Here is a 55,373-nt window from a genome sequence, read left to right as displayed (position 1 = left end):
GGCCGGGCGCGCCGACGGAGGAGGCGGGCGCGGCGGCCCCGGGACGCTCCGCGGACCCGACGGGCGCAGCGGCCTCGACACGCTCCGCGGACCCGACGGGCGCGGCGGCCTCGACATGATCCGCGGACCCGACGGGCGCGGCGCGTTCGAAGACCGTCGCCCCGTGCGCTCCCTCCTTCACCACCAGCACCCGCGGCTCCGGCAGAGCGCCACGGATCGCCTCCGGGCCGCCGTCGACACCGAAGGCCGCCTCCGCCTCGTCGGCACCCACGAAGACCAGGTCGCAGCCGCGGGCAAGGTCCAGCAGCACACGGGGCGCGGCGGCGTCCCGCCACAGGGCAGGGCGGAAGTTCACGTCGAAGGAGACGAGGGGGCCGCCGCCGGGCCGGGGCGCGGTGAGCCGCCGGAGCAGATCGAGGCAGCCGTCGGACAGCGCGGCCGTGATCCCGGACAGGTGCAGCACCCGGGCGGCCCGCAGGGCGGCCAGGTCCACGGTGTCGACGGTCATCGCGGAGGCCGCCGACCCGGCCCGGTAGTAGGCCACCTCGTGGTCGCCGCCCGCCCGGTCGCTCGCCGTGCGGAAGTAGATCCCGGTGGGTCGCGCCGCGTCCCGCCGTACCGCGGCGACGTCGACGCCGTAGCCCCGTATCGCCTCGACGAGATGGTCGCCGAAGCCGTCGGCACCGACCCGGCTGACCCAGCGCGCGGTGTGTCCGGCGGCGGCGAGCACACAGGCCACGTTGGACTCGGCGCCGCCGATGGCACGCTCGAAGGAGGGCACGTCGGCGAGCCGGCCGGCCCTCGTGGGCAGGAACGTGACCATGGACTCGCCGAGCGCGACGACATCCACGACATCCATGGCGTCCATGGTGTTCACGACGTCCACGACGTCCACGGTGTTCACGGTGTTCACGACGTCCATGGTGTTCACGACATCCTCGGCGTCGGGAGCGGTGCGAGGTCCGGTGACTGTCACGGTCGTCGTGGCTCCTCGGGACGGGCGCGGGTCCCGGCGGCTCCGTTGACCCACGATGGGCGAGATGTTAGACAGCAGTGAGCGATATACGCAACGATAGTTGCAGTGTGTGCAACGCACCTGATCGGGGAGGTTCCATGAGCACGGAGGCGCTCGCCCGCCTGGCCGAGGACCGCGTCGACCACCGTTTCAAAGGGCTTCCGCCGGACGCCGACGGGCTGACCGTCGGCGAGCTGGCCGCCCAACGCCGCAACCTGTTCACCGACGGGTTCGCCACGCCCGTCCTCGCGCTGTCCGCCGAGCGCCTGGAGCACAACCTGAAGCTCATGGAGACATACGCGGCCCGGCACGGTCTCGCCTTCGCCCCGCACGGCAAGACGTCCATGGCCCCGCAACTCTTCCACCGGCAGCTCGCGCACGGCGCGTGGGGCATCACGCTCGCGGTGCCGCACCAGGTGCGGGTGGCGCGGGCCTTCGGGATCGGGCGGATCTTCCTCGCCAACGAGTTGGTGGACGCGGCGGCGCTGCGCTGGATCGCCGCGGAACTCGCCGCGGACCCGTCGTTCCGCTTCGTCTGCTACGTCGACTCCGTGCGCGGCGTGGAGCTGATGGACGCGGCGCTGCGCGGGGCCGTGCGTCCCGTGGACGTCGTCGTCGAACTGGCCGCGGGCGAGGGCGCCCGTACCGGCGTCCGTACGGAGGCGGAGTGCGCGGCGGTGGCGGACGCGGTGGCGGCCGTGCCGACGCTGCGGCTGGCCGGGGTCGCCGGGTACGAGGGCGAGGTGCCGGACGCCGATGCCGAGCGGGTGCGCGCGTGGCTGCGCCGGCTGGTGGCACTGGCCGTGGACTTCGACCGGGCGGGCCGGTTCGCGGACGCAGAGGAGGCCGGGGAGAGCGGAGGGGCCGGGGATGCCGGGGATGCCGGGGATGCCGGGGATGCCGGGGAGATCGTCGTCAGCGCGGGCGGCAGCGCCTGGTTCGACGCGGTGGCCGAGGTGTTCGCCGAGATCCCGGGCTTGACCCGCCCGGTCCTGAAGCTGCTCCGCTCCGGCGCCTACGTCTCGCACGACGACGGCCATTACCGCAGGCTGACCCCCTTCAACCGCGTTCCGCAGGAGGGCGCCCTGGAGCCCGCCTTCCGGCTGTGGGCGCAGGTCGTCTCCCGGCCGTCCGCCGCGCAGGCGTTCGCCAACGCGGGCAAGCGCGACGCGGCGCACGACCTCGACCTGCCCTTCGCCCAGGTGGTACGCCGGGACGGCGCCGAGCGGCCGGCCACCGGCGTCTCGGTGACCGCGCTGTCCGACCAGCACGCCTGGCTGCGCACGGAACCGGACGCGGACCTGGAGGTCGGCGACTGGATCGGGCTCGGCCTGTCCCACCCGTGCACGTCCTTCGACAAGTGGCAGCTGATCCCGCTTGCCGAGGCGGACGGCACGGTCGTGGACTACATCCGTACGTTCTTCTAGCCCTGCCCGTACCTCCCCTGTTGGACCTGTCGGACCTGTTGGACCTGTTGGAGGTACATCCGTACATCCGTGCATCCGTTCCACTCATCCGTTCCATGCATCCATTCCGTGCATCCATTCCATGCATCCGTACGTGCTTCGAGGAGGCAGCCGGTGGACGAGCTGGTCATCAGGGACGCGGACGTCGTGGACGGCAGCGGCGGGCCGTCGTACCGGGCCGACGTGGTGGTCGACGGCGGCCGGATCGTCTCCATCGTCCAGGAGGCGGCGCAGGCCGGCTGCCAGCGGCCCAGGGCCCGCCGGGAACTGGACGCCGAGGGACTGGTCCTCTCCCCCGGCTTCATCGACATGCACGCGCACAGCGACCTCGCCCTGCTGCGCGACCCCGACCACAGCGCCAAGGCGGCGCAGGGCGTGACGCTGGAGGTCCTTGGGCAGGACGGGCTGTCGTACGCGCCGGTCGACGACCGCACGCTGGAGGAGGTACGCCGGGCGATCACCGGCTGGAACGGGTACGGCGACGACATCGACTTCGACTGGCGGTCCGTCGGCGAGTACCTGGACCGCCTCGACCGGGGCATCGCCGTCAACGCCGCCTATCTGATCCCCCAGGGCACGGTCCGCGCCCTCGCCGTCGGCTGGGCGGACCGCCCGGCCACGCCCGCGGAGCTGGACCGGATGCGCCAGCTCGTCGCCGAGGGCCTGGAACAGGGCGCGGTCGGCCTGTCCTCGGGGCTCACCTACACGCCGGGCATGTACGCCGGGGACGCCGAACTCACCGAACTGTGCCGGGTGGTGGCCCGCTACGGCGGCTACTACTGCCCGCACCACCGCTCCTACGGGGCGGGCGCGCTCGCGGCGTACGCGGAGATGGTGGAGCTGGCCCGGACGGCGGGGTGCGCCCTGCACCTGGCGCACGCCACCATGAACTTCGGTGTGAACGAGGGCCGCGCGTCCGAGTTGCTGGCACTCCTGGACGACGCGATCGCCGCGGGGGTGGACATCAGTCTCGACACCTACCCCTACACCCCGGGTTCCACCACGCTGGCGGCGCTGCTGCCGAGTTGGGCGGGCGAGGGCGGCCCCGCGGAGGTCCTGCGGCGGCTCACCGACGAGGCGACCGCGGAGCGGATCCGGCACGACCTGGAGGTCGTGGGCGCGGACGGCTGCCACGGCGTGCCCGTCGACTGGGACACGGTCGAGATCTCCGGAGTGACCGATCCGGCCCTGGCCGACCATGTCGGCCGCACCGTCCTGGAGTCGGCGCGGCGGCGCGGCGAGGCCCCGTGGGCGACGGCCCGCCGGCTGCTGGTCGAGGACCGGCTGGGTCCGACGATCCTCCAGCACGTGGGCCACGAGGAGAACGTCCGCACGATCATGCGGCACCGGGCGCACACCGGCGGCTCGGACGGCATCCTGCGGGGCGCGAAGCCGCATCCGCGGGCGTACGGCACCTTCCCGCGCTATCTCGGCCACTACGTACGGGAGTTGGGGGTGCTCTCCCTGGAGGAGTGCGTCGCCCGTCTCACCTCGCGTCCCGCGGCCCGGCTGCGACTGCCGGACCGCGGTCTCGTGCGCGAGGGCCACCGCGCCGACCTGGTCCTGTTCGACCCGGCGACGGTCGCTGCCGGGTCCACCTTCGAGCAGCCGCGCACGCTGCCTGTGGGCATTCCGTACGTCCTCGTCGACGGGCGGTTCGTGATCGAGGACGGGCGCCGTACCGGCGTGCTGGCCGGGCGGGCGGTCCGCCGGACTCCGGTCGGCTGATCGTCGTCGGGCACGGCCGGGCGGGCGCCGAGGCAGGGGCGACCGCCCGGACCGCCGGCTACGGCTTGGGCAGGGTGCAGCCGCTCGCGCTCAGGTTCAGCTTGTTGCCGGTCGTGAAGCAGGCCGGGATCTGGTAGATCTCCTGGGCGTAGTTGATGCCCTGGCGGACGGTCACGGCGCCGTTCTGGTCGACCTCGCAGGGGTTGTTCACGGTGCAGCGGGCGCCGTCCTCGTTGCCGGTGTTGTTGACGGCGACGACCGAGCCGGTGGCGTTGTCGAGCACCGGGGAGCCCGAGGTGCCGCCGATGGTCTGGCACGCCGAGGTGTAGCGGACGGAGTCCTTCCAGGTCCAGTCGCCCTCCTTCAGCCGGTAGACGAAGCCGTCGATGTTGCAGGCGTAGGTCTTCTTCCAGTATCCGGAGACGACCGTGATCGCGGTGCCGGCGGTCGGGTGCGTGTTCTGCACGGTCAGCGGGCTGATCCCGTACGAGCTCTTGATCTGCGCGTACGTGGTGGTCAACTGGTAGATCGTGACGTCCGTGTCGGTCATCGTCGAGTACGCGACCTTGCTGGCGCGCAGCGTGCCGACCTGCGTGGCCGACGCGTTGAGCAGGCCGAAGGTGCGGCTGGATGCCTGGTCGACGATGACCTGGCCGGCCGCCGGGAAGCCGGTCTCCAGGCAGTGGCCGTTGGTGAGCACCAGGGCCGGGTCGGTGTCGGTGGAGTTCGGGAAGCGGATGACGGAGCCGGAGCAGTTGCTGAGCGCGACGGTGCCGGCGAAGTTGACGGCCCGGATCGCGGGCGCGGACTTCGCGGGGGCGGACCGCACGGGGGCGGACTGTGCGGTGGCGGCCTTGCCGGGTGCGGCCTGCGTCGCCGCGCCAGTGGCGGCGTCCACCGTGGCGGCGGCCGCGGGTGCCATGCCCGCGCCGGTGATCACCAGGGTCGCGAGCACGGCAAGGAGAGGCTTCTTCATGTGGGGGTCCCCTCTGACGAGTTGGGCGACCGGACATCTTCCGGCCGCCCTTGCTTGTCATGCGCATTCTCGGCACACGGAGGGGCGGGAACAAGAAGCCGGATCAAGACATAGGGGTTTCCCTCTACGGAGAGACCGGGGCAAGGCGTACGGAGAGACCGGAGCGGCACGTACGGAAGGACCGGGGCGACGCGTACGGAGAGACCGGGGCGACGCGTACGGAGAAACCCGAGCGGCACGTACGGAGAGACCGGGGCGACGCGTACGGAGAAACCCGGGCGACACGTACGGAGAGACCGGGGCGACACGTACGAGAGACCGGGGGGACGCCCCCGTCATCCGCCCCGCACAAAACGGGAGGGCTGCCCGGTCCGCCACCGGGGAGTCCCTGGGCCCGGGTCATGGCAGCCCGCGCACGGCGACCACCGGTCGGCCGGGCGCGCGGGCACTGTGCGCCTGATCGAGCCGACCGCCCAACCCGTCCGGCAATTGATGCGGGCCATGAGCGGCCCGCTGCTACTTTCGGTGATATCTGGGCAAATCTCTCGTCTCACGTGGTGGAAAACACGGCTCGGGAGGCGTTACCGGGTCGTAAGCTCGCGGACATGCAGGTGATCCAGTCGACCAAGCTCGCCAACGTCTGTTACGAGATCCGGGGCCCGGTGCTTGAGGAGGCGATGCGGCTGGAGGCGGCCGGACACCGGATCCTCAAGCTGAACACCGGCAACCCGGCGGCGTTCGGCTTCGAGTGCCCGCCCGAGATCCTGGAGGACATCCTCCGCAACGTGTCGTCGGCGCACGGCTACGGCGACGCCAAGGGCCTGCTCGCCGCGCGCCGTGCGGTGGTGATGCACAACCAGACCATCGGCATCGAGACCGACGTCGAGCACGTCTACATCGGCAACGGCGTCTCCGAGCTGATCGTGATGGCGATGCAGGGGCTGCTCGACGACGGGGACGAGGTCCTCGTACCGGCGCCCGACTACCCGCTGTGGACGGCGGCGGTCTCGCTCGCCGGCGGCACCGCCGTGCACTACCGCTGCGACGAGCAGTCCGACTGGATGCCCGACCTCGCCGACATGGAACGCAAGGTGACCGACCGCACCAAGGCGATCGTCATCATCAACCCGAACAACCCGACGGGCGCGGTCTACGACCGGGCGATGCTCAAGGGCATCACGGACCTCGCCCGCCGGCACAACCTGCTGGTCTGCTCGGACGAGATCTACGACAAGATCCTCTACGACGGTGCCACGCACACCCCGACCGCCGCGGTCGCCCCGGACCTGCTGACACTGACCTTCAACGGCATGTCCAAGGCGTACCGGGTGGCCGGCTACCGGGTGGGCTGGATGTCGATCTCCGGCCCGCGCGCACACGCGGACTCCTACATCGAGGGCCTGACGATCCTGGCGAACATGCGCCTGTGCGCGAACATGCCGGGGCAGCACGGTGTCGTGGCCGCGCTCAGCGGACGCCAGACGATCAACGAACTGGTGCTGCCGGGCGGCCGGCTCAAGGAGCAGATGGACGTCGCCTACGAGCTGCTGACCCAGATCCCGGGCGTGTCCTGCGTACGGCCGAAGGGCGCGCTGTATCTCTTCCCGCGCCTGGACCCGGATGTCTTCAAGATCAAGGACGACCGTCAGATGGTCCTCGACCTGCTCCGCCGCGAGAAGATCATGGTCGTCCAGGGCACCGGCTTCAACTGGCCCGAGCCGGATCACTTCCGCGTGGTGACCCTGCCGACGGCCGGGGACCTGCGGGACGCGGTGACCCGGATCGGTACGTTCCTGGACGGCTACTCCCAGCCCTAGGGCCCTGGCCCGTCCCCACCGACCCCGGCGCGCCCCGCCCCCCGCCTCGGCCTCGACCCGCCGCCGGGACTCACTCCATGTGACCGACATCACGCACTTTCGGGACCGGGGCCAACTTTAGACGAAATCCAAGCTAGGATGGTCTTCTGCCAGCGCACAGGAGGCCGTCCCCATGTACGAACCGATCCGCACCGGACCGGCCCCCCGGTCCGTCCACAGTGGCCCGATGGCCGGTCCCCCCTCCGACTTCCCCCACCGGTCGCGCGAGGAGGAGCTGGACATCCAGCTCGCCGGACACCTCGCGGCGCTGCTCGCCGTCACGGACGAGCTGCGCGCCCTCGCGCCCGCCGGCGAACTGGACGCGGCGTCCGCGCGGCTCGCCGAGCAGGTGACCCGGCTGCGCGGCGGAGCCGCCCCGGCCCGCGCCACCGCCACCGCCACCGCGACCTCCACGGCCACCGCCGCGACCTCCACCGCCACCGCCACCACCGCCCCGACCTCCACCGCCACCGCGACCGCCACCGAGCAGCCCCCGGCCGCACTGCACCGGCGGGCGCACGCACTGGCCGGCCGCGCCCTCGTCGTCGCCGCGTCCCGGGCCGACACCACGGCGGCGATCCTGTCCGCCGAGCGAATGGACGCCCACGCCGCCGCCCTGACCGGCCTCGCGGAAGGCGGCGCCGGCCAGAAGGAACTCAGCGCGGCCCACTGACCCTGGCCAGGGTCCTCCGGACGGCCCCGGTCCGCGCGCTCCCGCAGCGACGCCCGGACCGGGTGCCACCAGCCCCGCGTCGTTCCCGCGCCAGTCCCCCTTCGACTCCACACATCGACCCCGTACCACCCCTGCGCCGACCGCGCGCCGTGCCCCGCGCCGACCGCACACCGCGCCCCGCGCCGGGTCCCGCGCCGGGTCCCGCACCGGTCCTCGCGCCAACTCTCCACGACAGCAAGGGGAATGACTGATTCCCGTTGCATAACGGGATCGGCCCGACACCCTCCGTTCACCCACGCACCTACTGAACGTTGAGTTCCGGGAGCAGTGTCCCCGGCGTGAGACGTATAGCGGGAATAGTCCTCGCCGTGCTCCTGATCGGCGGTGTGGTGGCGGCCGTCGTGCTGGGCCGACAGGGTGGACACGATGGGGACAAGGGCACGGCAACGAAGACCGTGCAGGGAGTGATCGGATCGGAGAAGGCCGAGTTCTTCGCCGATCCCGCCGTGGTGAAGGCCCTCGCCGCCAAGGGCTTCACCGTCAAGACCGAGTCGTCCGGGTCATGGGCGATGGAAGACCTCGACCTCAAGGGGTACGACTTCGCCTTCCCGTCCAGCCAGGCCCCGGCCGACGCGCTGGCCGGGAAGTACCACGCGCGCCAGCCGCTGCCCCGCCCCTTCTACTCGCCGCTCGTCGTCGTGGCGCACCGCAACGCGGCCGACGTGCTCGCCGCGAACGGGCTGGCCACGCTCGACGGCAAGAGCCGCGGCACCCTGAAGATGGATGCCTACCTCGACGCCGCCGCCCACGACCGGACCTGGCAGCAGCTCAAGGGGGCCGACAAGCACACCGAGCTGACGGGCACCCTCTACATCACCAGCACCGACCCGGAGTCCTCCAACTCCGGCGCCCTCTACCTGGCGGACGCCTCCTACGTGGCAGGCGGCGGCAAGGTGGCCGCGAACACGGCCGACATCGACCGCACCGCGCCCCTGCTGCACAAGCTCATCACCGTCCAGGGCGCCCAGCAGTCCAGTTCGGACGGGCCCTTCCGGGACTTCATCAGCGGGGCCGGCAACCCGCTGGTCCTGGTGTACGAGTCCCAGGTCGCCACGCTCCTGCGCGAACAGCACTCGGTCGACGACCTGGTCGTCCTCTACCCGGACACCACCGTCAACAGCGACCACACCGTCGTACCGCTCACCGACGCGGGCCGCGAACTCGGGGACCTGCTCAGCACCGACCCGACCCTGCGGGCTCTCGCCGTCCAGCACGGCTTCCGCCCGCAGGGCGACACCGCCGAGTTCGTCTCGGCCACGGCCGACGACGCCGCGTATCTCAACCAGAAGCTGACCGGAGTCCGGCAGGCGCCCGTGCCCACCTCCGAGGTGCTGCACCAGATGGCGCGCCGGGCCCGCGGATAAGGGGGACCTTCCAAGTGACCAGCGCCGACAGCGATTTCACCCTCACCCCGCCCGAGGCCGTGGCCCCCGTGCCGCGGGAGAAGGCCGGCGGTCTCGTGCCCGTCGACGACAGCGTCCGGGCCGACATGGCCCGCAAGGCCGCCACGTACATCGAGGGGCTGGCCGCCCTCGACTCCCGCTCGCCCGAGTTCGCGGGCAAGGTCGGGGAGATCACGGGCCTCGGCTCCGGCGAGATGCGCAGCGCCGCCGCCCAGTCCAACCGCATGCTGGAACGCGCCGTCAACAGCCTGCCGAGCAAGGGCGGCGACGCCCAGTCCAAGGTGGCCGGGTCGCTCGTCGAACTCCGGCGGGTCGTCGAGGACCTGGACCCCCGCGACCTGCCCGTGAACAAGGGCCGCAAGTTCCTGTCCCGGCTGCCCGGCGGCAACAAGCTGCGCGACCACGTCGCCAAGTACGCCTCCGCTCAGGGCACCCTGAACAGGATCGTCGGCTCGCTCCGCGGCGGCCAGGACGAACTGCGCCGCGACAACGCCGCGTTGCAGACCGAGCGGGTGCGGCTGTGGGGGACCATGGGCAAGCTCCAGGAGTACGTCGTGCTGACCGAGGCCCTGGACTCCGCCGTCGAGTCGCACATCACCGGTGTGGAGGCCACCGATCCGCAGCAGGCCGACAGCCTCCGCGCGGACGTGCTCTTCCCGGTCCGGCAGAAGCACCAGGACCTGCTCACCCAGCTCGCGGTGTGCGCCCAGGGCTACCTGTCCATGGACGTCGTACGCCGCAACAACGACGAGCTGATCAAGGGCGTCGACCGCGCGGCCACCACGACCGTCTCGGCGCTGCGCATCTCCGTGATGCTGGCCTCCGCCCTGGACAACCAGAAGAAGGTCATCGAGCAGGTCAACGCGTTGCGCGGGACGACCGAGGACCTGATCCGCGGCAACGCGGAGATGCTGAGCACGCAGAGCGGGGAGATCCAGCGGATCGCCGCCGACCCGGCCGTCGGGGCCGAGACGCTGCGCTCCGCCTTCCAGCAGATCTACCGCACGCTGGACGCGATCGACACCTACAAGGTCCAGGCCACCGAGGCGATGGCGACGACCGTCGAGAACCTCACCGCCGAACTCCAGCACGCCAGCGGCTACCTGGAGCGCAGCCGCAGCCGCGGCGCCCTGGACGGGGGCCTCGCGTGATACGACGACGCCTCGCCGTCCTCGCGGCCACCGCCGCCCTGCTGACCGCGTGCACCTCGACCGAGGGACACCAGGACGGCAAGGACACCGCCGACGCCGGGTCGGCCCGGCCCGGCTCCGTCCGCGTCCTCGCCTCCAGCGAACTCTCCGACATGGCGCCGGTGCTGGACCAGATCCGCGAGGACACCGGCATCACCGTCAGGCCCACCTACATGGGCACCCTCGACGCGGTCACCCTGGTGGCGAAGGGACTGGCCGACGGCAAGTACGACGCGCTGTGGCTGTCGTCCGACGACTATCTGCGGTTGCGTCCGGAAGCGGCCGAGAAGGTCGTCTCCGAGACGCCGATCATGTCGAGCCCGGTCGCGATCGGCATCCCGCAGCCGGTGCTGACCCGGCTGCACTGGAATCCGTCGGACGTCACCTGGGCCCGGGTCGAACAGGCCGTGCAGGACGGGAAGCTGACCTACGGCATGACCGACCCGATGCGCTCCAACTCCGGTTTCTCCGCGCTGGTCTCGGTCGCCTCCGCCCTCTCCGGCGCCCAGTCCGCGCTGACCGACGCGGACGTGGCGAAGGCGGCGCCGAGGCTCAAGGAGTTCTTCAAGGGCCAGCAGCTGACGTCGGGTTCGTCGGGCTGGCTGGCGCAGGCGTACGAGCGGCGGGGCAACGTCGACGCCCTGCTCAACTACGAGTCCGTCCTCAAGGGCATCCCGGGTCTGACCGTCATCCGGCCCACCGACGGTGTGATCACCGCCGACTACCCGCTCTCCTCGCTCGCCTCCGCCGGTGCCACCGCCCGGCAGGACGTGCGCAGGCTCACCGACGCGCTGCGCACCGACTCCGCGCAGCGCATGATCACCGAGAAGACGCACCGCCGTCCGGTCGTCCCCTCGGTGAAACCGGCCGCGGGCCTCGACACCGGCCGACGGCGCGAACTGCCCTTCCCCGGCACCCGTTCCGTCGCCGACGGGCTGGTCGACGCGTACGAGAACAAGCTGCGCCGCCCCTCGCGCACGGTGTACGTGCTCGACACCTCGGGCTCGATGAAGGGCGACCGGCTGGACCGGCTGAAGAAGGCGCTGACCGATCTCACCGGGGACTTCCGCGAGCGCGAGGAGGTCACCCTGATGCCCTTCGGTTCGGACGTGAAGGGCGTGCGCACTCATGTGGTCAGCCCGGCGGACCCGCAGCGCGGCGTCGACGGCATCCGCAGGGACACCGACGCGCTGACCGCGCAGGGCGAGACCGCCGTCTACACCTCGCTGGAGAAGGCGTACCAGCACCTGGGCAGCGGCGCCGACGCCTTCACCTCGATCGTGCTGATGACGGACGGCGAGAACACCACCGGCGCCAAGGCCGGGGATTTCGACGCCTTCTACCGCGGGCTCACCCAGGCCGAGCGTGAGACGCCGGTCTTCCCCATCCTCTTCGGCGACTCCGACCAGGCGGAGCTGGCGCACATCGCCGACCTGACCGGCGGCCGGCTGTTCGACGCCCGTATGGGCTCGCTCGACGGCGCCTTCGAGGAGATCCGTGGCTACCAGTAGGACCAGCAGATTCGTACGCTATCTGGAGTCCCGCAAGAACATCGCGGGCGGCGCCTGCGGCCTCGCGGGGCTCGTGCTGACCTTCACCGGGGTGGCCGGACCGTACTGGCCGGTCGTGGTGGCCGGGTTGTACGGGGCGGGCGCGCTGATCGCCCCGCCGGAGCGGCCCGCGGTGCCGGACTTCCCCGACCCCACCGCCCAGCTCGACGAGTTGCGCGGCGACTACGAGAAGCTGCGCGGCTATCTCGCGGACATCGAACTGCCGCCCGCGGCGGCCGGACGCCTCACCGAGCTGACCGAGCTGCTGACCGCCCTGCTGGACCCGGGGTGGGTCACCGAGGTGCTGGCCCAGGACCCGGAGGGCATGCACGCGCTGGCCAGGGCCGTACGGCAGGACATCCCGGAGGCGGTCGACACGTTCGTCCGCACCCGGTGGTGGACCCGGCTGACGCCGGGCACCGAACCGCCGGAGCGGCACCTGGAGCGCCAGCTGACGCTGCTGCACGAGGAGGCCGAACGGCTCGCGTCGGCGGTGCGCGAGGCGGAGGCCCGGCGGCAGGAGTCGCACACCCGGTACCTGGAGGACCGCTCCAACTGAAACGACGTCGGTGCCGCGGCGCGGCTACTTGCCCGCGCCGACCGCGTTGACGGTGATGCCGCCGTTGCTGGGCGCGTCAGGGTTGTCGACGGGGACGTTGATGGCCACGCTGAGGGTCTTGGAGTGGGTCTCGTTGGGCGGCGTGACGACCATGGTGGTGAACGTGAAGCCGGTGCCGCCGCTGTTGTTGAACGGGTAGTTCAGGACGAACTCGGTCTTCTCGCCGGGGGCCAGCTTGACGGTGGGTACGTCGGAGTTGCTGCGGTCGACGCTGATTTTGGTGTCCGAGCCGCTGGAGAGGTCGACGCCCGGGAAGCCGTGCATCGTGCAGGAGCCGGAGCCGCTGTTCGTGAGGCTGACGATCTCCTGGCCCTCGCCCGAGATGCCGTGCTGGGCGGAGAAGGTGAGGTTTGCGGTCTTGCACATGCCGCCGGAAGCGGAACCAGACCCGGAACCAGAACCAGAAGCCGAAGATCCGGAGCCGCCGCTCGTGCCGCCGCTGTTGGAACCGCTGCCGCTGGAACCGCTGCCGGCGGATCCGGTCTGGGAGCCGGAACCCGCAGTCGTGCCGCCGTTGTTGGTTCCGCCGGTGCTGGAACCGCCGCCGGAGGAGCCGGCCTGGTCGGCGACGGAGCCGGACGCCGACACGGTGCCGGAGGCGTTGGTGGTGCCGGGGTTGCAGGCCGTCAGGGACAGGCCGGCCGCCGCAACGACGAGGGCGAGAACCGGAAGCTTCTTGCTGCTGCGCATGATCTTCTCCGTAGGTCGGGGATCCGGCCCACCCGGTGCGGGCCCTTCTGCGCTGTTGGAGGACCGCGGAACCGGAGTTGTTCGCACACGGACCGGGCCAGGACACTCCTGTGACATAAGCGCGGTCTGCTCGCGACATACCGAAGGCGGTGGCCGGCACGGTGGCCGGCAGCCAGCCGTGCCCGCACCCAGCGCCCCGCACCCCGCACCCCGCACCCGGGCAGGCGAACTACGCACGTTGCGCCATCGATCGGGCCGGTGTCCGTGGCGTGGCACCGCAAAAGCAGCCACCGAGGGTGCCGATCCCGAGCCCCGGAACCGCCCTCAGCCGTGGAACGCGGAATCACCTTCGACAAGTACCAGATCCTCGGCTACCTGAAAAGTCTCCACGACATTTCCCGTGACGTTCCGGGCTATCCCCCGGTTCCGCGCGTGTGCCTGCTTGAACGAATCCGATACGACCCACGCCCGGAAGTCATCCTCACTGTCGAACTCGTTGATCGAAACGTACGGATGTTCAGCGCTGACAGGGCGCAGGAGTGTGCTGCGTCGCAGACCCTTCACTCCCGCCAGATAGCTGTTCATGTTGTTGCGGAAGAGCGCTTCGAATTCCTCGGACTGGTCAGGTGACACGAACAGGCGGTTGGTGGCGATGAACATGTTTCCGGTATCTCCTCTTGAGTTCCGATGCACTGCGCACCAGCGGCTTGTGCACGCGCGCGTGTCGGGATTCATAGCCGCGACCTCAGGACAGGAAGTGAATCTTCATGCAGTAGTGAGCCTCCAGCAATAGGCGGCTCAATGTCAACAAGCTTCCGAGGGCAGTTGCGAAGTCCTATCCACCAAGAATCCGTTCCGGTCAGGGCATTATGACGGTGGTGTGACGGGCTGCCGCGCATGCAACGAAGTCCCGATTAGTGCCGGTGGCTAACAAGTTGCCTGAATCGTCTGGAGCTTCTGCGGCCTGGAGGTCGTCCAGCCCGTCTGCACGGACCAAGTAGCCTGCCCAGACGACAGTTCGGATACACCTGGGGTTTGACCAGCACACTGACGGCAGGGTGGTGACCACGTCGGCCGGATCGAGCCGGGACTCGTCGGCCACGGTGCAGGTGGCGCCCCCCAGCGCACCCTCGAAACTCTCGTCGGCTTCAGCACCCTGGGGCGCCGGTTCGCCAAAAGCCCCCAGGTCCCCGGCAGAGACCACTGCCGGACTCCCTTATTTCTTCCCCGGATTGAGGCGAACTCACCGGGCTGAGCCTTGTAAACACCCGACCGCCGCCACCGCTATTCATCCTTCGGGCCGCTCACAAATGCGGAATTTTCCATGCCGCCAGCATGACGAGGAAGAACATACAATGATTGCCGCAAACGCCGACATAACTTTATGGCCCTATGAGATGTCTCCGCTCCTGCCCGAAGCGTGCGGTACCTGGAGCGAATTGAGGGTATCGAGAGCTTCCTACCGGCCTCCACGCCCGGCAGGGCCGACCGGTTCCCCTTGTCCGTGCTTCGGCCACTGGCCGTGACCCGGCCCCGGCCGCCGGCCGACAGCCAGCAGATGCGAACTCGCCGCCAGCAGCTCCGGGTACGGCTCGGCCATACGCGCTGCGGTCAGCGCCGACTCGAACAGTGGACTGTCGCGGAAGTCGTCGCCGGTGTTCCGCTCGGCCGCCGCGAGCATGGACCAGGCCGGGCCCTCGACACCGAGCACCTCGGCGGCCCCGAATCCGGCCGCGGCGACTTCCTCCCGCAATTGCTCGCCGCTGTGGAAGTACGCGGCAGTGAACGCCTTCTTCCCGTCGTGGATCTGGGAGGCGAGAATGCCACCGATACTTGTCCGCATCTGGTCCTTGTGCAGGTGCGCGAAGGCGGCGTGCTCGAACAGGCTGGAGTAGCGGTTGATACCGGCTGCGGCCAGCAGACCGCCAGGCTTGAGTACGCGGTATGCCTCCGCGAGCGCCTGCCGGCGGTCTGCGCCGTCGATCAGGTGATAGAGCGGGCCGAGCAGCAGGACGACGTCGGCCTCACCGTCTTTGGCGGTCAGCTTGCGGGCATCGCCGACTTCGACCGTGGCACCGGCGGCCTTGGCCTGTTCGACATGCCGTGGGATCGGGTCGACCAGGTGCACGCTGTATCCGTCCTGGACCAGCCATCGGGCATGGGCGCCAGGACCGCCGCCGACGTCGAGGATACGGGCCGGCGGGACCGGTAGGTATCGGCGCAGCAACTCCTGGGTGCGCACCATCTCCAGGCGCCCGTCGGCCGTGGTGGTCAGCCGGTCCGCCTCGTCGATGGTCTCGCTGTAGAACCTCAGGATCTCCGGCGCTGGCTCAGGAAGGGGCATGCGGGCATTCTGGTGGTGAAAGCCGGACGGTGGAGGGTGCATCGAGGATCAGGCATCCGGCGCGGCATCGAAGGAATACTCGTAGCCGACGGCCAGCCGGTAGGGCAGGCACCACTCGCCGTACTCGATGACGCCCTGCTCGTCCCACAGCCGATGGACACCGGCCAGGATGGGCGACCCGATACGCAGCGCAAGGAAATTAGCCTCGCGCGCATCCGCGTCCCTGCCGTGCAGGTCATCACGGCCTGCGATCACACGTCGGCCGGTGGCCTGCTGGATACGCACCAGCAACCCTGGCGACGACTGCCGGGACGTGGACAGCAACTCGGGGACCAAGGCGGCGAAATGCGCGGGGTACCAGGTGACGAACAGGCCGGTGCGCTGCTGGCCCTTGCCGGTGTGCCACTGGCGGCGCACCACTTGGGCACCCTCATCGAGGTCGAAGATCTCCGCGACGTACTGCGGCGGCTTGATCAGCTCGGCCGCTGTGACCACCATCGTTTCGCCCTCGGCGAGGACGGAACCGGTACGCAGTACGCGAGTGATCCGGTCATAGCTGGAGGGGGCCACCTCCGGCGCGTTGGCCACGAAGGTGCCTCTGCGTGAGGTGGTGATGTAGCCCTCGACCTGGAGTTGGTCGAGCGAACGGCCGAGGGTGGCGACGGACACACCCTCCTGCTTGGCCAACTCCCTTATGGGAAGGAGCTTTTGGCCCTCCTTGAGCGCGCCGTCAAGGATGCGGCGCCTGATGCGCTCGGCAACTCGCATGTAGGGGTACTCAGGGTCCGGCATGACGCCTCCCAGTCGGTGTCCTAGGTCACGACTGACTGTACTAGGACACAGGTAATCCAGGCGAGGGTAATTGCACAAAGTCACTGGCCTGCTGTCCTAGGACACGCTAGTTTCTGTCCTAGTACACAGAAACCCCGGCGGCCGGTCGCAACGGCCCCGGGGCATGGCCAACGCCCAACCTGAGAGGGAGCGTCAACATTGACGAACGATATCGCCCGGCCCCCGGCACCGGCCCCGGCCGATCCGCAGACCGGCGGCATGACCATCCGCGTCTACACCGTGAACCGCCATGGCACCGTCATCCGGGAACGCGGCACGGTGAACGTCCTGCCCAGCACCGAACCCCTGCCGTTCAGTTCGGGCTTTCCTCCGTGCGACTGCCCCCGGTGCCGCAAGACCCGGACGGCGAACATGGACCGGTCGACGGACACGGACCCAGTCAGCGTCGCCGCAGTGAGCGGCAGCACCACCTCACCGCCCGATATCACGGCGATGCGCCAGACCACCGCCCTCCTGCTCGGCCCGAACGGCGGAACCGGAGAACTACCCCCGATTCCAGCTGACTTGGACACCCTCACCGCAACACTGCACAACCACCTGGAACAGCTGATCCCCGAAGTGGAACGGCAGGCCGGACGGCTACCCGAGGACAGCATCCCCCGGCACTGCGCCCTCGCCTGCGTCGGCGAAGCGCGCCGCAGACTCCAGGCCGGGCCCAGCCCCCGATACGGCGGCAACGCAGGCAACGCCCGCCGCCTGGCACGCGTCCTGCACGCACTCTGCGGACACTACGAGGCCCCATCCAGGCACACCCCATGAAGCCGGGCACCATAAATACCGTAAAAACGGCCGCCGGACTGCTGCTCTGCGTGGCCGCCGTATCCGCCCCGGCTCTCGCGCCGGTCGTCGCCCTGGTGCTGGCGCGGACGGCCGGCTGACGCACCCCCAAGGCGACCGCAGGGTCAAGGTCGCGCCATGGCACACCCCGGACCGGGCGACCGGTCACCGACCCGGGCGGTCACCGACCCGGGCGGTCACCGGCCGGTGGCGAAGGCCCGCCGCTGTCCTTCCGCCGGGGCGGGCGGAAGGACAGCGGCAGGCCGCGGCCCCGTACGCCGTTGTACGGAACCTCGCCGGTCCGTGTACCGCGGCCGGCCGGGACGTTCGCTGTCCAGGGCAACGCCTGCCGGCCGCGGAGTCGGTGGTGGAACCGGAACCGAGCTGATTCAGCCCAGGCGCTGCACCAGCGCCCGGTACTCGTCCCAGAGTTCCCTCGGGGTGTGGTCGCCGAAGGTGTTGAGGTGCTCGGGGACCAGGGCGGCCTCCTCGCGCCAGACCTCCGGGTCGACCGTGAGCAGGAAGTCCAGCTGGGCGTCGGTCAGTTCGAGGCCCGCGGTGTCCAGCGCCGCCTTCGACGGCAGGATGCCGATGGGGGTCTCGACGCCCTCCGCCGTGCCGTTCAGGCGCTCCACGATCCACTTCAGGACACGGCTGTTCTCGCCGAAGCCCGGCCAGACGAACCGGCCGTCGCTGTCCTTGCGGAACCAGTTGACGTAGTAGATCCTCGGCAGCTTCGACTGGTCCTTGTCCTTGGCCACGTCGATCCAGTGGGCCATGTAGTCGCCCATGTTGTAGCCGCAGAAGGGCAGCATGGCGAACGGGTCGCGGCGCAGCTCGCCGACCTTGCCCTCCGCGGCGGCCGTCTTCTCGGACGCCACGTTGGCGCCGAGGAACACGCCGTGGTTCCAGCCGAGGGACTCCGTCACCAGCGGCACCGCGGTGGCCCGCCGGCCGCCGAACAGGATCGCCGAGATCGGCACGCCCTTCGGGTCCTCCCACTCCGGCGCGATGATCGGGCACTGCGCGGCGGGGACGGTGAAGCGGGCGTTGGGGTGGGCCGCCGGGGTGCCGGACGCGGGCGTCCAGTCGTTGCCCTTCCAGTCCGTCAGGTGGGCCGGGGTCTCCTCCGTCATGCCCTCCCACCAGATGTCGCCGTCGTCGGTGAGCGCGACGTTGGTGAAGACCGCGTTGCCCCACAGCGTCTTCATCGCGTTGGCGTTGGTGTGCTCGCCGGTGCCCGGCGCCACCCCGAAGAAACCGGCCTCGGGGTTGATCGCGTACAGCCGACCGTCCTCGCCGAACCGCATCCACGCGATGTCGTCCCCGATGGTCTCCACCGTCCAGCCGGAGACGGTGGGCTCCAGCATGGCGAGGTTCGTCTTGCCGCAGGCGCTCGGGAAGGCCGCGGCGACGTACTTCGCCTCCCCGGTGGGCGGGGTCAGCTTGAGGATCAGCATGTGCTCGGCCAGCCAGCCCTCGTCACGGGCCATGACCGAGGCGATACGCAGCGCGTAGCACTTCTTGCCGAGCAGCGCGTTGCCGCCGTAGCCGGAGCCGTAGGACCAGATCTCGCGGTCCTCGGGGAAGTGCGAGATGTACTTGGTCTCGTTGCAGGGCCAGGGGACGTCCGCCTGGCCCTCCTCCAGCGGGGCACCGACGGAGTGCACGGCCTTGACGAAGAAACCGTCGGAGCCCAGTTCGTCGAGGACGGCCTGGCCCATGCGCGTCATCGTGCGCATCGAGGCGGCCACGTACGCGGAGTCGGTGATCTCCACCCCGAGCGCGGACAGCTTCGAGCCGAGCGGTCCCATACAGAAGGGCACCACGTACATGGTGCGGCCCCGCATCGAGCCGCGGAACAGGCCCTTCTCACCGCTGAAGACGTCCCGCATCTCGGCGGGCGCCATCCAGTGGTTGGTGGGACCGGCGTCCTCCTCCTTCTCGGAGCAGATGAACGTCCGGTCCTCGACCCGCGCGACGTCGGTGGGGTCGGAGGCCGCGTAGTAGGAGTGGGGGCGCTTGACCGGATCGAGTTTCCTGAACGTGCCCTTGCCGACGAGCTCCCCGCACAGGCGCTCGTACTCGGCCTCGGATCCGTCACACCAGACCACACTGTCCGGCTGCGTCAGCTCGGCGATCTCGTTCACCCACGAGATCAGTTCCTGATGTTCGGTGGGGACGACGGGGGGAGCAGCGATGTCGCGCGCCACGATTGCTCCTAAATGAGGGGTTTTTTGTTGTGGCCCCATGGGGGCTGCGGCCCGGACGCCTCGTAGCCGCTCATCCGGTGCCGACCGCACTCATTTGATCATCCGCTGCTACTGCGCATCTGTCCAGAGGGCCGCACAGGTGAGCACCGTGAGGAACGCCACGATCTGCGGATCCCGGCGCGTTTCTTTACATGCACGTAGCGTTCGTCTGACGGTCCTTTTGCGCTCCCGGGCCGGTGATCCCGTGAGAGGATGGCCACTATCGCGTAGGCATGAGAGTTCATTGGTTCGCAACTTACGGTTCCGTAGGTACGATGCCGTTCATGACTGCGTCCGTCCCCGACGCGCCCCTGGAGCCGCCGGCCACCGGTCGGCGTTCCGCCGCGCTCTCCCTGCCGCACCCGGTCAAGCCCAAGCTCCGCGGCTGGCTGCATCTCGGCATGTTCCCCGCCGTCCTCGTCGCGGGCCTCGTCCTCACCGCACTCGCCGACTCCCCGCGGGGCCGGGTCGCCTGCGGGATCTACGTCCTGACCGCATGCCTGCTGTTCGGCGTGAGCGCCCTCTACCACCGGGGCAACTGGAGTCCGCGGGTGGGCGGCCTGCTGCGCCGCCTGGACCACGCCAACATCTTCCTGATCATCGCGGGCACGTACACCCCGCTGACCCTGCTGCTCCTGCCCGGCACCAAGGGACGCTGGCTGCTGTGGGGCATCTGGGCCGCCGCGGCGGCGGGCATCGTCTTCCGGGTCTTCTGGGTCGGCGCCCCGCGCTGGCTCTACACGCCCTGCTACATCGCCATGGGCTGGGCGGCCGTCTTCTTCCTGCCGGACTTCCTGCGCACCGGGGGCATCGCGGTCCTCGTCCTGGTGATCGCCGGCGGGCTGCTGTACAGCGCGGGCGGCCTGGTCTACGGCATCAAGCGGCCGAACCCGTCGCCCCGCTGGTTCGGCTTCCACGAGGTGTTCCACTCGTTCACGCTGGCCGCCTTCGCCGTCCACTACGTCGGCATCTCGCTGGTGGCGTACCAGCACACGTGAGCGCTCCGCCGCAAGCGGGGTGATTCGGCTGCGGCAGCGTTCGTGGCTTTTCGCGCAGGTCCCCGCGCCCCCATCGGGGCGCGGGGACCTTCTTGCATGCCCCTGAGCCGCCCATGGCCACTCCCCGGCGGATGTCCGACAATGACCACCATGACGGCCGCACGCTCCCCCAAGCTCTCCCCGCCGACCGGCCGGGACGCCGCCTCCTGCTCCCCCGCCGACCGGCCCCGGCTCAGCCTGCGGGAACGGAAGAAGATCAAGACGCGTGAGGCGATCAGGACCGCGACCTACCGGCTGGTCAAGGAGCAGGGCTACGACGCCACCACGATCGAGCAGATCGCGGAGCGCGCGGAGGTGTCGCCGTCCACGGTCTTCCGCTACTTCCCCACCAAGGAGGACATCGTCCTCACCGACGAGTGGGACCCGCTCGTCATGGCGGAGCTGCGCGCCCGGCCCGCCGACGAACCCTGGCAGCAGTCCCTGCGGTATGTGATGCACCGGGCCGCGAGGCTCGGCGGCGAGGGCGACCCCGAGGTGGCCCGGCTGCGGTCACGGCTGATGGTCGAGGTGCCCGCGGTGCGCTCGCGGACCATGGAGAGCATGTCGGCCACCGGCCGCCTGCTCTGCCAGGCCATGGGCGAGCGGACCGGCCGGGACCCCGAGTCCCTGGAGGTGCGGGTCCAGGCGATGTCCCTGATCGGCGGGCTCCTGGAGGTCTCCCTGTACTGGGCCGAGAACCGCCACGAGGACGAGCTGGTCGACCTCGTCGACCGCGCCCTGGACGTCCTGGAGCACGGCCTGCCCGCCGAAAACGCCTGAGGCCCGCGCCCCGGCCCGTGCCATCCTGGCCAGGTGAACGGTCCCGAGATCCACGTCGAAGTCGCCCCCGAGCTGCGGCTGTTCGTGACGCCCGCCCGGCGCGCGGGAAGCACCCCGGTCAGCACCGACGGCGTCTCCACCCTCGGCCATCTCGTCGAGTCCCTGGGCGTCCCGCTGACCGAGGCCGGCGGCCTGCTGGTGGACGGCCGCACGGTGCCGGTGTCGTACGTACCGGTGGGCGGTGAGCGCGTGCTGGTGCGGGCGGTGGCGCGGCCCCAGCGGGTCCCGGGCGCCCCGTTGCGGTTCCTCCTCGACGTGCACCTGGGCACCCTCGCCCGGCGGCTGCGGCTGCTCGGCGTGGACGCGGCGTACGAGTCGACGGACATCGGCGACCCGGCCCTGGCCACCCGCTCCGCGACCGAACGACGGGTCCTGCTCAGCCGCGACCGCGGCCTGCTGCGCCGCCGCGAGCTGTGGGCGGGCGCCTTCGTCTACAGCACGGCGCCCGACGACCAACTCCGCGACGTGCTGGGCCGGTTCAGGCCCGAGCTGCGCCCCTGGAGCCGCTGCACCGCCTGCAACGGCGTGCTGCGGGCGGCCGGCAAGGACGAGGTGGCCGACCAGCTGAAGGGCGGGACCGAGCGGTCGTACGACGTCTTCGCGCAGTGCCGGGCGTGCGGCCGCGCCTACTGGAAGGGCGCGCACCACGAACAACTGGAGGCCATCGTGGAGCGCGCCCTCGACGAGTTCGCCGACCGGACCGAGGGAGCCTAACGCCTCCTCACGTCGCCCTTGCCGCAGGCGATGCCGTCCCGGTCGGGGTCGAGACGCAGCGGGTCGTCGGCGCCGTTGACCTCCAGCCGCCCGTAGTCGTTCTGCGCCAGCCAGCCGCACCGGGCGGCGGTCGTCCTCTTCACCTGGGGCGGGAAGACGGTCGGCACGCACACGTTGGCCGAGCCGTAGTGCCGGTCGCAGCCGGAGACGGTGGTGCCCACCGGCTGGGCGGCGCGCTTCTTGCCGGGCCCGGTGACCTTGCCCGCGGGCGCGTCGGCGAAGGAGTGGACGTGCGCCGACGCATCGGACGCACTCAGCGCCGCCGGGCCCTCAAGGTGCACCCACTTCGCCACGGACGGCACCCCGTTCGCGTCCACCGCGAACAGCATGTACCAGCCGGGCGGGGCCAGGTTCGGGTTGCTCGTCACGTTCAGGTCGACGTTGTCGCCGTCGACGGACAGCGGCAGGTCGACGAAGCGCTGGTTGGGGTCGGAGGAGTGGGTGACGGCGGCCGGGCGGATCAGCTCGGCCTTGGCGATCGGCCGGTCGACGGTGATCCGCTGGGTGTCGCCGTAGGTCCACTCGGTGTCGATGACGGAGGTGATCGTCGGGCGGGTGCCCTTGTACAGGTAGGGCGGGGTGTAGATCGACACGTTGTGGTTCCAGGTGCCGTTGCCCGGGTTGTCGCCGGTCGACATCACCCGGCCGTCCGGGAGCAGGAACGACGAGGAGTGGTAGCCGCGGGCCTCGGGGTCGGCGGCCACCGGGTCGAAGGTGCCCTGCTGCGGGTCGTAGATCGAGGACTCGTGGACCGGGTTGGCCCGGTTGTGCAGCGCGCCGCCGGTCTCCAGCACCGAACCGTCGGGCAGCAGCACCGCCGAGACGTACATCTTGCCCTGGCCGCCGGTCTCCGGCTGGGGCCCGTTGCCCAGGTCGACCGTGCCCTGCGGGAGCGGCGGCCCCGCGACGTACGACGGGTTCGCCTCCTTGAGGTCGATCACGTCGGTCAGCCGGTTCGCGTCCGGGTTGGCGTCGATGTTGCCGCCGCCGATGGTCAGCACCCGCTGGTCCTGCGCCGGTGGCAGCAGCACGCTCGCCGACTGGTCCCGCTCGTCCTTGTCCTGGAGGCCCGGGACCTGGGTGACGGTGTTGGCCCCGTAGTCGTAGATCGCCGCACCGGTGCCCGGGATGTTGTTACCGAAGACATGGCTGCCCGTGTAGAAGAGGCGGCCGTCCTGCATCAGGATCATCGACGGGTACAGACCCCAGTACGACCAGGTCTGGTTGACCTTCCACAGCGGCAGCCACTGCTGCTCGGCCTCGGACCAGTACTCGGTGGTCACCGATCCGGTGGAGTCCTCGCGCAGCCCGCCGAAGGAGATGACGTCGCCGTTGCCCAGCTCGGTCGCGGACGGGTACCAGTGGCCGTCGTTGAGGTCGTTGGTCCTGCTGTAGGTCTCGGTCGCCGGGTCGAAGACGTACGAGTCCTTGTAGCCCTCGTAGCCGTGCGAGCCGTCCGCCGCCGGATAGGCCAGGTTGCCGCTCATCACCAGCACCCGGCCGTCCTGGAGCTGGACGTGCCCGGCGCAGAACATGTCCTTCGGGGTGGGGACGACCTTGTAGGTGCCCTTCGCCGGGTCGTAGACCGCCGAGGTGAAGGTGCCCGCGGCGAAGTTCTCCTCGCTGTTGCCGGAGCCCGCGATCAGCAGCACCTTGCCGTTGTTGAGGACGACGGAGTGCATGGAGCGGACCGGGTTCTGCGTCGGCAGGACCTGCCAGCTCCCGTCCGCGCACTGCGCCTGCGTGCCGGTGCACCCGGCGGGCGGCAGCGTGTCCGGGACCTGTTCCATGGCGTAGTCGTCGGTGGTCGCCGAACCCGTGCCGTACACCGACACGCCCCAGGTGATCCGGTCGGTGCCGGCCGGCACCTCGGGCGTGCGGACCGTCGCCCGGGTCCAGTCCGCCGCCAGGTCCAGGGTCTTGAGGTCGGTCCAGTACTGCCAGCCGGCAGCCGGGTCGTGCCGGAACAGGGTGAGCGAGGTGTCGGGCGTCGTCGACCTGTACCAGAGCGACAGGTCGTACTGCTTGCCCACCGACACCACCGGCGCGCACTCGGTGGACTCGGTGATCAGCGCCTTGCGGTCGCCGTCGACCCGGCGGGACAGCGTGACCTTCATGGCCTTGGCGCCGCTGTGCGCGTCGCCCGTCGTCTCGAAGGTGAAGTCGTTGTCGCCCCAGCCGGACTTCTCCCAGCAGTACGGCATGTCGTCGCCCGCCCCCGAGGCCGCGGTCTCGAAGCCGGGGTTCTTCACGAGGTTGGCGGCCGCGGCGGGCTGCGGGGCGGTCAGGAGCAGACCGGCGGTCAGGGCCCCCACCCCGACCAGCGCGGTTCTTCTGCGGTGGAGTTTCACACGGCTCTCCTTGCGGCGGGAGTACGGCTCTGCCGTCCGGCGCCCTCCGCGGAACGCCGGCGCGGCAGGTAGACCAGCGCTTCCGTGCCGAGGAAACGCAGGACGAACGTCGTCACCAGGGCGAGCGCGGTGGCGGACAGCGTGCCCATCCCGAACCGGTGGACGAACAGCGCGATCAGCGGGATGCGCAGCACGAGGTCGGCGTTGGCGAGCAGCGCGAACCGGCCGGCGCGGTCCCACCAGCGGCGGTGCCGGCGCCGGTCGCGGAACAGCAGGTGCTCGATGAGCAGGAAGTTCCAGGCGACGCCCGCCTGGTTGGCGAGGATCTCGGCGGGGACGTAGTGCACGCCGAGCGCGGTCAGCGCCGCGAGGCCGGCCAGGTTCGGCACGAACCCGGTGGCGCCGATCAGACCGAAGGCGACCATGCGGGCGACGGGTGAGGAGGTGCGCAGGCCGACCAGGTGCCGCAGGAAGCGGAAGCCTTCCCGCGCACTCGACTTGGACTGACCCGCGAACCGGTCCTGGAAGACGAACGGCACCTCGGCGACCCGGCCGGGCCTGGTGCGCACGGCCAGTTCGAGCAGGATCTTGTAGCCGAGGGGCCGCAGCGCGTCCGCGGTGACCGCGCTGCGCCGGATGGCGAAGAAGCCGCTCATCGGGTCGCTGATGCCGTGCAGCCGGCGCGGGAAGAGGGACTTGGCCAGCCAGGTCGCGGCGCGGGAGACGGCCACCCGGTAGCCGCCCGCGAGTCCGGCGCGGCTGCCGCCCTTGAGGTAGCGGGAGGCGACGACGAGCCCGGCGCCGGTCCGCTCGCCGGTGGCGACCAGCTCCGGCACCAGCGACGCCGGGTGCTGGCAGTCGCCGTCCATGACGACGATCCAGTCGGAGGCGGCCGTCCGCAGCCCCTCGACGACCGCCCCGCCGAGCCCGCCCGCCGGTTCCTCGCGGTGCAGCACGGACACCGGGAACGGGCAGTCCTGCGCGGCCCGGCGGATGACGTCGGGCGTGTCGTCGGTGGAGTCGTCGACGAAGACGACCTCGCAGGGCAGCCGGGCGGGCACCGCGTCGGTGATCTGCCGCAGCAGCGGGCGGATGTTGGCGGACTCGTTGAACGTCGGTACGACGATGGTGACGGCGCCGGGCTCGGCCAGAGCGGCCGTGAGATCACCGAGGTCGCCGGGGGCGGTGTACTCGTGGCCGCTCATCACTCGCCTCCCACGGTCGGCTGCCTCGACTGCTGAAACTGCTGGGACTGCTGGGACTGCTGGAACCGCTGGAACTGCTGGAACTGCTGGGACTGGGGGATCTGCCGGATCTCGATGCGGTCGGCTCCGGTGCCGAAGGTCGCGACCGGCGTGGAGTGCTGGATGGCGGCCCGTACGTTCGGCAGGTCGCGTGCGTCGCGCCGGACCGTCGGCGAGGCGACCACGTAGTCGATGTCCCGCCAGCCGTGCGGCATCGTCTTCGTCACGGCCGGGTCGAGGTCGGCCTTGTAGAACCAGATGGCGCCGAGTCCGGGCTCGTACCCGGCGTGCACCAGGTCGAGCCAGAGCGCGTCGTCGACGAGGACGCGGGTGTCCGCCGGGTCGTCGACCTCGGTGCTCAGCCACGCCGACGCCTGCCGGTAGGGGGCGTTGGCGTCGGCGGTGACGGCGGTGCGGTCGCCGTCGTACCACTGCGGTACGACATAGGCGCCGGCTGCGACGGCGAGGACCGCGGCGAGCGCGTACCGGCCGCCGGTGACGTACCGCTTCTCGTGCTCGGATCGCCGTCTGCGCAGCACCGCGTGGGTGACGGAGGCGGCGCCGCCCGCGAGGACCAGGGCGAGGAAGGGCAGCGCGCCGATGATGTACATGGCGGGCAGATAGCCGTTCGGACGCAGCGCCATCGCCGCCAGGATCGCCACGGTCAGGGCCGGTCCGGCGAGCGCGCGGGCGGTGACCGACCAGCGCCAGGTGGCGAGCAGCAGCAGCGCCCCCGCGAGGCCGCCGAGGGGCAGCACCCGGTCGTAGTACAGCCAGGAGTGGAAGACCGCGTACGAGCCGGAGGAGGGGTCCAGGATGGATCCCGAACCGGGCCGGGACAACTGGTAGGTGATGCCGTCCCACAGCGATACGTGTCCGCTGCCCGGCAGCAACTCCCCCTTGAGCAGGGCGAACAGCGGATAGGAGAAGCCGGCCAGGGCGCAGGCGGTGATCGCGCCGGTGAGCGCGAACTTCCGGGTGTCGCGGTGGCTGTGGCGCCACATGGTGACCAGCAGGGCGGGCAGGACGATGAGCATCGTCTCCTTGGTGAGCACGCCCGCGGCGGCGGCGAGGCCCGCGCCGAAGTGGTGCCAGAGGTGCCTGCTGGGCGAGGCGGCGAGGCAGAAGGCCAGCAGCAGCCACATCACGGCGATGTTGTCGAGGAAGATCTCCCGCTGGAGGACGACGGCCAGCGGCGACAGGCCGATCAGGGCCATGCCGAGTGCGGCGGCCCAGCGGGGCAGCGCGAGCCGCCGTCCGAGGACGTACACGAGGACCGCGCTGACGCCGCTGACCAGGAGCATCACCAGGCGCATGGTGCCGACGGTCATCGCGCCGGGGTCGAGTGCGGAGGGGATCCAGGTGAGCAGGGCTATCTGGAGCCAGCCGAGCGGCGGGTGGTCGTACCAGTAGGTGTAGTGGGCCAGGCCCGCGCCCTGCTGCACGGCCCATGCCTGGGCGAGGTAGGTGCCCTCGTCGTCGCTGAGGGTCGGGTAGGCGGAGATGTTCCAGCCCTGGACGACGAGGATCGCCGCCAGCAGCAGCCCGCACAGCAGCAGGTCGGAACGGGAGGAGCGGAGCCGGGCCGGCGGCCGGGCCCGGCCGGTCGAAGGATCCGTCAGGGCATGGCGGGGCGGCGCGGGGACCGTCGGAGGGGTCACCGCGGGAAGGGTGGAGGTCACGCGGGAACGTCCTCTCGGATCGGCTCGGCCGCGGTGAGGTGCGCGCCGACGTGAGTGGTCAACTCCCAGTCGTTGCGGCCGCGTTGCTCACGCCATACGGCGCGGACTGCGGCCCCCGCGAGGAGCACCTGGTAGAAGGGGCCGCCCACGACGAGCTTCGCGTAGTGGACGAGGCGGACGCGCAGGCCGTACTGCTTGCCGAAGTCGTGCAGCCCGACCACTTCGAAGACGAAGGTGACGGCGGCCGTGACCAGCGGCAGGAAGGTGAGGAAGGCGATCCCGACGGGCACGTCGAGGAAGATCGCGACGGCCGCGTTGACCGGGATGACCACGCCGGAGAAGGCTTGCAGGAACGGCGTCATGAGCGTGTACCGGGCGAGCAGCCGCTGTCCGAAGCCGGGCAGCCCGCGCCAGTCCTTCTTGCGGTAGACCTGGAGGAAGCCCTGGTTCCAGCGGGTGCGCTGCCTGAGCAGCGACATCAGGGAGCCGGGTGTCTCCTCCCGGGTGACCATGTCGGAGTCGTAGGCGACGACCACCTTCTTGCCGACGCTGGACAGCCGGACGCCCAGGTCGCAGTCCTCGGCCAGGCAGTCCGGGTCCCAGCCGCCGGCCTCGCGGAGCACGTCGGTCCGGACGAAGACCGTGTTGCCGCCGAGCGGGATGAACCCCTTCTGGGCGTGCAGGTGCAGCCGGGAACGGAACCAGAAGAAGTACTCCAGGCAGTTGCGCAGGCTGTACCAGCTGGAGTGGAAGTTGATCAGTTGGACGCCGCCCTGGACGACGTCCGCGCCGGTGGTCAGGAACGCGTGGTCGACGTGGGCGAGGAGTTCCGGGTGGACCTGGTCCTCGGCGTCGAAGACCCCGACGACGGCGCCGCGGCAGTGCGGCAGCGCCGTGTTCATGGCCTTCGGCTTGTTCTTCTTCTCGTGGGTGTCGACGACGACGCGGACGCGCGGGTCGCGGGCGGCGGCCCGCTCGGCCACCGCCGCGGTCCCGGGGTCGTCGTGCCCCACGATGACGATGATCTCGAAGTCGGTGTGCGTGGACTCCAGCAGCCGCTGGATGGTGTGGTCGAGCACGGCCTGCTCGTGCCGCGCGGGCAGCAGCAGCGAGAACGACACGTGCCCGGCGCCGTCCGGCCTGCGGAAGCGGGTGGACGCGAGCACTTCGGGCGTACGCCACGCGTGCATCTGCCACCACAAGGTGAAGGCCGCCATCCAGAAAAGCGCAAGCGAAACGGCAGCGATGAAGACAGACGTCAGCAACAGATCCCCCCAGATCCCCGATGCCCCCCTGACGCGGCGGTCAGTCAGATCCGCCGCGTCACCTTGCAGAGATTATGCGCGATCTGTGAAGCGCGTAGGCACTTTGGGTGAAGAACTTGTTTCCGCACAATCGGGTCGCGGGTGAACGAATGCGCCGAGCAAGAGCGTTCGGGGCACTGCGGGACATGTCCTTTCAGCGACTCAACACCGTGCGCAACCGCTCCGGATCGGTCGTCGGGGCGTCGCAGGTGAAGTTGCGGCACACGTACGCGGCGGGCGCCCCGTCCACGAGGGGCCGGCCGGCGAGGAGCGGGAACTCGGTGCCGTCCGGGGTGCCGGCGGCGACCACGGCGCCCGGAGCGGTGCCCTGCAACGCCGTACGGTGCAGGACCCCGGTCGCCCCGTCGGCCAGGTCCGGGCCGACGACCGCGATCTCCCGCGGGCCGTCGAGCAGGGCCTCGGCGACCGCCAGCCCCCAGCCGATGAACCGCGGGACCCGCGGCCCGAGCGCCGTCACCACCCCGAGCGCCCGCTCCGCGGCGGCGCGCAGCGGTTCGGAACCGGTGTGCGCGGCATAGCCGAGCAGGGCGCCCGCGGCGGCGGTCCAGCCGGCCGGGGTGGCGTTGTCGGTGGGGTCCTGCGGGCGGCGGATGAGCCGTTCGGCGTCGGCCGCGGTGTCGTAGAGGGCACCGCTGTCCACGTCCGCGAAGCGGGTGAGGACCTGGCCGAGGAGCAGCCCCGCGAAGTCGAGCCAGGCGCCGTCGCCGGTGACGGAGGCGAGCGCGAGGAAGCCCTCGGCGACGTCGGCGTAGTCCTCCAGCACGCCCGCGTTGGCGCCGGCCCGGCCGTCCCGGCTGGTGCGGACCAGCCGGCCGCGGTCGTCCAGGTGCAGCCGGACCAGCAGGTCGGCGGCGGCGGCCGCGGCCTCGACCAGGTCGGGCCGGTCGAAGTAGGCGCCGGTCTCGGCCAGCGCGGCGATCGCCAGGCCGTTCCACGCGGCGACGACCTTGTCGTCGCGGCCCGGCGCCGGGCGCTGCTGCCGCGCCCGCAGCAGCCGCTCGCGGATCGACGTGATGCGCTCCGCCTCGAACACGCCCTCGTCCTGCGGGAGCCGCAGGACGGACCGGCCGTGCTCGAAGGTGCCTTCCTCGGTCACGCCGAAGTGCTGGGCGGCGACCTGAGCGTCGTCGTCCCCCAGGACCTCACGCAGTTCCTCGGGCGTCCACACGTAGTACGCGCCCTCCACGTGCCGACCGCTGCCGTCGTCGCTGTCGGCGTCGAGGGCGGAGGCGAACCCGCCCTCGGCGGTGCCCAGTTCACGGACCATGAAGTCCGCGGTCTCCACGGCGACCCGACGGGCCTGCTCGGAGCCGGTGGAGCGCCACAGGTGGGCGTGGACGCGGCACAGCAGGGCGTTGTCGTACAGCATCTTCTCGAAGTGCGGCACCAGGGGTCCACCGGGCCCGGCCGTGAGTACGTACCGGTGGAAGCCGCCTCCCACCTGGTCGTACAGGCTCGAACGGTCCATCGCGCCGCACAGCCCTTCGGCCATCTCCAGCGCCGCCACGGAACCGGCCCGCGCATGGTGGCGCAGAAGGAACTCGATCACCATCGAAGGCGGGAACTTGGTGTCCCCCTTGAACCAGCCGCTCGCGGGATCGATGTCCCGGGTCAGCTGGAGGAGGGCCAGGGCCTGGGTCTCCTCGGTGGGCGTCCCGGCGTCCCCGATGGTCAACTCCTGCGCGGCGAGGTCCCGAGTGATCTTCCCCGCGACCTCTCCCACCTCGTCCCGTCGGCTCGTCCAGGCGTTGTGCACGCCTTCGAGCACCTGACGGAAGGACGGCATGCCGTGCCGGGCCTCGGGCGGGAAGTACGTACCGAAGTAGAAGGGCTCCCCCTCCGGCGTCATGAACACCGACATCGGCCAGCCGCCCTGCCCGGTGGCCGCCTGCACCGCCTCCATGTAGACGGCATCGACGTCGGGGCGCTCCTCACGGTCCACCTTGACCGACACGAAACGCTCGTTCATGTACGCGGCGGTGTCGTCGTCCTCGAAGGACTCGTGCGCCATGACGTGACACCAGTGACAGGCGCTGTAGCCGACGCTCAAGAACACCGGGACATCGCGCCGCCGGGCTTCTTCGAACGCGTCGCTCTCCCAGGGCCGCCAGTCGACGGGGTTGTCCGCGTGCTGGAGGAGGTACGGGGACGTGGCCTGCGCAAGTCGGTTGGGCATACCCCCATCCTTGCGCACCCGCCTGCGCCCTGGCCACGCGCCACAGGGGCAGCGCACGACCGGGACGGAAGCGGGCGAAACCGCCGCCGAGCCGGTCGTGGATCCCGCCGGATCCCGCCCCGGGCCATCCGCTCGCCGGTGCCGCGGGCCATCCGCTCGCAGGCGCCGCGGGCCATCCGCAACGCGCCCTCGGACCCGGTGCGGGCGCGGCATCGATTCCGACCGCCGTGGAAATGATCGAACGCCCTGGACGTCACGAAACCGTCCCCGATGATCGCGGCCCCCTCGCGTTCGTGCCGCGTCCGAAGGACACTCGTAGCCCTGGGAGTTACGGCCGGAGGGGGACGGGACATGCGGGACAGCCATCGCACCGAGGCCGAGCGGCTGGTGGTGCGGGCGGTCGAGGAGGAGGTGCGGCGTTCGGGCGGGCGTGTCGACGGGCAGGTGCTGCTGACCCGGGCGCGCGGTTCGCTGGACGCCATGGCGCAGGCCGCCGCCGAGGAGTACGCCGCGTACACGCGCGCCCTCGACGAGACCGAGGACGGCCGGCTCACCTTCGCCCAGCGGTACGCGAAGGACGGCGCCGGAACCCCCCTGCTGGTGGCGGGCGTCGCCGCGGTCGCCGCCCTGGTGGCCGACCTGTCGCTGGGCACCGGGACGGGCACGGCGCTGGGCGCGGGCGCGGCCGTGGGCGTGGTGGGCGCCGCCGCCACCGTGGTGAAGGTGGCCGGCGTCCATCTGCCGGCCGCCCACCACCGGGCGGGCGAGGTGAGCCAGCCGGGCGGCCCCGAGCAGCTGCGGTTGCAGTGGCTGACGGCGCTCGAAGTGCGCGGCATCCGGCCGTTCCTCGACCAGCAGCGGGTGCTCAGCGCCTCGACCGGCCCGAAGCAGCAGGGCCCCAAGCTGCGCGGCGCGGACAAGAGCGCGGCGGCCCGCAGGCGCACGGTGCTCCAGGAGTCCTTCGGTCAACTCCCCGAGCCCGAGGGCCCGTTCGCGGGACGCCGGGCGGAGATGGCACGGCTCAGGCAGTGGGTGCGGGCGGCCCGAGCGAACACCGAGACCCGGCCGACGGTGGTCGTGCTGCACGGCCGTCCGGGCGCGGGCCGCACCACGCTCGCCGTCCGGGCCACGCACGAACTGCGGGACCACTTCCGCGGCGCGGTCGTCGTCGATCTGCGCGGGGGCAGCCGCCACGAGCCGCCGCTGCCGACCCGGGACGCCCTGCTGCATCTGCTGAACCGGCTCGGGGCACCCCGCGAGCAGTTGCTGTTCCGCGAACGTTCCTCCCTCGACCAGCAGGTCAAGCGGCTCAGCGAGCTGTACCAGCAGCATCTGACGGGCCTCGCGGTGACGATCGTGCTGGACGACGCCTCGGACCCCGAGCAGATCCGCGCCCTGGTCCCCGAGCGCTCCGACAGCCTGGTCCTGATCACCGCCGCGGAGCCCCTCGAACTGCCCGCCGACCTGCCGGCCTGGGTGCACCACCTCCCGGTGGAGGCCCTGGACGAGGCGGGCGCGGAGGAGCTGCTGGGCGCCGCCGCGCAGGACTCCTCGGGCCCCTACGACGCCGAATCCACCGACCTGATCCGCCAGTTGTGCGGCGGTCTGCCGCTCGCCCTGCGCATCGCCGGCTCGTCGCTCGGCCCGCGTTCACCGCGCCGGCTGGCCGGCGACCTCGACGCGTACGGCCCGGTCGATCCCGTCGAACGCGTCCTGTGGCTGCGCTACACCGACCAGACCGAGGCGGCCCGCACGCTGCTGCGCAGGCTGGCCCTGGCCGGCCGCGCCTCCCTGGGCGCCGCGGCGGCCGCCGCCCTGCTCGGCGCGGAGGAGTCGGAGGCGGCCCGGCAGCTGGCGAAGCTCGCGCAGGCGGGCCTGATCGACCATGTGCGGGGCCGCCGGTACCGGATGCACGACCTGGTCCGCGCGTTCGCCCAGGCCCGGCTGCTCGACGAGGAGGGGCAGGCCGAACGCACGGCGGCGCAGGAGCGTCTGATCGTGAGCTACGGCGAGCTGGCCGACTCCGTGCTGCGCCTGGTCGACGGCAACATGTCGACCCGCTCGGACCGGTTCGGACCGCACGGCTTCACCTCGCTCGAAGAGGCCCTGCGCTGGCTGGACGACGAGTCCAGCTTCATCACGGCGGCGCTGCGGCACGCGGAGGGCGTGAACCAGACCGCCGTGCTGAACCTGCTCGGCGCCCTGTGCGACTACTGCCTGCTCCGCGGCGACCTGTACCGCCTCGGTGAGATCAGCGAGCTGGCCCAGGCCGTCGACCAGGGTCTGCTGATCCACTCGGTGCAGTGGCGCACCGGTATCGCCGCCCGCCAGCTGGGCGAGCTGGACAAGGCCCGGACGACGCTCAGCTCGGTCGTCGACCTCTACCTGGAGGCCCACCACGACGCGGGCGCGGCCCGTGCGCTGTGCTCGCTGGGCATCACCCTGCACCATCAGGGCCAGCTCACCGAGGCCGCGGCCAAGCTCCAGGAGGCGCTGGACCTCCAGGCGGCGCCCGAGCTGGCGACCGACCGGGCCTGGACGATGCACGCGCTGGCCGCCGTCCAGCGGGACCGCGCCCGGCTGGCTGAGGCCCTGGACCTGCTGACCAGGTCCCTGGTCCTGCACCGCGAGGGCGGTTCGGTGCACGGCGAGGCGTGGGCCCACTTCCAGCTGGGCCAGCTGGCGCTGCGGATGGGCGACGTGCCGCGTGCGGAGCGGGAGCTTGAGGCCGCCCTCGACCGCTACCGCCGTACCCGTGACGCCCGCGGCGAGGCGTGGGCGCTGACCCAGCTGGCGAGGGCCCGGCTCGTCGACGGGGACGCCCCCGAGGCGGCCGAGGCGCTGCGGCAGGCCGCTGTCCGGCACCATGACAACGAGGACGCGCGCGGCGAGGCGTGGACGGGCTACTACCTCGGCCAGGCCCTGGAGGAGTCCGGCGACCTGGACCGGGCCGTGCGCGAGCTGGAGCGGTCCCGCACGATGTTCTCCCGGATGCGCGACGTGTACGGCCTGGCCTGCGCCCGCCACCACTCGGCCCGTGTCACCCGCGACCAGCGCGCCACCCAGACGGGCTCGCTGCGCAACTCCGGCTTCGCCCGTCAGCTCCTGATGGACGCCCGCGCCGACTTCCAGCGCATCGGCGTCACCCACGGCGAGGCGTGGACCTGCCTGGAGCTGGCGGTCGTCGACGCGGGCAACACGCGCGCCCAGCAGGCGCTGGCCCTGTGCGACGAGGCGATCGGCCTGTTCACCTCGTACGGCGACCAGCGGGGTGAGGACTGGGCCCGCTTCCTGCGCTGCACCCTGCTCCCCTACGCCGCCCCCGGCGGTGTGGAGATCGGCACGGCGGTGGCGCAGGAGGAACTGGCCCAGCTGGTCCGGGCCGCGCACGGCACCCGGGACCAGAAGCTGGCCGAGTACCTGACGGCGTACGCGCTGCTGCTGGAGCGCGGTGTGCAGTTGGAGGCCGGGTGGCAGGCGTGGCGTCTGGGCATGGTGCCGAACCGGCACGCCCGCGAGGTGATGGGGGTGCCGGTACCTGCCGTGTCGTGAGGCCGGTCAGCCCCGCCCGGTGTCCTGGCCGGCGGGGGCCGTCGGCCCTGACTCCGCGCGGGAGTCCGGGGACTCCTTGAAGTCGACCTTCTGCATGTGCTTGCTCATCGACTTCATCAGACCCCACACGGCCAGGGCCATCACCGCGAAGACGATGAAGCCGAGGACGCCGGGGGTGACCTTGTTGTCGTCGATCTCCGCGAGGGGGACGACCTGTGTCAGTGCCTGGCTGAAGCTCATGTCAGGCATTGTCGCGGATGCCCGCAAAGAGGTCGTCCTCGGGTAGGGAGGTGTCGACGAGCGACTTCGCCAGCTCGTACTCCTCCGTCGGCCAGACCTCCTTCTGGAGGTCCATCGGCACCCGGAACCAGCCGCCGTCGGGGTCGATCTGCGTGGCGTGCGCGATCAGCGCCTTGTCGCGGATCTCGAAGAAGTCGGCGCACGGGATGTGCGTGGTGAGGACGCGCTCGACGCGCTCGATCTCCTTCCAGCGCTTGAGCCAGTCCCCGTAGGGCGACTCCAGACCGCGCGCCAGCAGCGCCTTGTGCAGCGCCTCGGTACGCGGGCGGTTGAAGCCCTGGTTGTAGTAGAGCTTGAGCGCCTGGAAGGCCGGGCCGAACTCGGACTCCGGGTACTTCTCCGCGTCCGCGGCGCCCTCGAAGGCCACCATCGTGATCTTGTGGGTCATGATGTGGTCGGGGTGCGGATAGCCGCCGTTCTCGTCGTACGTGGTGATCACCTGGGGACGGAAGGAACGGATCTGCTTCACGAGTTCCCCGGCCGCCTTGTCGACGTCCTCCAGGGCGAAGCAGCCCTCGGGCAGCGGCGGCAGCGGGTCGCCCTCGGGCAGGCCGGAGTCGACGAAGCCGAGCCACTCCTGCTTGACGCCCAGGATCTCGCGGGCCTCGTCCATCTCCTTCTTGCGTACCTCGTGGATGTGTTCCTCGATGTACGTGTCACCCTTCAGCTTCGGATTGAGGATGGAGCCGCGCTCCCCGCCCGTGCAGGTCACGACCAGCACGTCCACCCCCTCCGACACGTACTTCGCCATGGTGGCCGCGCCCTTGCTCGACTCGTCGTCGGGGTGCGCGTGGACGGCCATCAGTCGCAGCTGGTCAGTCAAGACTCAATCCTCGGTAGGTCGGCGCCCGGATCTTCGGACGCAATCCAATTTGGGCCGTGCCGCAAGCACCTCCTTGCGGGGTGGCGGTCAGATGGCCGACGGGCGGCTTCTATAGTGACCGAATCGGGGGGCGAATAATTCCACGGGCCGGTCCGGGCTCCCGCCGGGGCTCCCGTCCCCGGTCCTGCCGAGAGGACGATCATGAGCACGGTGAGCACGCGGTTGCCCGAAGGCCGCTACGGGCGTTCCTCGGACGAACGCGCCGACCACAAGCTCAAGATCATCGGTGCGGTGCTCGGCGCGGCCCTGCTCGCGCTGGTCGGCTACTTCGCGTACCACTACGTGGTGCGGAGCGAGATCAGCGCGGAAGTGATCACGTTCCAGGCTTCGGACAGCTCGGTCTCCGTGCATCTGGAGGTCCACAAGGACGCCGGGACCGACGGCTACTGCACCCTGCGCTCGCAGGCCGCCGACGGCGCGGAGGTGGGCCGGGCCGACTTCCGCTTCACCGGGTCAGCGACCCGCATCGACCGGGTCGTCACGCTGCGTACGACCTCTCAGGGCACCACGGCCGAGCTGCTCGGCTGCCACGCCGACTGATGCCGTCCGGATACGTCGACCCTGACCTGCACTGACACGATTCTGATGGCTTATGTCCTCCCCCTTCCGCCGTTGAATTGTTAGGCTCGTGGTTTCGCCCTTCCGTGAAGGAACATTCTTCTGGGTAGGGCGATGCTTTGTATCCCCAGTACCGACGAGGAGCACCTGTGACCCAGACCAGCGAGAACGTCACCTGGCTGACCCAGGAGGCGTACAACCAGCTCAGGGCCGAGCTGGAGTACCTGTCTGGTCCTGCGCGCACGGAGATCGCCGCCAAGATCGCGGCCGCGCGCGAGGAGGGCGACCTGCGCGAGAACGGCGGTTATCACGCGGCCAAGGAAGAGCAGGGCAAGCAGGAACTCCGCGTACGACAGCTGACCCAGCTCCTGGAGAACGCCAAGGTCGGCGAGGCCCCCGCCTCCGCGGACGGTGCGGTCGCCCCCGGCATGGTGGTGACGATCGCCTTCGACGGTGACGAGGACGACACCCTGACGTTCCTCCTCGCCTCCCGCGAGTACGCGAGCGCCGGCATCGAGACGTACTCCCCGCAGTCCCCGCTGGGCGCCGGCGTGACCGGCCACAAGGTCGGCGAGAACGCGGAGTACGAACTGCCCAACGGCAAGAAGGCCACGGTGAAGATCCTCAAGGCCGAGCCGTACTCGGGCTGACCGGGACCCGGCCGTACCCGGCTGACCGGGGCCGATCGTTTCCGTACGAGGCCCCCGGCGTCCAACGATCACTGGAACTCAGGGATCCCGTCGATGCCGGGGGCCTCGCCATGTCCGGCCCGGGAGGTGCGCTCGGGTCAGGCGGCGGCCGAGCGGTACTTGCGGACCGCGAGCGTGCGGAAGACGACGATGATCAGGACCGCGTAGATCAGCGACGCCCACACCGGGTGCTGCATGGGCCAGGCACCGGACTGGGACAGACCCGGAGCACCGAAGAGTTCACGGCACGCCTGGACTATCGCGCTGAACGGATTCCACTCGGCGACGTGCCGCAGCCAGGGGGTCATCTGACCCGAGTCGACGAACGCGTTCGAGATGAACGTCACGGGAAAGAGCCAGATCAGACCGCCTGAGGTCGCCGCTTCCGGAGTGCGCACGGACAGACCGATCAGCGCGCCGATCCAGGTGAAGGCGTATCCCAGAAGCAGCAGCAGGGCGAAACCACCCAGGACCTTCCCGATGTTGGTCGGCTCCGCGTAGCCGGGGCGCCAGCCCACGAGCAGCGCGACGATCGCGAGGACCAGCAGCGTCAGCGCGGTCTGCACGAGGTCGGCGAGGGTACGTCCGGTCAGCACGGCACCCCGCGCCATGGGCAGCGAACGGAACCGGTCGATGAGGCCCTTGTGCATGTCGTCGGCTATGCCGGCGCCCGCTCCCGCGGTGGCGAAGGTGACGGTCTGCGCGAAGATGCCGGCCATCAGGAAGTTCTTGTAGACCGCCGGGTCGGTGGTGTTGCCGATCTTCATGGAGCCGCCGAAGACGTACGTGAAGAGGATCACGAACATCACCGGCTGGATCAGGCCGAACAGCAGCATCTCGGGGATCCTGGTCATGCGGATCAGGTTCCGTCTGGCGACGATCAGCGAGTCCCGGATCGACCGACTGATGGGGTTGCCGGACGCCGTGACCTGCACGGTGTCGGTGACGGCGCTCACTTCACGGCCTCCTTGCGGCTGTTCTTTCCGGTGTCCCTGCTGGCGTTCCTGCTGGCGTTCTTGGGGTCTGCGCCGTCGTCGTCCGCGCTGTCCGCGTCGCTCTCGCCCGCGGTCTCGGCCAGGTGTCCCGTCAGGGAGAGGAAGACGTCGTCGAGGGTGGGGCGGCGCAGTCCGATGTCGTCTATCTCGATGCCACGGCCGTCCAGTTCACGGATCACCTCGGCGAGCAGCTTGGCGCCGCCGGTGACGGGCACGGTGAGCTTGCGGGTGTGCTCCTCCACCGTGGTGTCGCCCTTGCCGAAGCCGCGCAGCACTTCGGCGGCGGTGGCGATGTGCTCGCGCTCGTGCACCACGACCTCGACGCGCTCACCGCCGGTGCGGGCCTTCAGTTGGTCGGAGGTGCCCTTGGCGATGACCCGGCCGTGGTCGACGACCGCGATCTCGTGGGCGAGGTGGTCGGCCTCTTCGAGGTACTGGGTGGTGAGCAGCAGCGTCGTGCCACCGGAGACCAGTTGCTTGATGACCTCCCACAGCTGCTGGCGGTTGCGCGGATCGAGGCCGGTCGTCGGCTCGTCCATGAACATCACGGGCGGCGAGACCACGAGGGCCGCCGCGAGGTCGAGCCGGCGGCGCATGCCTCCGGAGTAGGTCTTCGTGGGCCGGTCGGCGGCCTCGGTGAGGTGGAACTGCTCCAGCAGTTCCGCGGCCCGCGCCTTGGCCGGCTTCGCCCTCATCTGGTACAGCTGGCCGACCATCTGTAGGTTCTCGCGGCCGGTGAGGTATTCGTCGACCGCCGCGAACTGCCCGGACAGGCCGATGGAGCGGCGCACGGTGTCGGGGTGCTTGAGCACGTCCACGCCCGCGACGACCGCCTTGCCGCTGTCGGGTCGCAGCAGGGTGGTCAGACAGCGGACGCTCGTCGTCTTGCCCGCGCCGTTCGGCCCGAGCAGGCCGAGGACCGTGCCCTCGGGGACATCGAGGTCGACGCCGTCCAGTGCCCGTACGTCGCCGAAGGTCTTGATCAGACCTTCCGCATAGATGGCGCCTGGCATGTGTGTCTCCACGTCGTCGGGATTTGCTTGGCGGATTGGTTGAAAGGGTTGCGAGGATTGCGGGGGGGTTCAGGACGGTTGGTCGCGTACGGATGCCCGAAGGAACCCGGGGGAGTCCACCCGAATCCACTGGAACCCGCAGGAAGCCAGAGGAAGCCAGAGGAAGCCGAAGGAATCCGGGAGAGTCCCGAACGAGTTCCGAAGGTACCCGACACACCATAACGCGATGTATCGCGTCCCTCAACGGATTTCCCCGAACGAGTGATGCGGACGTTCCTGACCTGGTGAAACGGCTGACGCGGCGGTCGGCGTCGGCTCAGTCGATGACGGTGTAACCCGCCTCGCGCAGGGCCTGGCCGACCTCGACGCAGTGCGTCGGCCCCTTCGTCTCCAGGTGCAGCTCCACCTCCGCCTCCGTGAGCCCGAGCCGCGGATCGGTCCGTACGTGACTCACGTCGAGCACGTTAGCGTCCACCACTGACAACACCCCGAGAAGCGTCGCGAGGGCGCCCGGCCGGTCCGTCAGCCGCAGCCGTACGGCCAGGTAGCGGCCCTGCGCGGTCATGCCGTGCCGCAGCACCCGCTGGAGCAGCACCGGGTCGACGTTGCCCCCGGACAGCACGGCGACGACCGGCCCGGCGAAGGCGCCGGGCTCGCCGAGCAGCGCCGCGACCGGGCTCGCCCCGGCCGGCTCGACGACCAGCTTGGCCCGCTCCAGACACAGCAGCAGCGCCGCCGACAGCTGGTCCTCGGTGACCGTACGGATCTCGTCGACCGATTCCGCGATGATCCGGAACGGCACGTCGCCGGGCCGCCCCACCTTGATGCCGTCCGCCATCGTCGCCGGGCCCTCGATGGCCACCGGCCGCCCGGCCGCGAGCGAGGGCGGATACGCCGCCGAACCCGCCGCCTGCACCCCGACGATCCGCACCTCGGGCCGCAGCGCCTTCACCGCGACCGCGATGCCGGCCGCGAGCCCGCCGCCGCCGATGCCGACGACGATGGTGCCGACCTCGGGGCACTGCTCCAGGATCTCCAGGCCGACCGTGCCCTGGCCCGCGATGACGTCGGGGTGGTCGAAGGGGTGGATGAACACGGCACCGGTCCGCTCCGCGTACTCCTGCGCGGCGGACAGTGTCTCGTCGACCACCTGGCCGTGCAGGCGCACCTCCGCGCCGTACTCCCGGGTGGCGCTGATCTTCGGCAGTGGGGCGCCCTTGGGCATGAACACCGTGGCGTGCACGCCGAGCAGCGACGACGCGAGCGCGACGCCCTGCGCGTGGTTGCCGGCGCTCGCGGCCACCACGCCGGCGGCCCGCTCCTCCGGCAGCAGCCCGGCGATCCGCACGTAGGCGCCGCGCAGCTTGAACGATCCGGTCCGCTGGAGGTTCTCGCACTTGAGGAGCACCGGCGCACCCACCAGCTGGGACAGATGCCTGCTGCTCTCCAGCGCGGTCACCCGGGCCACACCGGAGAGCATCTTCTGGGCACCGCGTACGTCGTCGAGGGTGACGGGACGCAGCGAGCCGGCCGTGCTGTAGCTCATGGCTCAAGTCTCGCAGTTCACAGTCGCGGGCAGCCGGTGTGACCAAGCACCGAGACCGGTTCGTGCAGCGTCGGTACGGCCTGCGTCCCGGCCGCGTACCCTGTCCCCCAACCCAGCAGCCCTCATGAAGTGAGCCCCCGCCATGCCCACAACACCTGAAATGTCGATGGACATGACGACCGTAGGTGACACCGGTCTTCTCGACACCCTTCAGCACCAGGTGGCGCTGTTCGCCCGTCGTGCCGAGCAGACCCGGCTCGGTGGCGTCGGGCAGGTGCGCAATTCCATGGACCGTGCCGCGTACCTGCTGCTCAACCGCCTGGACAAGGAAGGCCCGATGGGGGTCAAGGCGCTCGCCGCGAGCATGGGGATCGACTCGTCGACGGTCACCCGCCAGGTGGCTCCGCTGGTCGACACCGGGCTCGTCAAGCGGACCTCGCACCCCGAGGACGGGCGGGCGGTGGTGCTCCAGCTCTCCCCGCGCGGGGCGGCCCGGCTGGACGAGGTGCGCTCCTCCAGGCGCCAGTTGATGGCCGAGCTGACACACGACTGGGCGGCGGAGGAGCGCGAGTCGTTCTGTGCGCTCCTGACGCGCTTCAACAGCGCTCTCTCCGCCCGGACGGCGGTACCGGGCGTCACGGCAGAGGAGACTCCCCCGGCCTCCTGACGACCGGAGCCTTGACCTTGGGCCGCCGCTGTCCTCATATGAGACCGGGGTCCCGCGGCGCATCCGGCGCCACATCCCGCCGTACCGGGTGGGGCCCCGCACTGGGGGAGGCACGGTGCGCGAACGGCAGGCGTCGCAGGGCGCCCGCCGGGCCCGGGAGTTCGAGGCGTTCGTCGCGGGCGCGGCAGGGCGGCTGCTGCATGCCGCGACCCTGCTCACCGCCGAGGACCCCGGCGACAACCCGCGCGCGCGGCGCCTGCTGACGCTCGCGCTCGCGCACACGTACGCGTGCTGGCACCGGCTGCGCGGCGAGGACCCCTACGACCGGGCCCGCCAGTACCTCGCCCTGCGTTTCGCGCGCACGGCCTGGCACCAGTACGGCGGCTTGGGGCGTGCCCACACGCATCCCGCGAGCCCGACGGCCGTGCTCGCTCCCCAGGAGCGTCTGATCCTCGTCCTCAGGCTGTACGAGGGCGTCGCCGAGGAGCAGGCGGCGGCCCTGCTCGGGCTTCCGGTCGAACGGGTCCACGCGATCTGCGAGCGGGCGACGGCCACGCTGCTGCATCCGCCGCGGCTGGCCGCGGCGGGTGGCGTGGCGGAGCCGGCGCCGTCCTGAGGCGGGGGCCGGTGCGCAGGTGAGAGGGACGGGCGGGGGGAGAGACGGGTGAACCGGCCGGAACGGGAGGCCGCCGCACGGCGGATCATGGAGCGGGTACCGCCGCCGGTACCGCCCGACCTGTACCCGGAGGCCGTACGGCGCGGGAGCCGCGAACTGCGGCGCAGGACCGCCGCCCGGCGCCTGCTGTGGCTGGTCCTGTGCGCCGCGGCCGTGGCGTTCGCGGTCTGGGCGGTGACGGCGCGCCCCTGGGTGGAGCCGCCGTCCCAGACGACTCCACCGCTGACCGGTTGGTGAGCCCCTTCAGGGTGGTGCCGGACCGCGGCGGGCCTCGCCCGGCCCGGTCAGCCCAGCGCCTGCTTCAGGTCCTCCAGGAGGTCGTCGACGTTCTCGATGCCCACGGAGAGCCGGACCAGGTCGCCCGGGACCTCCAGGGCCGAGCCGACCACCGAGGCGTGCGTCATCCGGCCGGGGTGCTCGATCAGTGATTCGACCCCGCCCAGCGACTCGCCGAGGGTGAACACCTTGCTGCGGTTGCAGACCTCGACGGCCGCCTCCTCACCGCCCTCGACCTGGAAGGAGACCATGCCGCCGAACGCCTTCATCTGCTTCGCGGCGACCTCGTGACCGGGGTGCTCGGGCAGGCCCGGGTACAGAACGCGCGTCACGCGCGCGTGCCTGCCCAGCATGTCGGCGATCTTGGTGGCGTTCTCGGTGTGCCGGTCCATGCGCACCGCGAGCGTCTTGGCGCCGCGCAGCACCAGCCAGGAGTCGAAGGGTCCGGCGACCGCGCCCATGGCGTTCTGGTGGAACGCCAGCTCCTCGCCCAGTGCCTGGTCGGCCGCGATCAGCGCGCCGCCGACGACGTCCGAGTGCCCGCCCATGTACTTGGTGAGCGAGTGCACGACGACGTCCGCGCCGAGCGCCAGCGGCTGCTGGAGGTAGGGGGTGGCGAAGGTGTTGTCGACGACGAGCCGCGCACCGACGTCGTGGGCGAGCTGAGCGACGGCGGCGATGTCGGTGATGCCGAGCAGCGGGTTGGAGGGGGTCTCCACCCATACGGCCTTGGTCCGCGGGGTGAGGGCGGCCCGCACCGCTGCCGGATCGCTGGTGTCGGCGACGGACCACTCCACCCCCCACCGGGCGACGACCTTGGAGAAGAGGCGGAACGTGCCGCCGTACGCGTCGTTCGGGATGACCACGTGGTCGCCGGGGCTGAGCAGCGTACGCAGCAGGGCGTCCTCGGCGGCCAGGCCGGACGCGAAGGCCAGTCCGCGGCGGCCGCCCTCCAGCGCGGCGAGGTTCTCCTCCAGCGCGGTCCTGGTGGGGTTGGCGCTGCGGCTGTACTCGTAGCCCTCGCGCAGGCCGCCCACGCCGTCCTGTTTGTACGTCGAGACCTGGTAGATCGGTGGGACGACCGCCCCGGTGCGGGGATCGGCGGTGTTGCCCGCGTGGATCGCGAGTGTCTCGAAGTGCTGACTGATGTGCCTGTCGCTCATGGACCCCGAGCGTAGTGCGCCGAGGGGCCCGCCGCCGGGTCATGGCTCGCCCGGTCCTGGCGGAAGGGTTCTCCCGGTTCGCGGGTGAGTGGTCCTGCGGTTCGGGAGCGGGCCGTCCTGCGGTTCGCGGGTGAGTCGCCGTGCGGGCTCCGCGGGGTGTGCGGTGCCGGGGTGCGGGTGGTTTTCCACAGGGGATCGAACGGGTTCGCCAATTGTCGGCGGCGTCTGGTTCGCTTGAGGCATGTCGATTCTCTGGGTCCTGATGGCGCTGCTCTTGCTGAGCTTCGTGGCGATTCCGTTCCTGCGGCGCAGGCGCGCCGGGATCGAGCGCGTCTCCCCGGACCACCCGGACGCGGCCGACCCGGCGACCTACGGCTTCGTGCGCCAGGAGGACCTGGACATCCGGATGCCCGGCCCCGACCAGGACCTCCTCGACGTCCTCGATTTGGTGCAGCGCACCCAGGACTACCGGGCGGCGGCGCAGTTGCTGGCCGGCACCGAGGCGGCGGGCGAGCTGCGCTGGCAGCGCGTCCAGGCGTTCGCGGGCGCGGCGGCCCTGGAGTTGCAGCAGCGGCCGGGCGGGGTCCACGAGACGCCGGGCGGCCAGTGGCTGCGGGTGTGGCGGGCCGAGCAGCCCAAGGACGCGGGCGGCGCCGCGGTGCACGCGGAGTTCCTGGTGCAGCAGGCGTGGCGCACGTCCACCCCGGGGACGGACGATTTCCGGATCATCATGGAGGAGGCCAGGGACGCCTGCGGGCAGGCGGCGCTGCTGGCGCCCGGTGACCCGATCCCGTACGTCGTCGAGCTGTCGGTGGCCCGCGGACTGGCGTATCCGCGCGCGGAGTTCGAGCAGCTGTGGCTGAAGATCCTGGACCGCGCCCCGGCCCACATGGGCGCCCACCTCGCGGCGCTGCACTACTGGTGCGAGAAGTGGCACGGCTCGCGCGAGCTGGCGTACTCGTTCGCCGAGGCCGCCGCCGCCCGCGCCCCGCAGGGCTCCCTGCTGGCCGCCATGCCCCTGTTCGCGGTCTTCGAGCACCTGCCCGAGGTGAACCTGGTCAGCAGCTTCTACCAGAGCGAGGTCGTCACGAAGTCGATGCACGGCGCGCTGTACGCGGTGCACGCGGCCCGCTCCGACGACCCGATGCTGGCGCACGTCCGCCATCTGCTGGTCTTCTTCCTGGTCCGCGCCGAGCGGTGGGCGGAGGCGATGAGCCAGCTGGTCCACGTGGACGGCCATGTCGGCGCGCTCCCCTGGACGCTGTCCGCCGAACCGGCCGCGGAGTTCGCTCTCTACCGCGCCCTGGCGGTCGCGGGCTTCGAGGCGAACGGCGGCAGCCCGGCGTCGCTGCTCAACTGACGTCCCCGGACGGGGAGTTGCCGGGTGGCCGGCAGCGATGCCAGGGGCCGGGGGCGCTGCCGCCGTCTGCCGGAGTGATCCGCCCGCTTCCGTGCCCGGCGCGGACCGGGGCGACGGATAGGCTCGCCGCATGGACCTCTGGACAGACATGGACATCCGCGTGGACATCGCCCGGGAAGCGAGTCAGGAACTCGTCGACGCGTTCGCCCGGTTGCTGCCGCAGCTGTCCTCGACGGCCAGGCCCCTCGACCACGAAGCGATCGACCGCATGGTGTCGTCGGACGCGACCACGGTGCTGCTCGCGCGGACGTCCGACGCGATCGTCGGCACCCTGACCCTGGTGCTGTTGCCCTTGCCGGCCGGGCTGCGGGGCCGCGTCGAGGACGTCGTCGTCGACGAGGCCGCGCGGGGCCGGGGCGTCGCGGGGCTCCTCCTGCGGGAGGCGGTGCGCATCGCCACGGAGGCGGGTGCCCGGACGGTCGATCTCACCTCCCGGCCGGACCGCGCGGCGGCGAACCGCCTCTACGAACGCCTCGGCTTCCGGCCCCGGCACTCGACGGTCTACCGCTTCCCGATCGACCGGTAGGAGATCACCGGCCGCCGCGGGGCCCGCGGCGGCCTGGGCGGGTTCAGCGCGACTGGAGCGCGTCCAGCGCCACGGCCTGCGCGAGCACCAGCCGCCGGTCGTACCGGTCGTCGTCCATCCGTACGACGTAGTGGTCGCGGATGCGGGTCTTCTTCTCGAAGGAGCCCACCTTGCGGCCGTCCGCGTCGATGAAGTCGAAGTGGTACTTCCAGATGAACGGCAGGTCCCCGACGAACGGCAGCACCCCCCACACCCGCCGGAAGACGGCGAGCGCGGCGCTGCGTTCCTGGACCGTGACGGTGGGGAGCCCCGGCTGGTCGAGCTGCCAGGTGGAGCGCAGCAGCGACTTGCCGAACTTCTTGCCGAACACGCCGATGGGCCCGCCCTCGCCGGTGACGTCGTAGGCACTGGCGAGGTCGACGACCTTGCGGGCCTTGAACGCGGCGACGACGGACTGCTTCGACTCGTCGGTGTAGAGGGTGACCTCTTCCTTGAGCTTCATGCGCTTCTGCTCGATGAAGGCGACCTGCGTGCCGGGTGCGCCGGCGCCGTCGTCGGCGAACACCTCGTAGCGGTTGATCATCATGGTCACCCGCTGGTGGATGTGGAACTGTCTCTGGGTCTGTATCGCGACGGCGTTCATGGTCCCCTCCCTGGGATAGAGCGGCGTCAGCGTAGCGGGCGGCGTCCGCCGCGTCACTTCGGTGCACTCGGGTGCGCGGACGGCACGGTGGAAGGACCCGGCCGGTGCCCTTCGACGGCCGTCTGACCAGCGGCTTCACCGTAACGCGCGGCCGTTGACGGAAGTTCGGTGGGAACCACCGCGGCCCTGGGCCCCCGGCCCGCCACCTCCGCGGGCAGCGGCGCGGGCGACTCGTCCGCGGCGGCGGGCGTGCGCGGTCACCGGGGCCGGCAGCGGCATCGGTGAGGCCACCGCGCTGCTGCTGGCCGAGCGGGGCGCGCGGGTCGTGCTGGGCGCGCGGGTCGTGCTGGGCGCGCGCCGGACCGAGCGGCTGGCCGGGCTCGCGGCGAGGATCGAGCGGGCGGGCGGCACGGCCGCCTGGATCCGTACCGATGTGACCCGCCGAGCGGACCTGCACGCCCTGGTCGCGCCGGCCGGGGAGCGGTTCGGCCGGCTCGACGCGCTCGTGGGCAACGCCGGGGTCGGCACCATCTCGCCGCTCGACGACCTGCGCGTCGACGAGTGGGACCGCATGGTCGACGTCGACGTGAAGGGCGTGCTGCACGGGATCGCGGCCGCGCTGCCGGTGTTCCGGGCGCAGGGTGCCGGGCACTTCGTCACGATCGCCTCCACGGCGGCGTTCCGGGCCGCGCCGGATGCCCGTGTACGCCGGTACGAAACTCGCGGTCCGGGCGATCTGTGAGGGACTGCGGCAGGAGGCCGGCGATCGCCTGCGGGTGACGGCCGTCTCGCGACGACGTACCGGAATGAGCCCCTTCCACGCCGGGTGTGACCGACACCGACTTCACGGAGGCGTCCACGAACGACCGGGTCAGGGCGGAGATCTCCCGGCTGCGGAAGAGCGCCGTCCCGCCCGCGGCGATCGCTCGGGCCGTCGCGTTCGCACTGGAGCAACCGGACGACGTCGACGTGAACGAGATCGTCGTCCGGCCCACCGCGCAGAGCTGAACGCTCCCCCGCCACAGCACGCTGCCCAGCCCCCGCTGCCCAGCGCTCGCCCAGCGCTCCGCCGAGAGGCCGTGATACGCCGTATGTCATCTGCGGCGAACTCAATGACCGGCACTCGAACACCCCCTATCAGACCTATGTCACCTATCCGACCTTTGACGCATATCGGAAGATGGTCGATGACGGGAAGTTCGGAGACGACGGAAGGGACATGTGGAGTGAGGAGACGCATGAGGCCGACGGCGAACAGACCGAAGTCCGCCGTCTCCGCCGGACCCGGGTCGTCTCATGAGCACAGGAGCAATCCGGAGGAAACGGCATGGCGAATTCATGCCGCGGTGGCGGACTGGACCGGGAAGTTCGACGCCAAAGCATCGTTCGCGCTGACCATCGAATCCGCCATCCTGGTCGCCATCACCGCGCTGTCCGGAGGCGGGAGAAGACTCGGAAAGCTCGACGGGTTGGCGGTCTGGGTCTTCTACCTCGGCGTTGCGGCACTTGCCACCGGCGCCCTCTTCGCCATCACCGTCGTCTCTCCACGGCTACGGACATCAGAGATCCACCCGGAGAGCGACGACAACTTCATGTTCTTCGGGCACATTCGCCATTGGGATCCCGCCGGCCTGGAGACGGCCCTGCGCGAGAAGGACGTGCTCCCGCTGCTGTCCAGACAGCTCGTCATCATGAGCGAGATCGCGTGGACCAAGCACGAGAGGGTGAAGAAGTCGTTCGCGTTCGCCGTCCTCGGCGCGGTGTTGGTGGCGCTGGCGGGCATCTTCGGTTGAACGCAGCACGCCAACGGGAGGGGCGTACGGTGCCCACGGGCGCGCAGGCAGCGATCTGCGAGGGGCTGCGTGGGGAGGGGCTTCGGGAGGGGCTTCTGCTGGTGACGACTTTCTTGCCTGGCGCGACCAACCCCTCCTTGCTCAGGCGTCATTGGAGACCGCACGCTCCTCGGCCGAGTCGCCGGAGAGCCCGATCCCGCAGCCCGATCCTCCACCGGAACCACTGGCTCCACAGGGCCGTCTTCACTTACCGGGAGGACGGGTCAGGCCCCATCCGATGGGCGGACGACGAGGTGCGTCCGAGGCTGACCTGCCGTTCACCATTCTTTGGACAAGGGAGTTGGCATGGACGAGGACCCGTATTCACTCAACACTGAAAACGGGCGGTTCAACCGGATGGAGGCAGCCATTGACAGAGCATTTACGAGGAGGCAGGAGAACGCCCTAGCCGCATGGGAATTTGAACATGTCCTGGATTACAGGGGGGACTCACAGCTGCGTCAAGTGTTCAGAGAGGAAACCCAGGCGGAAAGGGACTACACGAGCCAAAAGGCAGAGTATACAGCCGGACGTATAGACATCGAAACGATGGAGGAAGCAGGATACACCTACAGTGGAGCCGTAAACCTTCACGAACAAGTGAAGGAGCAACGGATACAGAGCGAGCAGGCGCGACAAGAAGCCGTTGAGCGTCGCGCTCGGCACGAGGCAGCAGCAGGCGATCGTGCGCGGGCCATCCGCGATACTCTGCCGCCCAGCGGGTCCAGCAGGCGGCCACGCGAACTTCCGAATGAAAATCCGGCCAGCCGCGGCCGCCGCCACCACGGGAGTCGTCGCAGCGGCGGCAACAGCAACGGCAGGTAAGGGGCCCCCGGTACGCCGACGGCCGATTACCGGCTACCGGTGAGTGCGGGATCGGCCGTGACATCCGAAACCGGCCCCAGCGACGACAGCCCCGCGCACTCGTCCACGCAGGGCCGCTCGTTGCCGCGCCGCACGCAGGGCCGTCACCGGGAACGCCGCTACCCCAGCCGCTCCGCCAGGAAGTCCTCCCAGGTGCGCTTGCCCGTCTCCGCGTTCTGCGGGGCGAGGTTCGCCCCGGCCCGGTAGGCGCGGCCCGCCTTCCCGGGGATGCGGACCGGCAGGGTCGGGCGCCGACGCCTGCCGCGCAGGTCGAGGTAGGGGCGGGCGAGCGCGCCGAGGTCGTACAGGCGCGGGCCCGCCAGGTCCGGGACCAGGCCCGCGGGGGCGCCGAGGGCCAGGTCCACCAGGCGGGCCGCCACCTCGCGGGAGTCGACCGGCTGGAGGCGCAGGCCGCCGGGGACCGGCAGGACGGGCAGTTTCGTCATCTTCTCGACCACGGTGAACGCCAGGTCGTGGAACTGGGCCGCGCGCAGCGTCGTCCACGGGATGCCGGACTCGGCGACCGCCCGTTCCGCGGCCAGCTTCGAGCGCAGCCAGGCCAGCGGCACCCGGTCCGCGCCGATGACGGAGATGTACACGAGGTGCCGCACGCCGGCCGCTGTCGCCGCCCGCACCAGGGTGCGGGTGGCCGCGTCGTCGCCTTTGGGTCCGCCCGCCAGGTGCAGCACGGTGCGGATGCCCGCGACCGCCGCCGCCACTCCCTCGCCGGCCAGCAGATCGCCGGTGACGTGAGTGATGCCGGGCACGGACGGCCGGGGTCCGCGGCTGAGGATCCGCACCTCATGGCCGGCCGACCGCAGCAACGGGACGACATGGCCGCCCAGGGTGCCCGTGCCGCCCGTGACCAGGATCGGTGACGTCGAGGACGTCGTCATGGCTGCTCCCTCGTCGGGTCGAGTGGGGCCTCCTGCGGGCCCCTCCTGCCGCTATGAACCGGCCCGACGAGGGAATGTGACAGCCCGTCCGCGTCTTTTCGCGCTTCTCTTCGTTGCCTTGTCGCGCTTCTCTTCGCTGCCTTGTCGCGCTTCTCCTCGCTGCCTTGTCGCGCTTCTCTTCGCTCCGCTTTATGCCTGGATGCGCCGATCTACGGTTTCTGCCCGGTTCAGCTCCCGCTGCCGTACGGCCGGGTGAGGATCTCCAGGTTGTGGCCGTTGGGATCCTCGAAGTACGTCCCGCGGCCGCCGTCGTTGGTGTTGATCTCGCCAGGTCGGTTGTGCGCCGGGTCCGCCCAGAAGGTGAGCCCGGCGTCCTTGATACGGGCGAATATCGCGTCGAAGTCCTCCTCGGAGACGAGGAAGGCGTAGTGCTGGCTGGTGACGGCGTCGGCCGTCTCCATGTAGTCCAGCGTCACACCGTTGGGAATCTCGACCGGGGCGAACGGACCGAATTGCGGGCTGACTTGGAGCCCCAGGATGTCAGCGAGGAACTTGGCCGATGCCTGCTTGTCCCGCGCGGAGACGATGGTGTGGTTCAGGTTCACGGTCATCGTTGAGACCTCCTTGTAATCCAAGATACTCCGACACCAGCTAAGGTAAGGCTTACCTTATTTGGCGAACGGAGTGCTGGTCGTGCGTATGTTGAGGTCGAAGGCCGTCCTGGCCGTGTGCGTAGCCGGAGGTCTGCTGGCCGGCTGTTCCTCGTCGGGCGACGGCAAGGGGGACGCCGGGGGCGACGGGTCGCGCAACCTCGTCGCGGGCGCATCCCAGGGCCCCTCGGCCGCGCCGAGCACGCTCGCCGACGGGATGGGCGCGGACCCCGCCGAGGACGGGGTGTTCCCGCGTACGCTCACCCACTTCGAGGGCAGCACCGTCCTGAGGACCGCGCCCGTGAAGATCGCCGCGTTGAGCACCGGGCAGCTCGACGACCTGCTCTCCCTCGGGATCGTCCCGTCCGTCACCACCCGCGCCGAGAACGCCGGACTCGTCCCGGACTACCTGTCCGACGCGTTCCCGCAGTACGAGAAGCAGCTCGCCGAGATGTCCGACGCGGGCACCAGGGCCGCGCCCAACCTGGAGTCCCTGGCCGCCGCCAAACCCGATCTGATCCTGGTCAACGACTCGCTCGGCGACCTCTACCCCAAGCTGTCGAAGATCGCGCCGACCGTCGTCACCGCAGGCCAGGGCATCAACTGGAAGCGGGACCTGCTGCTCGTCGGCGCGGCGGTCGGCAAGGGGCAGCAGGCCCGGAAACTGCTCGACGGGATCGTCGGCGAAGCCGCCGCCGCGGGCAAGGGCCTCGGGAGCACGACGGTCTCGATGGTGCGCTTCACCCCGGACCGCACCCGGATGTTCGGCGTGTCCTCCTTCACCGGTTCGCTCGCCGTGGACATGGGGCTCGCACGGCCCGCCTCCCAGCGGTTCACGGCCATTTCCGAGGACATCGGCGCCGAGAGCATCGACACCGCGGACGCCGACTGGATCTTCTACTCCGTGCAGGGCGACCCCGGCGGGACCGACGCCGGGGCCACCCTCGCCGGACCGCTGTGGAAGTCGATGAAGGCCGTGCGATCCGGGCACGCGGTCAAGGTCGACGACGACCCGTGGTACCTCAACGCCGGTCCCACGGCCGCCCGTCTGGTCGTACGGCAGCTCGCCGGGCACCTCGGCAAGTGAGCCTCCGCACGGCCCTTCCGCTGGCCGCCGTCACCGTCGCCGCCGCCGCGCTGCTCAGCCTCGCCGTCGGTACCCGGCCGGTACCGCCCGCCGCCGTGCTGGACGCGCTGCTGCACGGCGGGAGTTCACCCGACGCCCTGGTCGTCCGGTCGCTCAGGCTGCCGCGCACCGAGATCGGACTCACCGCGGGCGCCGCGCTCGGGCTGGCCGGGGCGGCGCTCCAGGCGGTCACCCGCAACCCGCTGGCCGACCCGGGTGTCCTCGGGCTCAGCCAGGGCGCGGCGGCCGGGGTGGTGCTCGCCGTCTCGCTCGGTCTCGCCGACGGCTTCGGCGGCTACGTCTGGTACGCCTTCGCCGGTGCCGTGGCCGCCGCGTGCCTGGTGTACGGCATCGCCGCCCGCGGCCGGGGCGGGGCCGCACCGGTGAAACTGGCGCTGGCCGGGACCGCGCTGGCCGCGATGACCACGGGCGCCACCACCGTCGTCCTCACCTCGTCCGCCGCCACGCTCGACCAGTTTCGCTTCTGGCAGGTGGGCGCGCTGAGCGGACGGGACGCGGGCACCGTCGCCCGGATGCTGCCGTTCCTGGCGGCGGGCGCGGTCCTGGTGCTGTGCTGTGCGCGCGGTCTCGACGCGTTGGCGCTCGGCGACGAGACGGCCCGGTCGCTCGGGCACCGGGTCCCGCTGGTTCGCGCGTCCGCGGCGCTCGGCGCGACGCTGCTGACCGCCGCCGCGGTCGCTGCGGCGGGCCCGATCGTCTTCGTCGGACTCGCGGTCCCCCAGTTGGCCGGGCGGCTGGTGCGCGGCTCCGGGCACCGGGTGCTGCTACCACTGTCCGCCCTGCTCGGCGCGGGGCTGCTGCTCGCCGCCGATGTGGCGGGCCGGGTGGTGCGCGCCCCGGCGGAGGTACCGGCCGGGGTGATGACGGCACTGATCGGGGTGCCGGTCCTGGTGGTGCTGGTGCGGCGGACGTACGGACGGAAGGAGACGGTGGGATGAGGCTTCGGCCCGCCGCGGCACCCGGGGCCGCGCCCTTGGGGGTCACCGTCCTGCGGCCCCGGCCGGGTATCTCGATCCTGGTCCACCGGCGGTCGGCCGCGGTGGCCTGCGCGCTGGCGTTGGTGCTGGCGGCCGTGGTGATCGCCTCGGCCTGCGCCGGCCAGACCTGGGTGTCCCCGGCCGAGGTGTGGCGCACGCTGCGCGGCGCCGACACGCCGTACCAGCTCGTCGTCACCGAACTGCGGGTGCCGCGCATCGTCCTGGGCGCGCTGGTCGGCGCCGCGCTCGGGCTCTCCGGCGCGCTCGTGCAGACGGTCACCCGCAATCCGCTGGCCAGTCCCGACGTCATCGGCGTCGGACACGGGGCCGCCGCGGCGACCGTCCTCGCGCTGGCCGGCGGCACGGTCACCGCGCCCGGTGCCCTGCCGGCCGTCGCGGTGGCGGGCGGTCTCGCCGCCGCCGCGCTGGTCTATGTGCTGGCCTGGCGGCGCGGCATGCAGCCCGGCCGGTTCGTGCTCACCGGCGTCGGCATCGGCGTCGCCCTGTCCGCGATCGTGCAGCTGTACCTCACCGGCAGCGAACTCGACGCCGCCGAGCAGCTGAAACTGTGGCTGACCGGCAGCCTCAACGGGCGCGGCTGGGACCAGGCGGTGCCGCTCGCGGTCGTCCTGGCGGTCTGTCTGCCGGGGCTGGTGTGGGCGAGCCGGGCGGCCCGGCCGCTCGGTCTCGACCCGGAGACGGCGGCCGGGCTCGGCGTGCGGGTCGAGCGGGCCCGGCTCACGCTGACGGTGCTCGGGGTGGTCCTGGCCGCGACCGCGACGGGTGCGGCCGGACCGATCGGGTTCGTCGCCCTGACCGCGCCCCAGCTGGCCCGCCGCCTCACCCGCACCGCGCAGCTGCCCCTGCTCTGCTCGGCCCTGACCGGCGCGGCGGTGCTGGTGGGCGCCGATCTCGCGGCGCGCACCCTGCTGCCGCCGCTGGAGATCCCGGTGGGCGCGCTGACCTCGCTGGTCGGCGCGCCGTACCTGCTGTGGCTGCTGGGGCGGTCCGGGATCAGACAGTGATCAGGCAGTGATCAGGCAGTGATCAGGCGCGGACCGGACAGTGAAGTGATCAGATGGTGGCGGCGTCGATCACGAAGCGGTAGCGGACGTCGCTGGCGACGACCCGGTCCCAGGCCTCGTTGACCTGGTCGGCCCGGATCAGTTCGATCTCGGCGCCGAGGCCGTGCTCGGCGCAGAAGTCGAGCATCTCCTGCGTCTCGGCGATCCCGCCGATCAGGGACCCGGCCAGCTTCTTGTTGCCCATGATCAGCGAGAAGAGGTTGACGGAGACGGGGTGCTCGGGAGCGCCCACGTTCATGAGCACCCCGCCGGTCTTCAGCAGCGACAGGTAGTCGTCGAAGTCCAGCGCCACCGAGACCGTCGACAGGATCACGTCGAAACTGCCCGCCAGCCGGTCGAAGGTCTTCTGGTCGCTGGTGGCGTAGTAGTGGTCGGCGCCCAGCTTGAGGCCGTCGTTCTTCTTGCGCAGGGACTGCGACAGGACGGTCACCTCGGCGCCCATGGCGTGCGCGATCTTGACGGCCATGTGGCCGAGGCCGCCCATGCCGAGCACCGCGACCTTCTTGCCGGGACCGACGCCCGCGCTGCGCAGCGGGGAGTAGGTGGTGATGCCGGCGCACAGCAGCGGCGCCGCGACGTCCAGCGACAGTCCGTCGGGGATGCGCAGGACGTAGTTCTCGTCGACGACGATCTTCTGCGCGTACCCGCCGTAGGTGGGCTCGCCGTCCCGGCCGCGCGCGTTGTACGTGCCGACCATGCCGAGGGACCCGGTGCAGTGCTGCTCCAGGCCGGCCTTGCAGTTGTCGCACTCGCGGCAGGAGTCGACCATGCAGCCGACGCCGACGTGGTCGCCGACCGCGAACCGCGTCACGCCCGGACCCACCTCGGCGACCACACCGGCGATCTCGTGGCCGGGGACCAGCGGGAAGAGGGCCGTGCCCCACTCCTCACGGCCGGTGTGGATGTCCGAGTGGCAGATGCCCGCGTACTTGATGTCGATCAGCACGTCGTACTCGCCGACCTCGCGGCGCTCGATCGTGGTCCGCTCCAGCGGAGCCTTCGGTGCGGGTGCGGCGTATGCAGCAACGGTGGTCATGCCGAATATCTCCTTGCGGGGGGGGTGCCCGGTTGCCTTCCGGCCGGGAACGCGTCCCAGCGTGCTGCGCGGCAGACAATTCACCCAGACCACCGTTTCGCCTACGTCCGCTGTTCCTACTACTGACCGGGTCAGCCTCCTGTGCGTAGCACCACGGATTACGACCGATACTGGGCCCATGGACGTACCGCCCGAATCCCCAGGCCGTCCGCTGGACCGGCGCGCCGAGCTGAGCGAGTTCCTGCGCACCAGGCGGGCCCGGCTGAAGCCGCAGGACGTGGGACTGCCCGACTTCGGCCGGCACCGCCGCGTGCCCGGTCTGCGCCGCGAGGAGCTGGCCCAGCTGGCCGGGGTGTCGGTGGCGTACTACACGCGCCTGGAGCAGGGGAACGGGCGGAACGTCTCGGTGGAGGTGCTGGACTCGATCGCGCGGGCGCTGCGCCTCGACGACGCCGAACAGGCGCATCTGGTCCACCTCGCCAAGGGCAAGCAGCACAAGAAGAAGGCGTTCGGACGGCCCCAGCAGGTGCGGCCCGCGCTGACCCAGCTGCTGGAGACGATGGAGGGCGTACCGGCGTACGTCATCGGGCGGCGCTCGGAGATCCTGGCGTGGAACCGGATGGCGGCGGCGGTCTTCGGTGACTGGGCGGAACTGCCGCCCGGCGAGCGCAACTGGGCCCGGCTGGTGTTCCTGCGGCCCGACTACCGCAGCCTGTTCGTCGACTGGGAGCAGAAGGCGATCGACATCGTGTGCACCCTGCGGATGGACGCGGGCTGCTATCCCGACGACCCGCGGCTGTCCGCGCTGATCGGTGAGCTGTCGGTGAAGAGTCCGGACTTCCGGCGGCTGTGGGCGAGGCACGACGTCAAGGAGAAGAGTCACGGCGTCAAGCGGCTGCACCATCCGCTGGTCGGGGAGCTGTCCCTGCGGTACGAGACGTTCCGGATGCCCGCCGACGGCGACCAGTCGATGGTCGCCTACCACGCGGAGCCGGACTCCGCGTCGGCGGAGGGCCTGCGGCTGCTGGCCAGCTGGGGCACGGACGCGACCCGGGTGGCGTCGTCCTCGTCCCCGTGAGGCGTGATCCGCCGAGGTTCC

At 71.0% G+C, this 55,373-nt stretch carries 49 protein-coding genes and 1 pseudogene; 28 read left to right on the top strand and 22 right to left on the bottom strand.

What is annotated here, in order from left to right; all coding sequences use genetic code 11:
- Positions 1–868, bottom strand: an 868-nt coding sequence (locus tag ACFC09_RS06455) for a sugar kinase (protein ID WP_376524422.1), incomplete at its 3' end; no start/stop codon positions are given.
- Between the two features lie 245 nt (positions 869–1,113).
- Between ACFC09_RS06455 and ACFC09_RS06450 the strand changes: the two genes are divergently transcribed.
- Both ACFC09_RS06450 and ACFC09_RS06445 read left to right on the top strand, forming a co-directional pair.
- A complete protein-coding gene (locus ACFC09_RS06450) occupies positions 1,114–2,442 on the top strand; it encodes an amino acid deaminase (RefSeq protein WP_376524384.1) in 1,329 nt (442 codons plus the stop codon).
- A 153-nt stretch (positions 2,443–2,595) separates the two neighbouring features.
- Positions 2,596–4,209: an amidohydrolase family protein gene (locus ACFC09_RS06445; protein ID WP_376524383.1), complete on the top strand. Its 1,614-nt coding sequence runs from the start codon at positions 2,596–2,598 to the stop codon at positions 4,207–4,209.
- A 58-nt stretch (positions 4,210–4,267) separates the two neighbouring features.
- On the opposite strand, the gene ACFC09_RS06440 is transcribed toward ACFC09_RS06445, so the two are convergent.
- Complete coding sequence (locus tag ACFC09_RS06440; protein ID WP_376524382.1) at positions 4,268–5,185, bottom strand: trypsin-like serine peptidase; 918 nt, start codon at positions 5,183–5,185, stop codon at positions 4,268–4,270.
- A gap of 605 nt (positions 5,186–5,790) precedes the next feature.
- Between ACFC09_RS06440 and ACFC09_RS06435 the strand changes: the two genes are divergently transcribed.
- The 6 genes from ACFC09_RS06435 to ACFC09_RS06410 all read left to right on the top strand — a co-directional run bounded on the left by ACFC09_RS06435 (position 5,791) and on the right by ACFC09_RS06410 (position 12,476).
- Positions 5,791–7,002: a pyridoxal phosphate-dependent aminotransferase gene (locus ACFC09_RS06435; RefSeq protein ID WP_376524381.1), complete on the top strand. Its 1,212-nt coding sequence runs from the start codon at positions 5,791–5,793 to the stop codon at positions 7,000–7,002.
- A 172-nt stretch (positions 7,003–7,174) separates the two neighbouring features.
- Positions 7,175–7,714 (top strand): hypothetical protein, encoded by a 540-nt coding sequence (locus ACFC09_RS06430; RefSeq protein ID WP_376524380.1) that lies wholly within the window; start codon positions 7,175–7,177, stop codon positions 7,712–7,714.
- A gap of 338 nt (positions 7,715–8,052) precedes the next feature.
- On the top strand, positions 8,053–9,138 hold the full coding sequence (locus ACFC09_RS06425) for a hypothetical protein (protein ID WP_376524378.1): 1,086 nt from the start codon (positions 8,053–8,055) through the stop codon (positions 9,136–9,138).
- 14 nt (positions 9,139–9,152) lie between these two features.
- Positions 9,153–10,328: a toxic anion resistance protein gene (locus ACFC09_RS06420; RefSeq protein WP_376524376.1), complete on the top strand. Its 1,176-nt coding sequence runs from the start codon at positions 9,153–9,155 to the stop codon at positions 10,326–10,328.
- Positions 10,328–11,878: a substrate-binding domain-containing protein gene (locus ACFC09_RS06415; protein WP_376524421.1), complete on the top strand. Its 1,551-nt coding sequence runs from the start codon at positions 10,328–10,330 to the stop codon at positions 11,876–11,878. The genes ACFC09_RS06420 and ACFC09_RS06415 overlap by 1 nt, the downstream gene beginning before the upstream one ends.
- The gene (locus ACFC09_RS06410; RefSeq protein WP_376524374.1) at positions 11,865–12,476 is read left to right on the top strand and encodes a hypothetical protein; all 612 of its coding nucleotides are present in this window, start codon (positions 11,865–11,867) and stop codon (positions 12,474–12,476) included. The genes ACFC09_RS06415 and ACFC09_RS06410 overlap by 14 nt, the downstream gene beginning before the upstream one ends.
- Positions 12,477–12,500: 24 nt before the next feature.
- Here ACFC09_RS06410 and ACFC09_RS06405 read toward each other — a convergent pair whose 3' ends face one another.
- From ACFC09_RS06405 to ACFC09_RS06390, 4 genes are all read right to left on the bottom strand, one after another.
- Positions 12,501–13,226 carry a DUF4232 domain-containing protein gene (locus ACFC09_RS06405; RefSeq protein WP_376524372.1) on the bottom strand — a complete coding sequence of 242 codons (726 nt, stop codon included), beginning with the start codon at positions 13,224–13,226 and terminating at the stop codon, positions 12,501–12,503.
- Between the two features lie 324 nt (positions 13,227–13,550).
- Positions 13,551–13,886 (bottom strand): antibiotic biosynthesis monooxygenase family protein, encoded by a 336-nt coding sequence (locus tag ACFC09_RS06400; protein ID WP_376524371.1) that lies wholly within the window; start codon positions 13,884–13,886, stop codon positions 13,551–13,553.
- 799 nt (positions 13,887–14,685) lie between these two features.
- A complete protein-coding gene (locus ACFC09_RS06395) occupies positions 14,686–15,570 on the bottom strand; it encodes a class I SAM-dependent methyltransferase (RefSeq protein ID WP_376524370.1) in 885 nt (294 codons plus the stop codon).
- A gap of 48 nt (positions 15,571–15,618) precedes the next feature.
- Positions 15,619–16,362: a GntR family transcriptional regulator gene (locus ACFC09_RS06390; RefSeq protein ID WP_376524369.1), complete on the bottom strand. Its 744-nt coding sequence runs from the start codon at positions 16,360–16,362 to the stop codon at positions 15,619–15,621.
- A gap of 198 nt (positions 16,363–16,560) precedes the next feature.
- Between ACFC09_RS06390 and ACFC09_RS06385 the strand changes: the two genes are divergently transcribed.
- Positions 16,561–17,181, top strand: a complete 621-nt coding sequence (locus ACFC09_RS06385) for a DUF6415 family natural product biosynthesis protein (protein WP_376524367.1) — start codon at positions 16,561–16,563, stop codon at positions 17,179–17,181.
- Positions 17,178–17,300: a hypothetical protein gene (locus ACFC09_RS06380; protein ID WP_376524366.1), complete on the top strand. Its 123-nt coding sequence runs from the start codon at positions 17,178–17,180 to the stop codon at positions 17,298–17,300. Before ACFC09_RS06385 ends, ACFC09_RS06380 begins: the two co-directional genes overlap by 4 nt.
- A gap of 288 nt (positions 17,301–17,588) precedes the next feature.
- Here the strand turns inward: ACFC09_RS06380 and ACFC09_RS06375 are convergent, their stop codons facing one another.
- On the bottom strand, positions 17,589–19,412 hold the full coding sequence (locus ACFC09_RS06375; protein ID WP_376524365.1) for a phosphoenolpyruvate carboxykinase (GTP): 1,824 nt from the start codon (positions 19,410–19,412) through the stop codon (positions 17,589–17,591).
- Between the two features lie 323 nt (positions 19,413–19,735).
- Here ACFC09_RS06375 and ACFC09_RS06370 point away from each other — a divergent pair, with 323 nt between their 5' ends.
- The 3 genes from ACFC09_RS06370 to ACFC09_RS06360 all read left to right on the top strand — a co-directional run bounded on the left by ACFC09_RS06370 (position 19,736) and on the right by ACFC09_RS06360 (position 22,042).
- On the top strand, positions 19,736–20,449 hold the full coding sequence (locus tag ACFC09_RS06370) for a hemolysin III family protein (protein ID WP_376524363.1): 714 nt from the start codon (positions 19,736–19,738) through the stop codon (positions 20,447–20,449).
- A 141-nt stretch (positions 20,450–20,590) separates the two neighbouring features.
- Positions 20,591–21,268 carry a TetR/AcrR family transcriptional regulator gene (locus ACFC09_RS06365; protein WP_376524362.1) on the top strand — a complete coding sequence of 226 codons (678 nt, stop codon included), beginning with the start codon at positions 20,591–20,593 and terminating at the stop codon, positions 21,266–21,268.
- A gap of 33 nt (positions 21,269–21,301) precedes the next feature.
- A complete protein-coding gene (locus ACFC09_RS06360; RefSeq protein ID WP_376524361.1) occupies positions 21,302–22,042 on the top strand; it encodes a Mut7-C RNAse domain-containing protein in 741 nt (246 codons plus the stop codon).
- On the opposite strand, the gene ACFC09_RS06355 is transcribed toward ACFC09_RS06360, so the two are convergent.
- From ACFC09_RS06355 to ACFC09_RS06335, 5 genes are all read right to left on the bottom strand, one after another.
- Positions 22,039–24,453: a galactose oxidase-like domain-containing protein gene (locus tag ACFC09_RS06355; RefSeq protein WP_376524359.1), complete on the bottom strand. Its 2,415-nt coding sequence runs from the start codon at positions 24,451–24,453 to the stop codon at positions 22,039–22,041. The two genes, ACFC09_RS06360 and ACFC09_RS06355, sit on opposite strands and share 4 nt — an antisense overlap.
- Positions 24,450–25,658 carry a glycosyltransferase gene (locus ACFC09_RS06350; RefSeq protein ID WP_376524358.1) on the bottom strand — a complete coding sequence of 403 codons (1,209 nt, stop codon included), beginning with the start codon at positions 25,656–25,658 and terminating at the stop codon, positions 24,450–24,452. Before ACFC09_RS06350 ends, ACFC09_RS06355 begins: the two co-directional genes overlap by 4 nt.
- Positions 25,658–27,379: an ArnT family glycosyltransferase gene (locus ACFC09_RS06345; protein WP_376524356.1), complete on the bottom strand. Its 1,722-nt coding sequence runs from the start codon at positions 27,377–27,379 to the stop codon at positions 25,658–25,660. The genes ACFC09_RS06350 and ACFC09_RS06345 overlap by 1 nt, the downstream gene beginning before the upstream one ends.
- A complete protein-coding gene (locus ACFC09_RS06340; RefSeq protein ID WP_376524355.1) occupies positions 27,376–28,644 on the bottom strand; it encodes a glycosyltransferase in 1,269 nt (422 codons plus the stop codon). Before ACFC09_RS06340 ends, ACFC09_RS06345 begins: the two co-directional genes overlap by 4 nt.
- Positions 28,645–28,837: 193 nt before the next feature.
- The gene (locus ACFC09_RS06335) at positions 28,838–30,880 is read right to left on the bottom strand and encodes a thioredoxin domain-containing protein (RefSeq protein WP_376524353.1); all 2,043 of its coding nucleotides are present in this window, start codon (positions 30,878–30,880) and stop codon (positions 28,838–28,840) included.
- 351 nt (positions 30,881–31,231) lie between these two features.
- On the opposite strand from ACFC09_RS06335, the gene ACFC09_RS06330 reads away from it, so the two are divergent.
- A complete protein-coding gene (locus ACFC09_RS06330; RefSeq protein WP_376524352.1) occupies positions 31,232–34,432 on the top strand; it encodes a tetratricopeptide repeat protein in 3,201 nt (1,066 codons plus the stop codon).
- A gap of 6 nt (positions 34,433–34,438) precedes the next feature.
- Here the strand turns inward: ACFC09_RS06330 and ACFC09_RS06325 are convergent, their stop codons facing one another.
- Together ACFC09_RS06325 and mca are read right to left on the bottom strand one after the other, a co-directional pair.
- A complete protein-coding gene (locus ACFC09_RS06325; RefSeq protein WP_376524350.1) occupies positions 34,439–34,672 on the bottom strand; it encodes a hypothetical protein in 234 nt (77 codons plus the stop codon).
- Between the two features lies 1 nt (position 34,673).
- Positions 34,674–35,555 (bottom strand): mycothiol conjugate amidase Mca, encoded by an 882-nt coding sequence (gene mca / locus ACFC09_RS06320; protein WP_376524348.1) that lies wholly within the window; start codon positions 35,553–35,555, stop codon positions 34,674–34,676.
- A gap of 201 nt (positions 35,556–35,756) precedes the next feature.
- Here mca and ACFC09_RS06315 point away from each other — a divergent pair, with 201 nt between their 5' ends.
- Positions 35,757–36,155 (top strand): DUF4307 domain-containing protein, encoded by a 399-nt coding sequence (locus ACFC09_RS06315; protein WP_376524347.1) that lies wholly within the window; start codon positions 35,757–35,759, stop codon positions 36,153–36,155.
- 167 nt (positions 36,156–36,322) lie between these two features.
- Positions 36,323–36,823 (top strand): transcription elongation factor GreA, encoded by a 501-nt coding sequence (gene greA, locus ACFC09_RS06310; protein ID WP_376524346.1) that lies wholly within the window; start codon positions 36,323–36,325, stop codon positions 36,821–36,823.
- A 137-nt stretch (positions 36,824–36,960) separates the two neighbouring features.
- Here greA and ACFC09_RS06305 read toward each other — a convergent pair whose 3' ends face one another.
- From ACFC09_RS06305 to ilvA, 3 genes are all read right to left on the bottom strand, one after another.
- Positions 36,961–37,818: an ABC transporter permease gene (locus tag ACFC09_RS06305; protein WP_376524344.1), complete on the bottom strand. Its 858-nt coding sequence runs from the start codon at positions 37,816–37,818 to the stop codon at positions 36,961–36,963.
- Positions 37,815–38,870, bottom strand: a complete 1,056-nt coding sequence (locus tag ACFC09_RS06300; RefSeq protein ID WP_376524342.1) for an ATP-binding cassette domain-containing protein — start codon at positions 38,868–38,870, stop codon at positions 37,815–37,817. The genes ACFC09_RS06305 and ACFC09_RS06300 overlap by 4 nt, the downstream gene beginning before the upstream one ends.
- A gap of 316 nt (positions 38,871–39,186) precedes the next feature.
- Positions 39,187–40,416 (bottom strand): threonine ammonia-lyase, encoded by a 1,230-nt coding sequence (ilvA, locus tag ACFC09_RS06295; protein ID WP_376524340.1) that lies wholly within the window; start codon positions 40,414–40,416, stop codon positions 39,187–39,189.
- A 160-nt stretch (positions 40,417–40,576) separates the two neighbouring features.
- On the opposite strand from ilvA, the gene ACFC09_RS06290 reads away from it, so the two are divergent.
- The 3 genes from ACFC09_RS06290 (at position 40,577) to ACFC09_RS06280 (ending at position 41,996) form a co-directional block, all read left to right on the top strand.
- Complete coding sequence (locus ACFC09_RS06290; RefSeq protein ID WP_376524419.1) at positions 40,577–41,083, top strand: MarR family winged helix-turn-helix transcriptional regulator; 507 nt, start codon at positions 40,577–40,579, stop codon at positions 41,081–41,083.
- Between the two features lie 115 nt (positions 41,084–41,198).
- Positions 41,199–41,699: a sigma factor-like helix-turn-helix DNA-binding protein gene (locus ACFC09_RS06285; RefSeq protein WP_376524338.1), complete on the top strand. Its 501-nt coding sequence runs from the start codon at positions 41,199–41,201 to the stop codon at positions 41,697–41,699.
- Between the two features lie 48 nt (positions 41,700–41,747).
- Positions 41,748–41,996, top strand: coding sequence for a hypothetical protein (locus ACFC09_RS06280; protein ID WP_376524336.1), 249 nt, complete (start codon positions 41,748–41,750; stop codon positions 41,994–41,996).
- A 47-nt stretch (positions 41,997–42,043) separates the two neighbouring features.
- Here ACFC09_RS06280 and ACFC09_RS06275 read toward each other — a convergent pair whose 3' ends face one another.
- Positions 42,044–43,198: a cystathionine gamma-synthase gene (locus tag ACFC09_RS06275; protein WP_376524334.1), complete on the bottom strand. Its 1,155-nt coding sequence runs from the start codon at positions 43,196–43,198 to the stop codon at positions 42,044–42,046.
- Between the two features lie 241 nt (positions 43,199–43,439).
- On the opposite strand from ACFC09_RS06275, the gene ACFC09_RS06270 reads away from it, so the two are divergent.
- Together ACFC09_RS06270 and ACFC09_RS06265 are read left to right on the top strand one after the other, a co-directional pair.
- A complete protein-coding gene (locus ACFC09_RS06270; RefSeq protein WP_376524333.1) occupies positions 43,440–44,558 on the top strand; it encodes a hypothetical protein in 1,119 nt (372 codons plus the stop codon).
- 130 nt (positions 44,559–44,688) lie between these two features.
- Positions 44,689–45,144, top strand: coding sequence for a GNAT family N-acetyltransferase (locus ACFC09_RS06265; protein ID WP_376524331.1), 456 nt, complete (start codon positions 44,689–44,691; stop codon positions 45,142–45,144).
- A 43-nt stretch (positions 45,145–45,187) separates the two neighbouring features.
- Here ACFC09_RS06265 and ACFC09_RS06260 read toward each other — a convergent pair whose 3' ends face one another.
- Positions 45,188–45,787 (bottom strand): hypothetical protein, encoded by a 600-nt coding sequence (locus tag ACFC09_RS06260; protein ID WP_376524329.1) that lies wholly within the window; start codon positions 45,785–45,787, stop codon positions 45,188–45,190.
- A gap of 277 nt (positions 45,788–46,064) precedes the next feature.
- Here ACFC09_RS06260 and ACFC09_RS06255 point away from each other — a divergent pair.
- The 3 genes and pseudogenes from ACFC09_RS06255 to ACFC09_RS06245 all read left to right on the top strand — a co-directional run bounded on the left by ACFC09_RS06255 (position 46,065) and on the right by ACFC09_RS06245 (position 48,444).
- A pseudogene (locus ACFC09_RS06255) lies at positions 46,065–46,795 on the top strand (SDR family oxidoreductase).
- A gap of 338 nt (positions 46,796–47,133) precedes the next feature.
- Complete coding sequence (locus ACFC09_RS06250) at positions 47,134–47,580, top strand: Pycsar system effector family protein (protein WP_376524328.1); 447 nt, start codon at positions 47,134–47,136, stop codon at positions 47,578–47,580.
- 345 nt (positions 47,581–47,925) lie between these two features.
- A complete protein-coding gene (locus tag ACFC09_RS06245; RefSeq protein WP_376524327.1) occupies positions 47,926–48,444 on the top strand; it encodes a hypothetical protein in 519 nt (172 codons plus the stop codon).
- A gap of 158 nt (positions 48,445–48,602) precedes the next feature.
- Here the strand turns inward: ACFC09_RS06245 and ACFC09_RS06240 are convergent, their stop codons facing one another.
- A complete protein-coding gene (locus ACFC09_RS06240; protein ID WP_376524325.1) occupies positions 48,603–49,379 on the bottom strand; it encodes an SDR family oxidoreductase in 777 nt (258 codons plus the stop codon).
- Between the two features lie 227 nt (positions 49,380–49,606).
- Positions 49,607–49,990: a VOC family protein gene (locus ACFC09_RS06235; RefSeq protein WP_376524324.1), complete on the bottom strand. Its 384-nt coding sequence runs from the start codon at positions 49,988–49,990 to the stop codon at positions 49,607–49,609.
- Between the two features lie 88 nt (positions 49,991–50,078).
- Between ACFC09_RS06235 and ACFC09_RS06230 the strand changes: the two genes are divergently transcribed.
- From ACFC09_RS06230 to ACFC09_RS06220, 3 genes are read left to right on the top strand one after another with little or no spacing between them, the layout of a single operon-like run.
- Positions 50,079–51,116 carry an iron-siderophore ABC transporter substrate-binding protein gene (locus tag ACFC09_RS06230; RefSeq protein ID WP_376524417.1) on the top strand — a complete coding sequence of 346 codons (1,038 nt, stop codon included), beginning with the start codon at positions 50,079–50,081 and terminating at the stop codon, positions 51,114–51,116.
- Positions 51,113–52,114: a FecCD family ABC transporter permease gene (locus tag ACFC09_RS06225; RefSeq protein ID WP_376524322.1), complete on the top strand. Its 1,002-nt coding sequence runs from the start codon at positions 51,113–51,115 to the stop codon at positions 52,112–52,114. The genes ACFC09_RS06230 and ACFC09_RS06225 overlap by 4 nt, the downstream gene beginning before the upstream one ends.
- Entirely contained in the window at positions 52,111–53,178 is a 1,068-nt protein-coding gene (locus ACFC09_RS06220) for a FecCD family ABC transporter permease (protein WP_376524321.1), read from the top strand. Before ACFC09_RS06225 ends, ACFC09_RS06220 begins: the two co-directional genes overlap by 4 nt.
- A gap of 49 nt (positions 53,179–53,227) precedes the next feature.
- Here the strand turns inward: ACFC09_RS06220 and ACFC09_RS06215 are convergent, their stop codons facing one another.
- Positions 53,228–54,274 (bottom strand): NAD(P)-dependent alcohol dehydrogenase, encoded by a 1,047-nt coding sequence (locus ACFC09_RS06215; RefSeq protein ID WP_376524319.1) that lies wholly within the window; start codon positions 54,272–54,274, stop codon positions 53,228–53,230.
- A gap of 178 nt (positions 54,275–54,452) precedes the next feature.
- On the opposite strand from ACFC09_RS06215, the gene ACFC09_RS06210 reads away from it, so the two are divergent.
- Positions 54,453–55,352 (top strand): helix-turn-helix domain-containing protein, encoded by a 900-nt coding sequence (locus ACFC09_RS06210; protein ID WP_376524317.1) that lies wholly within the window; start codon positions 54,453–54,455, stop codon positions 55,350–55,352.
- The last annotated feature ends 21 nt before the right edge of the window (positions 55,353–55,373 follow it).

Source organism: Streptomyces sp. NPDC056161 (genome assembly GCF_042268025.1).
GTDB lineage: Bacteria > Actinomycetota > Actinomycetes > Streptomycetales > Streptomycetaceae > Streptomyces.
Note: the sequence above shows the minus strand (reverse complement) of the source record. Positions and strands in the feature narration are given on the sequence as shown.

Coding starts and splice junctions, on each gene's coding strand:
- ACFC09_RS06330 (WP_376524352.1), top strand. CDS start 31,232: ATGCGGGACAGCCATCGCACCGAGGCCGAGCGGCTGGTGGTGCGGGCG.
- ACFC09_RS06335 (WP_376524353.1), bottom strand. CDS start 30,880: ATGCCCAACCGACTTGCGCAGGCCACGTCCCCGTACCTCCTCCAGCAC.
- ACFC09_RS06215 (WP_376524319.1), bottom strand. CDS start 54,274: ATGACCACCGTTGCTGCATACGCCGCACCCGCACCGAAGGCTCCGCTG.
- ACFC09_RS06390 (WP_376524369.1), bottom strand. CDS start 16,362: ATGCCGGACCCTGAGTACCCCTACATGCGAGTTGCCGAGCGCATCAGG.
- ACFC09_RS06440 (WP_376524382.1), bottom strand. CDS start 5,185: ATGAAGAAGCCTCTCCTTGCCGTGCTCGCGACCCTGGTGATCACCGGC.
- ACFC09_RS06430 (WP_376524380.1), top strand. CDS start 7,175: ATGTACGAACCGATCCGCACCGGACCGGCCCCCCGGTCCGTCCACAGT.
- ACFC09_RS06370 (WP_376524363.1), top strand. CDS start 19,736: ATGACTGCGTCCGTCCCCGACGCGCCCCTGGAGCCGCCGGCCACCGGT.
- ACFC09_RS06240 (WP_376524325.1), bottom strand. CDS start 49,379: ATGACGACGTCCTCGACGTCACCGATCCTGGTCACGGGCGGCACGGGC.
- ACFC09_RS06245 (WP_376524327.1), top strand. CDS start 47,926: ATGGACGAGGACCCGTATTCACTCAACACTGAAAACGGGCGGTTCAAC.
- ACFC09_RS06315 (WP_376524347.1), top strand. CDS start 35,757: ATGAGCACGGTGAGCACGCGGTTGCCCGAAGGCCGCTACGGGCGTTCC.
- ACFC09_RS06275 (WP_376524334.1), bottom strand. CDS start 43,198: ATGAGCGACAGGCACATCAGTCAGCACTTCGAGACACTCGCGATCCAC.
- ACFC09_RS06350 (WP_376524358.1), bottom strand. CDS start 25,658: ATGAGCGGCCACGAGTACACCGCCCCCGGCGACCTCGGTGATCTCACG.
- ACFC09_RS06325 (WP_376524350.1), bottom strand. CDS start 34,672: ATGAGCTTCAGCCAGGCACTGACACAGGTCGTCCCCCTCGCGGAGATC.
- ACFC09_RS06300 (WP_376524342.1), bottom strand. CDS start 38,870: ATGCCAGGCGCCATCTATGCGGAAGGTCTGATCAAGACCTTCGGCGAC.
- ACFC09_RS06290 (WP_376524419.1), top strand. CDS start 40,577: ATGTCGATGGACATGACGACCGTAGGTGACACCGGTCTTCTCGACACC.
- ACFC09_RS06210 (WP_376524317.1), top strand. CDS start 54,453: ATGGACGTACCGCCCGAATCCCCAGGCCGTCCGCTGGACCGGCGCGCC.
- ACFC09_RS06380 (WP_376524366.1), top strand. CDS start 17,178: ATGAAGCCGGGCACCATAAATACCGTAAAAACGGCCGCCGGACTGCTG.
- ACFC09_RS06365 (WP_376524362.1), top strand. CDS start 20,591: ATGACCACCATGACGGCCGCACGCTCCCCCAAGCTCTCCCCGCCGACC.
- ACFC09_RS06220 (WP_376524321.1), top strand. CDS start 52,111: ATGAGGCTTCGGCCCGCCGCGGCACCCGGGGCCGCGCCCTTGGGGGTC.
- ACFC09_RS06435 (WP_376524381.1), top strand. CDS start 5,791: ATGCAGGTGATCCAGTCGACCAAGCTCGCCAACGTCTGTTACGAGATC.
- ACFC09_RS06260 (WP_376524329.1), bottom strand. CDS start 45,787: ATGAACGCCGTCGCGATACAGACCCAGAGACAGTTCCACATCCACCAG.
- ACFC09_RS06395 (WP_376524370.1), bottom strand. CDS start 15,570: ATGCCCCTTCCTGAGCCAGCGCCGGAGATCCTGAGGTTCTACAGCGAG.
- ACFC09_RS06405 (WP_376524372.1), bottom strand. CDS start 13,226: ATGCGCAGCAGCAAGAAGCTTCCGGTTCTCGCCCTCGTCGTTGCGGCG.
- ACFC09_RS06230 (WP_376524417.1), top strand. CDS start 50,079: ATGTTGAGGTCGAAGGCCGTCCTGGCCGTGTGCGTAGCCGGAGGTCTG.
- ACFC09_RS06265 (WP_376524331.1), top strand. CDS start 44,689: ATGGACCTCTGGACAGACATGGACATCCGCGTGGACATCGCCCGGGAA.
- ACFC09_RS06450 (WP_376524384.1), top strand. CDS start 1,114: ATGAGCACGGAGGCGCTCGCCCGCCTGGCCGAGGACCGCGTCGACCAC.
- ACFC09_RS06270 (WP_376524333.1), top strand. CDS start 43,440: ATGTCGATTCTCTGGGTCCTGATGGCGCTGCTCTTGCTGAGCTTCGTG.
- ilvA (WP_376524340.1), bottom strand. CDS start 40,416: ATGAGCTACAGCACGGCCGGCTCGCTGCGTCCCGTCACCCTCGACGAC.
- ACFC09_RS06235 (WP_376524324.1), bottom strand. CDS start 49,990: ATGACCGTGAACCTGAACCACACCATCGTCTCCGCGCGGGACAAGCAG.
- ACFC09_RS06400 (WP_376524371.1), bottom strand. CDS start 13,886: ATGTTCATCGCCACCAACCGCCTGTTCGTGTCACCTGACCAGTCCGAG.